Here is a 50,108-nt window from a genome sequence, read left to right as displayed (position 1 = left end):
CGAATGAAAAGAAACGGGTATATTATTGGAATTGTCTTTATCTTTATTTTTCATAAACTATTAATTTAGAATATGATGCAAAATTACAAACAGAAAAAAAGTATAGGGTACCAAAAATAATCTGAATACTATCTTTTTGATAGCTGAATTCAAGAGGCAACCAATTGATTTAGAGTACGCCTTTCGAAAACTTTATGCTGTCGATGAATTTTGAAACTGCCCTGTTAATAGCGAACAGCCTTCACCACAACAATATTTCTGAAATCACAATCGGAGAAGAAGCTAAGTTAGCTAAAGATCTTCCAAACGGATAAAGAGAGGCCAAGAACTGCGACTTAAAGGAAAGTCAATATTTGAATTTTCTGACGATGGAAAAACTTTGAGGTTGGTGGATGTTACTGGTAGATTTTTATTATAGCTCCTGTTTTTGTTTTGATAATTGCGGGAGCGCCCAAGGAAAAATCCCGAAGGGATCTGCGAAGCAAAATAAACGAAGCTCACTCCTATTTCACTCAAAGCATTGGCTCCAATAACAGCTGTTGTTGATATGGGATTTTTGTGTTGATCGGTTTAATTAAAAAATACGGGAAGCCGTATTCATATACAGATGAATTGCAATAAATTAGATCTAACCTTACAGGTTTTATAATCGTCTTATGAAATACAGCATTTTTTATTTATTTCCTTTAGTAGCAATGTTATGCATCAATTGTACCACATCAGGTACTAATGTAAATACAAGTTCATCAATGGATACAATTAGAAGTGAGCACATAACTCTTCTTGGATACGAAATTTCAGCACCAACAATTACTACAAGCTCAACTAGAACTCTGTACAGAGCGGATATCATTTTAAAAGATGACGATGGTTTAAATGAAGAAAGGAATAGGCAACTTTTAATCCATATATATGATTCAATACGAAATAGCAGCTATCGCCCTAATGCTCTCAATCTCTTTCTGTTTCAAACGGTGGAGCATAGTGAAAGTGGTATGGGACAATGGATTGCTCGAATTTCAAAAGCTAAAATTGAAAATGAGCCTACTATAGCCGTACAGCACTTTAAAACGAGTCTCGAAAATGAATACGTACAAGGTGACGACAAATTACTTAGTCTTAATGATAGAAAAATGATATTCAAAGAGATTATCGAAGCTGAAGATAAATCAATGCAATTGGCAGACAAAAAGTATCCGAGAACAAGTACTAGTAATTCTGACATGAATGACGATTATCAAAAAAAGTTAGTGAAAAAGCTCAAAGTCGCAATCCAAAACAAATATAAAGTTGATGAGAAAAGGTTAAAAGCAATATCACGCGAAGGATTAGAACATAACTGGCCAATGCCTCCTATATTAAAGGATTAGTATTCTAAATAAATTGAATAGTTATTTAAAAAAAACTGAAGACGAAACAAGCAGAATTTAATGTTATCTTTAATTACCAATTATGAACATCTAAATCTTATATAGAAATAAAAGATCACGACCAAATCAACTTAAATAGAAACGATTAAAAAATAATGGTAGGAAAAGAATAAACTATGAAAGACGAAGCGAGACTTGAAAACATAGAGCAATTAAAAAATCTTATTGAAGCAGACTCGAATGAACATGCTCTAAAAGAGATAGCTACGTTGTTTGTAAGTGCGATGAATGATTGGCCATCCCAAAATCAAACTAATATCAATGAATATATAGAAGAGTTACATAACTATTTTGGGACACCCATTACTAAAGATGCAATATTGAGTAAAACCACAAGTGATTCTAGTGAGGATTCATGGAGGAAAGAATCTGCCGCTTCGCTCTTAGAATTGCTCGACATTGCAGAAAAACAATATCAAGATGAAGATCTCAAACAGCTTATCCAAACGATTGTCAAATACTACCAGAATCCTTCAGTAATTACTGATCCGGAGGCATTATTAGAACAATTTGGAGTATATGATGAAAAGATGGATTTATCTAGTTACCAATATCCAACATTAGAATTATTGCCAAGTTTACTCCAGCCTTTATTTTCAAAAATGGGACAAGAAGCTTCTCAGTATAAACTTCCTCTTCTTCTTGATGGTTCCGAAGATTTAAAACTTCGTGAGCTTTACCATCATCCTAATATTTTATTAGCAGGTACCATAGCTTCTGGCAAAACGCAATTCGTCTATAACCAGTTGGTCATGTGGCTGTATTTATACCACCCAGCACAATTAAAACTCGTGATATGCAGAAGTAAGCCTGTTGATTATAATACGTTGGCTATATTGGAGAGACATTTCTTAGCAGCTTTACCAGGTGTAGAAACACCTTTAGTGGAAGGAAAGCAGGCATGCTCAACTATTGATGCAATTATATTAGAGTGTGAGCAAAGATTTAATTTGTTTCAAAAAGCGGGGGTTAAAGGGGTTGAGGATTATAATAACAAATTCATAAATAGAACTCTTGATCCTAATCTAGGACATAGATACCTCCCTAACATTGTGTTAGTAATGGATGATATTCAGACATTTTTAGATGAAAATACGATCAAATCGCTTATAGCACTTACTCAGATGAATCTTTATACAGGAATCTATCTACTCGCTGTAACAAGCCAAATTATGTCGCGCATCATAACACCTCAATTGAGAGCTAATTTCAGTGTCCGTATCGGCATGAAGCTGATGTCTCAAAATGAATCAAAAAAAATATTAGATCGTGTTGGTGCTGAGAAACTAGCATCTCCTGGGGAATTAATTTATGAACAAGGAGAAAGACTAGTAAAAGGTACTCAACCATATGTAGAATATAACTTTATAACTGCTATTTGTGAATTTATAAGTGGGCAGCGAAGTTACCCTTCTGCATATCTATTACCTATATACGAAATAGAATTGCCAAGTATTGGTGACTTTGACATAGAGACGAGAGATCAACTATTTAGAGAGGCTGCGCAATTTATAGTTATGCACCAACAGGGGTCAACTGCTTTAATACAACGTAAACTTAAGCTAGGTTACAACCGTGCCGTTAGAATCATGGATCAACTGGAGGCTGTTGGTATAGTAGGTCCATTTGAAGGAAGTAAGTCTAGAGAGGTTTTATATCCTGATGAATACACTTTGAATCTATATTTAGACTCACTTACAAAAAATAATTACGAGATCGATACGCCCTCAGGTTCATCCGATAAGGATAAAAACTTCATAAATAATCCTATTGAACGAAAAGTGCATTGGGATAACAATGATGAAACCAAATCCGCTATCTCTAAAAATATAAATAAACTAGATACACCACATCAAAGCAGTCGCAAGCTATTATTATATTTACTCATTTTGATTGCCGTAACTGCTTTCTTCTATTGGATGAGTAAACTGTAAATACGCTGTTAATCCAAGCAACTAAGTTAATACATACGGTTAACCGTAAAATTATATACGGTCAATCGATACTTTTGTTACAACAAATTGTTGAATATTAATGAATGAATATTGCTTTTACGGAAAAACATTGATAAATTAGAAAAACAGAATTATTAACCGTGTTGGAGTACTTTACAGAAACTTCTATCCAACATTATTGCAGGCATTCAGTATGAAAAGTTAATGGGGACCTTTTTTATAATATTAATTGTGATTATTATTGCTTTGGTTGCTTCAAGTAAAAAAAACAAAAAGCAGGAGCGCCAATCCATACCCCGAAGAAGAACGGAAGAAAAACCGATATCAGGGGAAATGAAGACAGCGATTTTCTACTATGGAGAAGATTGGCGGAACTACCTAAGTACACAAAATTGTCAGTATGAGTTACCAAATAACTTTTTGGAAACTGCTGCACTTGCGCTACGTAAACTTTCCATTAAGGAACAGTATGATCTTAAAAAATTTTTCAGTAGTAAAGTCGGACCAAATGTGTTATATGATCTTACGTTCAGATTATTGCAAAACCGTCATTGTAGTCCAGATAAGGTTTACAAAGTATACAGAATTGCTATTGACACATTTAAAACACACTCTTTAACATCTTCTACACCCCCTCTTCCACCGATGAAGGAAGAGAAACTTTCCCATTTAGCCGCAGAAGAAAATAAAAATATAGTATTTGGTAATATCATACCCCCAGTTCAGCTATTATGTGAGGTAGAAGTATTAAAAATTAGCGAGGAAACTATTGACCATAGACCTACTGAATTAGAAATGACAATTCAAAAGGAAGATAATAGAAGCGATCCACAGGAGCATCGTGAAATCCAGTCTATGTTAGATCAATTAATAGTAGGTAACAATTCTGAAGTCATAAACAGTAATATCATTGATATTTCGGATCATCACGAAAAAATTATATCAACTCAACAATTTGCTAGCGAGAACACGGGTACAAGTTTTCCATCTCTTAACGATTTAAATATCGAAGAATTACTTGCGCGTTTAGATGATTCTAATCTTTTTCCAGCGGAAGAAGAAAAAATGATTATTAAACCTATTGAAGAAAGTACTGAAAGAAGATTTGAAGATAATTACAACTATGACGACTATTTACTTGGTAAACGTTATAAAGACAAAATGGGGCTGTCAAAAGCACAAGTTGTCCTAGTCAATAAATTATCTGGAGTAAATAATGTTTTCACTGAGGTTGAAGGCTGCTGTATAGAGACCATTACCCTTTTTCTCAGTTGTGTCAAAAAACTAAAAGCTACGCTAACAAAAAAGGGATCTGATTTAAAAATAGAGATTGAAAACCTCTCTGATAACGCACGAAGAATCAATAAAGAAACTAGGGATGGCGAATGGCTGTTCCAAGATTATTACGGCCAAAATCACGTTAATGATTATTTCGAAAAACAGGTCTACTACACAATATTCAAACGGGCAGAAAATCTAATTCGAGAGAAATGGCATCATAAACGAAAAGTTTCGTCTGACTTTATCCAATACTTTAAGGGCTTAAGTCCTATTTTTGAAGAACGAATTGGGCTTGATGTCAATAAGATTTTAGAAAACCTAATAACTTCTATCCAAGATCCAGACATGGTAACTGAGATCGAATTGAACAGGATGAATACGACGCGTTGGAAATCTAAATTTGATACAATAAAATATGTATTAAACAGTGAGACCATTGAGAACTTTACAAAAGAAATTCATTCACTTTTTGTAGAAAATCAAAAAAATTCATCTGCAGAGAACATCTATTACGAAGCTTGCAAGGTTGCATACACTGTTGACAAACAGGAGGCTATAAAGCTTTATCTACATTACCTGAATGCTGACCTAAAATCGGATAAAATTGATGATAAACAGTTAACAAAAACAATACATAAGTCACTATTTAAAAATGATCATCATGAACAGGCATTTAATGACATTATACAACAATTAAAAGAGGATCGCGATCTCGCCTCTGCAATCGAAAAAGTAGATTCTATATATGCACCAATTCGAAGAAAAATAGAATTGAATATAGACGCTATAAAAACCGTACAGGAACAAGATAAAAGTACTGTTGAGCTATTAAATAACTACCTGCAAGACGAAGAAGAAATAGTAAAAGATACCCTGATTCTTAAAGAAATAATTATGGAGAAGGTGTCAATTGAAACAGAGCATGCCACAGTCGAATCTTCTACCGTTGCTGACCCATTTATTGAAGAGATTGATCTGTCATTAGATCAGCGTGAATTGATCGGTCTATTCACTACCAATAGTTTTGAACTGACTCAGGAGCAGATAACAGATTTTTGTAAAGCAAGAGGCCTGCGATCAGGCCCTATTATTAATGACGTCAACGAAATTTGTTATGAAATTTTAGACGATACGCTCATCGAAGAGCGCGACGAAGAATATTTGGACATGAATGAGGATTATTATAAAATGATTATTAAAGCATGAAACTAACAGTAAAGCCTAAAGAAGCAACCGCAATTATCAACTCACTACTCAGTGGCGTGGTGCCAAGAATCGGAGTACAACATATTACCGTAGGACGTTCAGATGAAGTCGATGCATTTATCAAAGCATTGGACGATGTAAAAAATGGCCATAGCATGGTTAAATTCTGGATCGGTGATTTTGGATCGGGAAAATCTTTTATGCTACATCTACTCAATACCGTAGCATTAAAACAAAAATTTGTGGTCTCAACAGCCGACTTTACACCTGACAATCGCCTGTATTCAAATGATGGTAAAGCGCTGGTACTGTATACAGCTATCATGGATAACATTGCAATACAGACCAAACCTGAAGGTGGCGCTTTGGCAACTTTACTGGAAAAGTGGATAGAGCAAGTTGTTGCTTCTACTGCTTCGGAAAATAACCTTTCTCTTGTACAAATTAGAGAAGATCAATATGTAGAATTGGTCAAAAACAAGATTATGCAGTCAATCAATGAATTGACTGATGTCGGTGGATTTGATTTAGCAAGCGTCATCATGAAGTACTATGAAGGATATATAAATGATGATGAGCTACTGAAAAGAAATGCCCTAAGATGGTTAAAGGGGCAATATAAGACGAAGACTGAGGCGCGACAAGATCTTGGTGTCCGTGAGGTGATCAACGACTTGAACTTCTACGACATGCTTAAAAATTTTACAGCCTTATTTGTCAGCATGGGATATAGTGGTTTTATGATTAATCTGGATGAAGCTATCAATCTATATAAGATCTCTACATCGACTATGCGTGAAAAGAACTATGAAAAGATACTAACAATTTATAACGATTGTTTCCAAGGTAAAGTCAGCAACTTATTTATCAATATAGCGGGTACGCGTGAGTTTCTTGAAAATGAGCGTCGTGGTCTATTTAGTTATCAAGCTTTAAAATCAAGATTAGAAACAAATAAATTTGAAACATTGCAGATACGCGATTTTGCACAGCCGGTGATCCGATTGATGCCAATCGATCATAACGAAATATTTGTATTGCTCAACAAACTTAAAGATGTGTTTGAGTTTCATTATAAGGTGGAAATTGATATTTCTAACAGTGCGATACAAAATTTTATGGAGGAAATATATAATAAACCTGGTGCAAGTGAATTTTTGACACCAAGAGAAGTAATACGTGATTTCCTAAATATTTTGAGCATTCTGCGTCAAAATCCGGAATTGGATAAAGCTACGCTGTTTAGCAATATTCAAATAAAGGATGAACGCCCGGTCGATGTTTTATTAGACAGTATAGAAGAACTATAATATGGCATTTGAACTGCTCTCTGAACCAATCAGACGCTTTGTGAAGGACAAGCGATGGGAAAGTCTGCGACCGATACAAGTCGCTGCAATCAGTAAAATCATGAAGAGCGATGACAATGTGATATTGGCAAGCAGAACGGCTTCTGGTAAAACGGAAGCTGCCTTCCTCCCTATCCTATCTAAAATAAGTCCTCGGAGCAAGAGCGTTCAAGTCTTATACATTTCCCCATTGATCGCTTTGATTAATGATCAATTTGTGCGGGTGGAAGACCTATGCAGTTATCTAGATATCAAAGTAACTAAATGGCATGGTGAAGCAAATAGAACAGCAAAGGAGCATCTGATTAAAGATCCTAACGGCGTAGTTTTGATTACACCTGAATCTTTGGAGGCCATGCTGGTCAATAAACCTCAAAACGTCAGGATCTTATTCAACGATCTGAAATATATCGTAATTGATGAAATTCATTCGTTTATCGGTACAGACAGAGGTATTCAACTGAAATCTATATTGCACCGCATCCAAAAAAGTGCTTGCGTGAAGCCCACCATCGTAGGCCTATCAGCAACACTCGGAGATTTCGATGAAGCTAAATCTATGACAGGCTATCCAGAGGCCACTGTTGTACTGCGTGACCGAACCGCAAAGAGCATGACTACTTCTTTCCGATTTTTCGAGAGTTTACCAAATCAACTTTCAATAGACCTTCTGAAAGATCTATACAAAGAAACTTACTCCAATAAAGTTTTGGTATTTCCCAATAGCCGTGGCCGGGCTGAAGAGGTAGCTGTCAAACTTAAAAGGATTGCTGAAAAGGTAAATGGACATACGGCTTACTATTCGCACCATTCATCAGTCGATCGTGAGTTGAGGGAATGGATTGAACATTTTGCGAAAACAAATAAGTATCATCCATTTGTGATATCCTGCACCTCGACACTTGAACTCGGTATTGACATCGGAAGCGTAGAAAAAGTAGTTCAAATAGATGCTACGCATTCTATAGCATCACTAATACAGCGTGTGGGTCGAAGCGGGCGCAAGGATGGACAAGCAAGTTCTTTACTGTTATATGCAACTGGAAAATGGAGCCTGCTACAGTCCCTGGCTTGCTGGGAACTTTATAAGCAGGAATTTATAGAGCCGCCCTTCGTAGCATCAAAGACGTTTGATCTATTTGCGCATCAGCTATTGGCTGTAGTAAAACAATATAGTGGCTTATCTATTCCGGTTTTAAAAACCGAGCTCGAGGAAAACTTTGCATTTAAGGATATCACATCAGAAGAGTTTGAAGCTATTTTAAGTCACCTTATCGAAACTGATATGCTTGAACAGTTGGGCAAAGAGGTTATCATAGGGCTCGAGGGTGAACGCATTGTGAATTCTCGGGATTTTTATTCAGTATTTGCCACTGAAATACATTTTAAGGTGTTACATGATGGCAAATCCATCGGTGATCTTCCATCCTCCTCGCCGATCATGATCGAAGATAATATTTTATTGGCCGCCAAGATCTGGAAAGTTGTTGATATCGACTTTAGAAGCAGGAAAATATTTGTCAAACCGACTAACGATGGTAAACCTCCGATTTTTGGTGGTGAACCGGGTAATACGCATCCTTTGGTTAGGCAGAAAATGCTCGAACTTTTGATGACCTCGTCTATTCATCCTGAACTTGATGAAACTTGCACAGCTAAATTAGATGATATGCGCCAGGTATTTCAAGATATTCCTATTGAGAGTTTGGAAGATGATCGTCCGCTTTTAATTGGCGAAAATTCCTACAAATTTTACACCTTTCAGGGGTCAAAGATCTTTGATACATTAAAATTTATTTTATCAGCGGCAGGTATAGAATTCCGGCACCTTGACCCGTCAGCCTGTTTTGAAATTGATGTAGACCAGGGATTTGAGTGGTCTGCTCCAAAGCTACTTGCTGTTTTGACAGATTTAGATCGTCATCTAGCATTACGGATCGATACCAATCCAGCGATATTGAGTTTTGCAAAATGGGCAATACTTCTCCCTAAAGATAAGCAGGTAGAGCTTTTAAAAACTAGACGGTATGATTTCGAGGGAGCAGTAAAGTTTATAAACTCAGTTCGATGGGTTTATGTCAAAACGTATAATAATGATAGTCTGGAAAATTTTGTACTAGACGCATAAATCAAAATTTTTCTGTTATGATTATTACACATATAATTCTCGTAGAAATTGACACGGATAATTCGACAATAGCCTTAAAGATTAAGGATCTTAAAAGCTTAAAGCTGAATAAGTACTCAAGTCTCCAATATAATAAAAGTTTTGCAATCTGCACAAGCAATAAACACTTAGCTGTAAGCATAAAATCTGGCATCGAAGCGTTAATTTTAAATGATATGATTAATGATTATAACGGAGCCATTTATAGCATTTCAGCTTTAAGCAAAGTGGTGAAAGGTTGCAATTTTTATAAGTCTGAGATTCCTAGCGTAGAAATTATCAAGAATATCAAGGATCTAGCAAATATAAAAATTCCTGATATCGATACATACGAGGGTGCTATAGAATTCTACGACAACTATAATCTAATAATCACTCAAATCGACGAATTGATAAGTAATGGTGCTGAATTTTCTAAAAACAACAGAACGGATCAAATATCCATTATACACAACAGAAATTTACCTATTTTGGATCAGCTGAATTTCGACTGGGTATACAATAAAGATAACAATGTAGTATTCGATAATACTGGCCTTGCAAGATGGAGACGTGAAGGTCGATTCTCAGAACATAGACGACTTATAGAGTCAAATCAATAAAAAAATCCAGAATATAATGACAGAGCAATTAAGTGTTTTCATGAACGCTGGCCTGAAATTTCAACAGTAATTTATGAAGATCATATTTCCAACAGTGTAAATGTGATACAATCCCTGCTTTAGTGGTATCTCTTGATAAAAGATGAAAAAATAATCGGCTGTTAAGGATTAATAACTAATGAATTTATAAGTAGAAATTATTTACATTAAAAACAATGGATGCAAACATTGAAAAATTAAAAAGTATTGAACACGGCTTCAAACATATCATTGAAGCAGGTGATCTTATATTAAAGAACATTTCAATCAATCATTTGGAATTTGCAAAAAAGCTGCTAGATGATGACGCTTATCAGATCAGAATGTTGGCGACTTATCTTTTAGGGCAATTGTCAGTTGAATATGAAAAGGCACTTGAAATCCTTGAGACTAAAGTTGCAACGGATGTTAGCTGGAGAGTACAGGAAATGTTAGCCAAAGCATTTGATTATTACTGTCACACTATTGGCTATCAGAAATCTTTGCCCAAAATTGAAAAATGGATCAGCGATGATAATCCCAATGTAAAAAGAGCCGTTATCGAAGGATTAAGAATTTGGACAAACAGACCCTACTTCAAAGAGAATCCTGGAAATGCCATTAAACTGATTGCAAAATTTAGGTCAGACGATAATGAATATTTACGCAGATCAATCGGTAATTCTTTGCGGGATATCAGTAAAAAGCATAAAAATTTGGTAGATCAAGAAGTTTCAACTTGGAATTTGGCGGACAAAAAAATAGTATTTATTCAAAAATTGATCTACAAGTAAGATGGCTTCTAAAATGAGATCATTATAATTTCCTCTATATCTACAAACTTGCTTTAGAAATTACAAACGTCGTACTAACCATTTACTATTCTCAAATTTTTAACTTTCAAAGTAACCTGACCTTCATCACATCAATCTAAAATATTTAGACAAAACTTTGCTCTTCAGCTCGCCTGAACCTAAACATTTGTGAAAAGAGTCTTTTTACTGTTATTATTTTAGTTGGCTAAAGAAATTCGGTCCTCGGATCTATCCAAAATAGGTCACGGAGTTGCAGTAGTTCTTCTGTATCCATCAAATTATAAACCAGCTCATCTTTCTCTTCTAAAGGAATCGTTATTTGTTGATCCGTTCCAAGTAAAAAAATGGTTAAAATAGCATCCTTGTCATATATCGAGATATCTGACTGTACCATAGTAACATCATGTTTATTAAACCATTCTCTTGCCTGTTCTTGATCTAGGCAGATCAGGGAACGGGTTAGATCTTCAAGATCTCGCATCTCATCGATGATATGGGTGGGATAATTTACGCCAATATAAGCTAAATACAGAAGATGATTGCCTGTACGTAAGACATAATTGCGTATTAAGACCCGCTTTGGATCGAATGAAAAAACATAATATTCTGGATTGGAGATAAACTTATACTGCTTGCCGTAAAACTGGATCTTATACTCCAATTCTTCTAAATGATCTATTTCTATAAATACTTCTCCTAAAAGTTGCCCCTCATCTATATTGACAAGTGCATCGTCAATGACCAATAGCGCTTGCTCTTCCAGAGGAACAATGCTTCCACTACAATCTAGGTGTAACAAATAATCATCAACATCTGGAACAGTTAACGGATACCATGTCGGGTTTTCGTCGTCAACTGTATTTTTAGATGTTAAAATGTTATAACCGTTACGCTTTAATTCTAATAGTATAATTCTGCTCAGGGGGACAAACTTCATAAGATCTTACACATATCACTAAAACAAACTTTGCTGTATGGGTCCATCCTGTCCTAAAGGCGGAAGATCTGACCATTGATAGGGTTCGTACCGATGCTTGCCATCTGGCCTGTTGGGATATCCTCTTAAAGTGTAAACGGGATAATAATCCAGTTCCTGATCGGAGATTTCGTAATTGAAAATAGGTATCAGCGCTTCTTCATCTTTGGCGGATAGCCATTGCTGCTCGAGTTCAGGTGTTAAGAATAAGGGCATGCGCCTTTTGTTCGGCCCATCGTTATGGATCTGGCCCATCACGGTATTGGCTTCACGTGTGAGCATACCAAAGCTTCCTATTTTATGGATCTCTCCTTCCTGATCAACGATCTCATGCCATTGATACAATCCTGGGATATAGAAGATTTCTCTTCCTTTCTCTCCAATGAAATAGGGTACTTTCTTCTTCCATCCGTGTACTTTACGGTGCTCAAAGGTACCGGATACGGGGATAAGACAACGTTGATTTTTGAGTCTATGCCAATACGACTTGCTATCGGCAAGGATTCGCTCGCTCCGCACATTGATCATATTGCGGCGGCGGTCTTCCTGTTCTTTGGGGTCCTTGATGTAGGTGGGCAATACGCCCCACTCCATTTCAAGTAAGCCCAGCTCCTCGCCTTCTTTGTCTTTGTATATAATGGGATATGCGGGAAAGGTAATGGCCTGCACATTTTCAAAATAACGGTAGTCGTATTCGAGCTGTTTGCGTTCGTCCCGTAACTTAGGGAATGCTTTCTTGACGATTTCAAGATCGGTATGAAGTGATATGTCCCAGCACATAGTTCTTTATATTGATAGTATGTTTCTTGTTAAACACGGTGATGTATTCATTTGTTTTTGTCTGTGGCTATTAACTGATGAGTTCCATAGCCCTGACTTTTTTTTGTGTCTTACCATCGGTAATGATCGCCCATACGCGGCCATGTTCGAGGGTAAAGAGGATATCGATCGGATCTTTCCTTTTGAAAGTGGTCTGGTTACGGAGGTAACCGACAATCTTGCTTTCATACATGCGCAACATGCGCTTGTCCCACTTTTCTTCTCGAAAGCGGTTGTTGAAGATGCGATAACCGGAATTGGTTTCCAATAACTGCTGTATGCTATGGGCATCTGCCGGCATCTGTATGGCTTTCCCTTCCTTAGGCCCCAGTTCTGCAGCATGGGCATGAGCTTCTTCGGCTGACCAATATGGCGAAAGGAGAAAACCTGTTCCTTTGAGAACATCGGGCCACTCAAACCGCTGCAGTACAAAATCACGGTAGCCCTGTTCCAGAAATTCCTGAAAGGTACTACGGGTGAGTTGTTCGAATGGATTGTAAAGCATAGCGGTATTGCGTTCTTGATACGAATATAAGAAAATGACGGTTTAGTCTGCGTACAGATTTTTCAATATAAACTTTTGATTAATATCATTTATGGATGACTCAATTGTATCTGGTTTTGAATTTATAAGGTTTAAATAAGATTTTAGAACTGGAGCAACAATGTAGTCTTTCTGGCAACAATACTTTGAAAAAGATCCCAATGGAGCGTATCTGCTACAAAGGTTATCTAATTAGTCAGACAGTGTCTGACCAATTACAAAACATTAATTTTGAAAACGATACATATCAAAAATCTGTGCATCAACAGTTTAATTCTGACCTCATAAAGTCTGAAGAATTGCTTACAAAACTATCATATTCCCATTTCTTGGAATTGATTATAACAAAGTTATCTGTGAAGTTTAATTAATACAAACACTGACGATAGCCCTGTTTCAGAAATTCCTGAAAGGTACCACGGGTGAGTTGTTCAAATGGAATGTATAGCATAACGGTATCGTGTTGTTGATACGAATATAAGGAATATCAATAGAAATTTCACGGCATTTACCGCTATATGCTCCGTGGATCTGGCTTAAGGGGCATCTTGGCACAGCGGATCACCCACAATATAGAACACTTGAAAACAACAACTTAAAAACATTTTAAAAATGAAAATATAAATATTTTTGCATGAAATTTGAATTTTATTTCATACATTTGATTCATGTATAAGTTGGATAATTTAAAAAAATCAATACGAAAAGGACAAGTCTATCGTAGAGAGGATTTGGCAAAATCATCAAAATCAATAGATCGTGATCTAGCTATCCTAGTGCAAGAAGGTAGTCTTAAAAAACTAGCTCAAGGCTTATACTATGCTCCTAAAAAAACAGTTTTTGGAGATTCGGTTCCCGAAGAGAAAGATGTCATAAAGAAATATCTGAAAGGTGATGATTTTTTAATAACATCTCCCAATTATTACAATTCAATAGGATTGGGAACAACACAATTGTATAATAGTAAAAGTATATATAATCATAAAAAGCATGAAGATGTCAAACTTGGAAATAAAGTTTATCAGTTTAGACGTAAGTCCAAATTTCCAAAACAGCTTTCATCCGAATACTTAGTTATTGATTTATTAAACAATTTAAAAAGCTTGGAAGAAGACGAGCAAACCCTATTACATAATCTAAAGTCAAGGGTACAGCAATTTAATAAAGAGCTTCTTAAAAAGAATGCAGATAGATATGGCTCTATAAAAGCTAAAAAAATAATAAATGAACTAGTATAGAACTATGTATCTACATCAGCACAAGAACTTCAAAGATCTTATCCTGGCAGAATCTGAAATACGAGCAATTGATCCGATACTGATCGAAAAGGATTATTGGATTATGCACTGCTTATATGGTCTTCAAATACTAGGCTTTCAATTTGAATTAAAAGGCGGTACTTCCCTATCTAAAGCTTATAAAATAATTGATAGATTTTCAGAAGATATTGACATACATATCCACTCCGCTGCTGCTTTGGGAATAAATGAAAATCCGAAAAATACCAATCCAAAAAATGTTGCAAAAAGATTAGCTTTCTATGAAAGCTTAGCCGATCAAATAAAAATAGATGGAATAATAGGCGTTGAAAGGGATACTGTTTTTGATGATACTCAATATTACCGAAGTGGAGGAATTAGGTTAATTTACAATTCCTTTTTTAACGAATTGCCAGGATTAAAACAGGGTATTCTGTTAGAAGTAGGATTTGATAATGTAGCCCCAAATAGTCCTATAGATATATCATCATGGGCATTTGAGAAAGCGGTACAAGCATCGATTGATTTAACAGATAATAGAGCGCTACAAGTTGCATGTTATGATATGTGTTATACTTTTGTAGAAAAACTGCAAACAATAGCGACAAAATTTAGGAATATGCAAAGTTCAGGAGACAACCAAGTGAATTTTATGCGTCAATATTATGATGTTTATCAACTTCTTAATCAACAAGTAGTAATAGATTTCATTGGAACCCCCGAATATTTAGCTCATAAAAAGCGTAGATTCCCTAATTTGGATTTTGCTATTCCAATTGCACAAAATGAAGCTTTTTTATTAGAAGATAGTAAAGTAAAAGAACATCTCAATCAACTGTATATTAAAAGCAATGCACTTTACTACAGTGGACAGATTGATTTACAAACTATACTTGATTTATTAAAGATACACCTTGAAAAATTATAATTTTTATTTGTCCATCACAATCGTATGGAGATAAAATAAAGGGTTATCCCTGGTGCAATTTATTTTAATTGTATATCTCTTTCGTATCTACCAACAAACTTTCGAATAAGACACCAGTATTATATGCTGCTCATTCCCATATGTTTTATAGTTTGAACTGCTATATACTCCGCGGGTCTGGCTTAAGGGGCATCTTGGCACAGCGGATCACTTCCAGTGACGGACAGCCAAACTCCTGCACGACCTTCCCTTCGATGAGGTAAATGCCGGCTCCTCTTAAAGGATATTGTGCCAACGTGGGCGGAAAATGCACGGTGTCGAAAAACTTGCCTTCGATATCCAGGAAGGTCCCGAATTTCATCAGTTCACCACGCTTTGTCTTCACAAACTTTTCGGCCACAAAATCGCCTACCATACGAACGGTCCGACCGACATGATCCATCAGTTCACGACTCTGCACATCGCCTCGAAAATCACTCCGGGCAAGATCAAACAGCGTACCGCTGACACAAAAACCAATAAGTTCCATCTCATCATAATAGTCCTCCAGGATATGGCTATCCAAAGGTGGCAAAACGGGTTTACGGCTATTGGATTCAAACAGTTCGGCACTTGGACTCGCTTTTGTGTGCTTGTTCAGCAAAAGATGTGCTTCCCAAAGGAGTTCTTTCTTACTGCTACCAAAACTGCGAAATGCACCGATACGGATAAGAATGATCAACTGCTCGAGCCCAGTACCTGTACGTCTGATAAACTGCTCAAGATTCTGGTAAAGTCCATTACGTGTGCGTTCTTCTATCAATCGTTCAACTTGTTTGGATTCTACGTGCTGCATGTAGTCAAAACCGAGATAGATATCGCTCCCATGAATGCTGGTCTGATACTCCGACCGGTTGATACAGGGCAGACAGATGGTAGCACCCGCGACACGGGCTTCGTTGACATAGACTTTGCGGTTATAGAAACCGCCATAATTGTTGAGCACGCTGACCATAAATTCGAGTGGAAAGTAGGTCTTGAGGTAGAGACTCTGATAACTCTCGACAGCAAAGGAGGCGGAATGTGCTTTGTTGAACGAGTATCCTGCGAAACTCTCCATCTGACGCCAGATCTCCCGGCTGACTTTTTCGTCATACCCCTTTGCTCTGCAGTTGTCAAAATACTTCCCCTCGATCTCGATGAGGTGATCTTTGCTTCGGTATTTACCGGACATCATACGACGGAGGACATCGGCATCGGCCATATCCAGCCCACCGTAAGCATTGGCGATCTTCATCACGTCTTCCTGGTAAACCATGACGCCATAGGTTTCTTCCAGCTGCTCTTTGAATACGGGATGCGGATATACCACCTGACTGGGGTCATGGTGCCGCTGGATAAAGGCAGCCATCATCCCGCTACTGGACACTCCTGGCCGGATGATCGAGGATGCGGCAACGAGCGTAAGGTAATCGTCACAATGCAGTTTGGTGAGCAGCTGCCGCATGGCGGGGCTCTCGATATAAAAACAGCCGATGGTATTGGCAGAGCGAAGCTGCTGGGCGATATGGGGGTCTTCGAAAAAACGTTTTGGCTGACGGGTATCAATCGTGATGCCCTGATTGGCATGCACGATCTCCCGGCAGTCTTTAATATGACCGATACCGCGTTGGGATAGGATATCGAATTTTTCAAATCCGATTTCTTCGGCAACATACATATCAAACTGCATGGTCGGCAGTCCTTTCGGCGGATAGTCGAGCGCACAATAACTGACCAATGGCTGTTCGGAAATAAGCACTCCGGAGGCGTGGATGGTTCGCTGATTGGGAAAATCGGCCATACGGTTGTAGACGCTCAAGATGGTATTGGTCACTTCATTTTTATTGAGCATATGCTCGGGCTCATGTACCAGACGGTCAATTTCGGATTTGGGAAGACCATAGACTTTGCCGAGTTCACGCAGGATGCTCCGTGACCGAAAGGTGCTCATGGCTCCCATCAGGGCGGTATAGCCGTGCTGATAACGGTTGAAAATATAGTCGTACATATCGTCACGGTCCCGCCAACTAAAGTCAACATCAAAATCGGGTGGACTTTTCCTTTTGGGATTTAGGAAACGTTCGAAAGGTAATTTGAGGGCAATGGGATCGACATCGGTGATACCTAAGCAGTAAGCAACTGCGGAATTGGCTCCGGAACCGCGACCTACGTAATGGTAATCGCGATGACGGGCATAACGGCAGATATCATCGGTGATGAGAAAGTAACTGGAAAAATTGAGCTGTTCGATGATCTCGAGTTCGCGTGCTATACGTTCCCGGGCTACGGGGTCGTTCTTGGCATAGCGGTGTTCGAATCCATCTCCGGTATATTTGAGGAGCAGCTGTTTATCATTGTAGCGATTTCCGGTAAAAGTGGCCTTGTTCTTCACGCTCTGGAAATCCATCTGAAAGCGGCATTGTGCCAACAGCCTATGGGTGTTGTTCAAGAGCTGTGGCAGATCGGCATAGATTTTCATCAGCCGTGCTTTGGGTACAAAGACTTCATCGACAGGTGCTACTTGTTCGTCCGAGAGCTGTGAGATAAGCAGATTGTGATCAATAGCTCTGAGCTGACGATGAAAGGTATGATCTGCCGTGCGGAATGTCACCGGGGCAAGTATAACGGCTTTAGAAAGCAACTGCTTATCCATCAGGATGGCCTTGCTCCGCTCCGACGGACGGATACCAATATATTCGTAGTCTTTCAGAGCAAAACTGCCCATGAGCCGCAAGGGATAGATGATAAATACTTCCTTGAACTCCGGTGCCTGCAATGGAACTTTTGCGTTCTCAAGATTGAGCTGTGTACGGTAGGCATTGATCTCGCTAAAGCCCCGCTCATTCTGCGCAATGGCGACGAAACAGCAGGTGTCGTCCTGACGGAATTCCATGCCGGCCAGAATATTGAGTCCTGCCTGCTGGCCTTTTCGGATAAAGTCTATGGAACCGGTACTGTTGTTGATATCGGTGAGCACGGCGGTGTCATAACCATTGGCGAGCATGCCTTCCAACAGTTCGTCGAGACTTAAGGTGCCATGTCTAAGGCTATAGTAACTGTGCAGATTAAGGAGCATGGTCACCTCCTTTCCTTAATGGTGGTTCTGGAGCGCAGATGCCTTTCATCAGGTACTGGCTACCGTAGCGTAAGCGGATCTTGTCCATAGCCTGTAGCAGGTTGACTTCGTCACTGCTGTCATTGAACAGATCGGTCTGATAGGCGCCGTAGATGAGGTTAGAAAACTTGATTCCGATGAGGCGGATAAGCATGCGCCGGCTGTACAGCTTTTTAAATAGTGCCATTACTTTTTCGGTAATTAGCTTATCCGAGTTGGTGAAGGCTACTTTGACCTGCTGGGTATGGGTATCGAAATTGCTGTAACGGATTTTGAGGGTGATACTACTGGTGAGTTTCTGATCTTTGCGAAGCTCAAATGCAAGGGTATCGACCATACCGATCAGTGTTCGGCGCAGCAGATCCATATCAATGGTATCCTGCTGAAAGGTTGTTTCCTTGCTCATGGATTTCTGCTCCCGAAATGGAAGTACAAGAGAATCGTCGAGCCCGTTTGCTTTACGCCAGATGGTAACTCCGTTCTCCCCCATCACATGTTTCATGGTGAAGGCTTCCATCTGCTGCAGGGTGCCGATCTTGCTGATGCCCATATTGCGGAGCAACGTGTAGGATTTCTCGCCTACCATCGGGATTTTCCGGATAGAAAGCGGTGCCAAAAAGCCTTTTTCGGTACCACTGTTGACAAACAGTTCACCGGATGGTTTGGCCTGACCCGTAGCGATCTTGCTGACGGTTTTATTGACGGACAGTCCAAAGCTGATAGGTAATCCTGTTTCTTTTATAATACGCTGTCGCAATTCCTGTGTCCACTGCCAGCATCCAAAGAAGCGGTCCATACCGGTCACGTCGAGATAATGCTCATCGATACTGGCTTTTTCAACCACAGGTGTCACCTCTTCGATAATCTCGGTGACCATGGAGGAATAATGACTGTACAGGTCATGATCACCCCTGACAATGATGGCTTCTGGACACATACGCAAGGCCAGCCGCATGGGCATGGCACTGTGTACGCCATACTTACGGGCTTCGTACGAGCAGGATGCGACCACACCCCGGTCGGAAGTCCCACCGATAAGCACAGGTTTATCCACCAGCCCTACGTTGAGCAAACGCTCTACGGACACAAAAAATGTGTCAAGATCACAATGCACTATATTCCGTTCCATTTCCTAAAAAATCATCTCTATCCCGTCTGTTGTTTATACTTTAAAGGTATAAATACTCGATCAAATATACTAACATATTTAGCTAAAATACGTGTGAAATTTATACAATCTGATAAACAACTGAATTACAAGACTAAAATATTTAGCCAAATATAATGTAAGGATTGATTTTTTAAAGGAAAGATTGAGGATTTAGTGACAGTCAATAAAACTGTAAACGTTTACGAAAATGCCTATTCCTGCGAAAAAACTATTCCTCATCCTTGCATTTGATTCATTTATCATCAGATTTGAAGAGTTGGGATTTAAGACAAGAAGAAACATAAATAAATTTTGTGTTATGTGAGTGTTATATTAGTTTTTACGAACATTGATCATTTTTTTATATATTAGTTTTACCAATACATGAGTAAGTGACAAGGGTAATGTAAAGTTCTGTTTCACCAACATTGTTCTTGGCATTAATTTAAAACTGATCGCAAAAATAGACAATGTTTAATATTTTTAAAAAGAGAACCATTCTTCCTGAAGATTACTCAAACCTTATAGACGAAAAATCTTATGAAATCTTTCTGAAGAAATGTCTGTTAACACTTAAGTATCTAGGTTATAAAGTTGTAAGTTTTAACAATGGCGACATTGTGTATGAAAAAGAAAACAGCCTAGAAGCACATTTCTATCTAGACAACCTTCTAAGGAAATACATACAAGTAAATAATGAGGAACAAGATATTGTAATACAAACGCACTTCAGCAAATTAAAAGACCAATCAAAAGCATACACCTACCTTTACAAGGATTTTGATTATGCAACGCAATTTCTTAAAATATTACTGAAAGCAGACGATATTTTACCCAACAATGAAGATTTCGTTTATCAAAAAAGCTATCCCAATTTATTGACATTTTTAGTCTTTGACTTTGAAGATCAATTTCATTATGTAGAAAAAAGCAAAGTACATCTTTGGGAAGTAAATGAGATCCAATTATTTGAAATTGCAAAAAATAACTTAAGAAAAGAAGAAATAGAAATTAAACAATACACATATGAAGATAAATACGATGTCTTTGTATTACTTAATGGCGACTTTTCAAGTTCATATACATTATTAATTGAACAAGATTTAGACTTCACTATTGGACAATTTGGAACTTTGATTGCTTTACCAACAAAAGGAACTGCATTTCTATATCCCATTTCAGAAGCTGATATCTTAGACGTTATCGTAACAATCTATCCGACAGTTGAACAATGTTTTGATGAAGACCCAGGTAATATAACTCTTGATTTCTTTTGGTATTTTAATGGAAACTATGAATGTTTCATAAAAGAAAAAAATGATGACGGGACAATGAGTATTAGTACACCAAAAAAACTAGCGAAATTATTGAATAATAATTAAGTTAAAATGCATTGACCAAAAATTGATCATTGGAATATAGATACAGATATAAATCTTCAGGGGATCGATTTATAGCAAATTCAGCAATAGTAAATGGTACAGATAATTACACTCATAAAAAACGGATAATGATAGTATTCAAGACAACGTATCATTCACAGCTTTTACAGAAAATTATATTCCAGCTGGTGATGATACAAATCTTTATTCCTACAATATTGTGTATTACACAATATAACTTTTAATATATGACTAACCGAAAATACTATATAGAACAAAAATTTATGAAAATATTTTTGTTTTTACTACTTACCATTACATTTCTAAATGGTAACTTTTGTATTGCTCAATCTCACAGACTAAAAGATCTGACTATTAGCGGATTAAATAATTGTCACTCAGATTATTTTGAAAAAAATCAAGATTTAGATAGTTTAATTATTAACTACGACAAAAATGAACCTATAGAACTTTTTTTTAAATATGAAAATAAGAAAGCCGGACAAAATAGAAAATCCTACTTCTATTTAAAATTTCCAGGTGATTTATTCCTTTTAAAAAGAGACTATCCCAATTTAAAAATACCAGATTATCCAATATATGACTTAAAAATAATTGATGAAAAATATGATGAAAAAAATGAACTTATAAACTACACAATAACTGCAATACTGACAAAAGATAGTCTAAAATACATGCTAACAGAATGGTTGCATAAAGGAACAAAAGTTCAACGTGAACTTTCCAGTATCCCTTATGAAGGATTCAATGCTAGTTACAAAAAGGGTAACGCTGTCTTAGAAGAAAATTTAAATAAGGATATTCCTGGCATTAGAAATATAAATAAAGAAACTCATTATCTTTTTAAAGGTATAGTTGATCAGAAAGGATATATAAACAATATGCAAATGTTAATGGGTAATGACAAAGTAGGCAACCAAATACTTCGTTCACTACAGCAGTCTGGACCTGTATGGCAGCCAAGGATACTAGGAGGTCGAATTGTGAAAAGCTATATTGAAATTTTTGCACAAGTCCAAAATGGCGCTTTAAAAGTATTTACCTGTGGTTATAATCGATAATCTCAACGTAGGGAGTTGTAAAGATCGAATAATGTAAACTGGCTTCCAGCTACTATAGATCGTGGACCTAAAGAATCAAAAATTAGGATATATGTACTACTTAATAGTGATGGCATATACTACGCTCTTATATAGCTCCTGTAATTTGTTTTCATATTTGCGGGAGCGCCCACCGAAGAATCCCGAAGGGATCTGCGAAGCAAACAAGACAAAGCTCGCTCCGGATTGCACTCAAAGCATTGGCTCCAATAACAGCTGTTACTGAAATGGGATTTTGTGATTATCGGCTTGATTAAAAAATACGGGAAGCCGTAAGGTATAAAACGTATAAAGCCATTCTTGGCAGAATGGCTTTATACGTTTTATATGATCATGTTCCCACTGCATTTTATTGCTGTTATGTTTGATTATTCTCAAACAGCTCGTGCAGTTTTTGCTGTAGTAATTTTTTATCAGGTAATTGCATTTGGTATTCGGCAACCATTGTGGGTGAAAGGCTTCTGCTTAGAGCATATTCTACCACTTCACTATCTTTATCTTTACACAGTAAAACGCCAATACTAGGATTTTCATTATCTTTTTTTACATCACGGTCTAGAGCTTCGAGATAGAAATTCAATTGTCCTAAATGTTCGGGTTTAAACTTGTCGGCTTTCAACTCAAAAGCGACCAGACATTGTAATCCTCGATGATAAAATAATAAATCAACATAAAAATCACTATTCCCAACTTGTATTTTATATTCTTCGGCAATAAACAAAAATTCTTTTCCTAATTCTAAAATGAAATTTTTCATTTGATGAATTAAACCTCTTTGTAAATCACTTTCGTTATATGGCTCTGGAAGGTTCAGAAAATCAAAAATATAACTATCTTTAAATGCATTAATTATACCAAAATTAAATTCTCTCAACACTGTTGAGAGTTTTGTATTTCCGATCATGGTACGTTCAAAATAACCTGTTGATATTTGACGTTCTAATTCACGAAAACTATAGTTTTCTTACTTAGAAATATTAAGGTAAAATTCTCTTTCTTCTATGCTTTTGCAACGAGATAATATAGCCAAATTATGCGACCAACTTAATTGTCTCGACAGTGCTGAGAGTTTCGGAAAATCTTTATAGGTTTCATAAAACTGCTTCATACGCCAAAGGTTCTTATCAGAAAAGCCTTTTATTTCTGGTTCCGTTCTTTGGATATATTGTGCCAATTCTTTTACAACAGATTGACCCCATTCAGTAGTTTCTATGCGCTTACTAATGTACTCGCCAATATTCTAATATAGATTGATCAGCTCAGTATTTACTGCTTTTATCGCCTTGATACGAGATTGTTTGATTAGCTGAATGACATCTATAAAACGTTGTTCCATTGCATTTTGAATATATTGTAAAATTACAATTTATTATTTAGGTTTGAATATTTGCTATGATTAATTGACATATTGCTATACAGCTTTTCAAGCTCGTCGATGGTAAGCCCTACTCAACTAGGCTTGATAACACATTTATAATAAAATGATAAGCTATCCATCTTTTTTAAAGTAGTCACTCCCCAAAGTAAATAAGATGTCCGCTCACAAAATGAATTCTTAGAGAAATTATTGCGTATATTTAAATCAAAGTAATTTATTTACAATGTCAAATCCGATTGAACATTTATGGTTATATAATGACTGGGCCAATAAATCAGTCATCAGTACAATAAAATCTCAAGGAAGTATAATTCCTCCCTCCTGTTTACGACTAATGAGTCATATTGTTAATGCACAAATAATCTGGTTAAGTAGATTAAATGGTGAAAAACCATACCTAGGCGTTTGGGATGAACATAGTATTATGGAATGCGAACAATACCATAATTTAGCTTCCGCTGGCTTAGATGAAAAGATCAAAAAACACAACGATTATGACAAACATAGCATTCAATATAAAAACACTAAAAATGATAAATTTGTAAACTCCATTGAAGAGATATTGCTACATACCTTTAATCACGGAACCTATCATAGAGCTCAAATAGCAACAGAGATGAGAAAGAATGGTCTTGAGCCGGTCAGCACAGATTATATTGTCTTTGTCCGAAAGCAACATTAGCATATTCCCTATCGTTTTACCCTCAAAAAGATTGACCTCTGACCTCCTCCAAAAAATTGGACATTTTAAAAGTATAGAATTCAGAGATGAATTACTAATTCTAAATAGGAGGAAAACAGATGAAAAGATCGAAGTTGACCGAAAAATACCTGATCCTCCCCTGTTTCATTCTTCCCTTTGAATAGCAAGGGTAAAAATTCGGTCAATCGGGATGTGGCTATAAACTCGGCTGTAGCATTTTCCATGTTATAGATACCGGTATTGCATTCCCTGATCAAGCTTGCTTTGACTTTGTTCTTAATAACAGATCCATCGATATCTCCACCTACTGATTCTACTTGTATATGTTTAATTTCGTTGAGCAATACAGGTGTACCGATAGCGGTGATCATAAGCGATTGGGATTCCTTTGCCCGAGAGTTCATCAATATTGACGCTGAAGCCTATAACGGCATCTGCCCGGTAGCTACGTGCATATTGCTTTAAAGACTCCACTAAGCTCTTATATAGCTCTTGTAGTTTGTTTTCATAATTGCGGAAGCTCCCCCCGAAGAATCCACAAACGATCTGCGAAGCTCACTCTGGATCGCACCCAAAGCATTGGCTCCAATAACAGCTGTTGTTGATATGGGATTTTCTGTGGGGATCGGTTTGATCAAAAAATACGGGAAGCCGTAAGGAAGGTATAAAACACATAAAGCCATTCTTGACAGAATGGCTTTATGTGTTTTATATGACCTATTTGATTTATTTCAGTTTTTCAATCTCGTCGACGGTAAGGCCGGTACCCTCAGCAATTTGTTCTAAAGGTAAACCCATATTTTTAAATTTCAAAGCTGTCTCAATAGCATTTTGATGTTGGCCTTGAGCAATACCTTTTTTTAAACCTTCTTTTAAACCTCGATCATGTCCAAGACGCTGAGCAGTAGAATAGGTATTCTCTGCATCACGCTTATGTTTTAAACTTGCTTCGTATGCCATCTTATCCTCCGGTGTTAATTTTGCGACTTCGCCTATGTCAAAGATAAGACCAAATACCCGCTTATCCAAAAAATCAGGTATTTTATCAAGTTTACTCATGTTTTTCAATAGATATAGCCACATATCCATATCTGTCTTTATATCAACCTCATTCTTATTAAAATTTGGTAATACTAAGAGCTTGTAACCAAGCTTTTCATAAAAAACACGACTACTCTGCTTATCGCAAAGAGCAACATCGTAAAAATACTTTCCCGGTTCTGTTTCTCCTAACTCAAATTCTAAGATACCAATAAAATATACTTCGGGAAGTTCGTATGTATTTCCCTTATAGCCCCTGGGTATAAGTTTATTGATAAGCCTGGATGTATAAAAAACGGTCCGATCTTTAAAAAAATCTTGATAAAGCTGTTGCATCTCTATAATGAAATGCTCCCCATCAATACCGGTACAATAGAGATCGAAAATAACCTTACGCTCATTTTCAACATCGCCACCCTGCTCCACTGGCCGATAATGAAGATCCTGAATAACTTTCTCTCCCTCAAACAGCCCATTTAAAAATCAAAATTAAAATCGGCTTATTTTCTTCCCTGCCAAAATAGAATTTAAAGCTCCAGTCGCCACTAAAACCAACATACTTGCCCATGCTACTTTTTGTCTTTTTCATAATAATATGCTTTGCTTAAATAATTAATATTGCTAAGCAAACATCAGGAAAACTAAAATTATTAGCCGGTTATTAAACGTTTGTAGTCGTTTTTAAACGTTTGCTGTCGGCTAGCAAGCAACAAAAGCATTAACATGTTAACCTAGTCTTGCTTTCCGGACACAAAAAAAGCCATATCTTACGACATGGCTTCTACTTAATATATCGATTAAACTTGCTTACTTATAAGAATTGACCGATTGAGATACTTTCCAGTTACCTTCGTCATTTACCAAAGTCACTAAATCGGTCTTGGTAAAACCTCCAAACTGCATCCACGCGAGCAATGACAATAAAACTTTACGACATAATTCTTGACAGCAAAAAAATAGGTGCAACTGAACTTGAAAATACAGATGCACCAATGGGTGTTGTTTTTAGACGCATAATGTTTGACCATATTGATTCAGGCTATGACTTTTTAAAAACTTATTTCGTGAATAACAATATTGTAATCATTACTGACTATCCAGAAGACAAATTAAATCATGCTTCTGGCCTCATCTGCGGAAATAGTAATACTTCTTGTATGGTCGTTTGGCCGGTAAGTAACATCGTTAGCCTATCCATACCAATACCCATCCCAGATGTGGGAGGCATACCATATTCTAATGCACGTAGAAAATCTTGGTCAATGTACATAGCCTCATCATCTCCTTTTTTCTGAAGCAGAAGTTGTTCTTCAAATCTTAAGCGCTGCTCGATCGGATCGTTTAATTCCGAATAAGCATTACATAATTCTACTCCATTGACGATAAGCTCAAATCTTTCTGTTAATGAGGCATCATCACGATGACTTTTACATAGTGGCGACATTGCTATGGGATAATCAATAATAAAAGTCGGTTGCACGTATTTCTTTTCGCTGGTCTTCCCAAAAATTTCATCTATTAGTTTGCCTTTACCCATACTTTCATCTTGTGCTATGCCGAGGGCAATACAAGTACGACGTAATTCTTCTTCGGTCATATTACGGATATCAACACCCGTATTTTCTTGTATGGCACCAGCCATGGTTACTCGTCGATAAGGTGCTTTAAAATCGATAACAGTATCTCCCACCAGTACCTCAGTTGTACCCAAAACCTCAAGACATATCCTTTCCAATAGCTGCTCTGTGAATGCCATCATCCAGTTGTAATCTTTATAAGGGACATAAATCTCCATGACGGTAAATTCGGGATTATGGGTACGGTCCATACCCTCATTGCGAAAATTACGTGAAAACTCAAATACACCATCAAATCCGCCGACAATCAATCTTTTCAAGTACAATTCATTGGCAATACGCAGATATAAGGGTATATTTAATGCTTCATGATGAGAAATAAATGGCCTTGCGCTTGCACCACCCGGGATGGACTGAAGAACTGGTGTATCAACTTCTACATAACCTTTCGTAATGAAAAACTGGCGCATTGACTGAAAGATTTTCGTTCTTTTAAGGAAAACTTCTTTGACTCCATGGTTAACAATAAGATCAACATAACGTTGACGGTAACGCTGTTCAGGATCAAGAAATGCGTCATATGCAACGCCCTCTTTATGTTTTACAACGGGTAAAGGACGTAGTGATTTTGAAAGAATCTGCAATTGCTTTACATGAATGGAGATCTCACCAGTTTTGGTGCTGAACACATGTCCCTCAACACCAATGATATCGCCTAGATCCAATAGTTTTTTGAATACGATGTTATATAAATCTTTATTTTCACCTGTGCAGATATCATCACGGTTGATGTAAAGCTGAATGCGACCGTACGGATCCTGCAGTTCTACAAATGCGGCCTTTCCCATCATACGACGGCTCATGATACGGCCAGCAATAGTGACTTGTTTAACCTCATCTTTTTTAAAACTCTGTTTGATATCGGATGTCGTAGCGTTTATCTTAAATTCTGCGGCTGGATAAGGATTTATCCCCATTTCTCGTAATTGTTCGAGATTCTCACGACGAATTACTTCCTGTTCGTTCAATTCCATATTTTACTTTCATTATGCTATATTTCTCTTCTAATACTGAAGGAATATATAAAACACAAAAATCTCAAATCAATACGGTAATAGGTGTGAATTAACAGTACATTATTGGTAATAATCGAAGGTACGTGAACACTTGGAGTTAAAAATTATAGATTCTGATATGCTTTGGGAGTTTGCCCGGTACGTGCTTTGAAAAATTTACCGAATGTGGATTGGTCGTAAAAATTAAGAGCATCGGATATCTGCTGTACAGATTGCTGTGAGTGTTGGAGCATAATCTTTGCTTCAACCAATAAAGCATCAGCAATCCAATCTTTAGTTCCTTTACCTGTAAGCTGTTTTAATACCGAAGCTAAATACTGGGGTGTGATATATAGCTTATCAGCGTAAAATGATACATGGTGCTGATGGATGACATCTTTTTTCAATAATGTTAAAAAATTATGAAAAATAATATCCTGCCTGGTTAAATTACTTTGTTTTACCTGATGTTCATGATGATTTATCATCATGTTTTCGGCCTCGATTACATATTCCAGCAAGAGTGCATTAATAATATCTTTCTTGAAATGATGTATGGCCGGCATTCGCTGCTCTAGTCTTTCATGACAAGAAGCGAGTACATTAAATTCCTCCTCTGAAAGATGGATAACAGGATCTTTACGGATATTTAAAAAACTAGTTTTTAGCACATCGTTTCTTGACCTGTTCATTGTCTCAAAATATGCCTGTTCTACAAAAATAAGTCGATATCGGGTATCTGGGCTACCTGATATGCTTTGATAGATATGCTCGGGTAGGATAAGAAGAAAATCTTGTTTGGATAAATGATGAATGCTATAATCGAGCTCAATACGCATAGTGCCTTGTTCAACGAGGACGAACATAAAAAAAGATGTTCTTATAGGAAACATGCGAGTAATATGCAAATCACGAATACCTACATCTGCGACCAGAATACTCTCTTCAAAATCGTAAATAGCTTCTTGATTGAAACGAAGAATATCCTTGAAATTTACTATCGATATATTTACCATAATCTCATCATTATTACACTACAAATTAATAAAAACATTCGTTATTTACCAACAAATATTAAATGCATTTGTTCGTCTTGTCATACCGTGCTACAATTGTCTTAGGTAAAACACATTAGATTGTTATTCGAAAGGTTCCACAATTCTGGAAAAGAGAAGATATAGTGAGAAGGCCCTCATTGGAGCTCATTCTTGAATACCATGACTGGATAGTAAAAATAGAAAGGTCTTCTACATTAATGCAAGTGACCTTGTATAACTGACGTAGCGATATTGATTACACCACAGTCTTGTTGTTGTAGAAATTTGACTGATGATAAGTTCATAGAATTACCAAGAAACTAAAAGCTGTAATCACTATTGAATCCGACTTTATAAAATCCTAAATATTATCCAGATGTTAAACGCTTGTTATCGGGTAACACAGTTGAGGATAATAACAAACAAAGCCACATAAGCATTCATTTTAAGGAAGCTCCCTTCATTAAAAGTTCTGCCGTTGGCTGTTTCGATCAAGGGATTACGGTTTTCAACATCCTTAAATTCGCTCATAAACGCCCATAGGACGTTTGTCGGGACAAAACGCTGTATAACATCATCCACACTATTTTCAGACTTCAGGATATTAAATCCCTTATGCTTTAAGTCCTTCAACATTCTTAAGCCCCTTTGCTATAAAGCGAACTTACAGAATTCTCCCCTGCTTTAATTTAATATTGAACAGGATGAACACGAAAGAATGTTGAGCAACCGGTTATCTTGAAGCGTGTCCATCCTTATTCAATATCCAAAGACAAATAATAGAACTAAATATATCAGCTTTTACATACTATAAATTTTAGTTTTTATCTATTTTTATTTATACCTTCTGAATACCAATGATTTAATATATTTATACTATATTAGTTATGTAATACTTCCATAAAATATCACCTTAATGAGTTGGGATATTGTGTTATTCAATTCGAAACAGAAAATTAATGTATTTTAAAGAAATTCAGGAGAATCTATTAATCTGTAATGACATCCAAATCATTGTCTATAATCTATAATAACATTTTTTGTATATGAAATATCTCCTATTTTTTTGCACTCTTTTACTGTCATTAAATGTATTATCACAAAACAAAATCGCTAAACGGCATTACAATGAATTCCTTGAAACAAGAATATTTTCCTCTGACAAGAACAGCATTAAAGATGATAATATAACTCATATAGATATAGGATATTCAAATGAAAAAGCATTCTTCACTAAATTATTTACAAAAGAGACCACAATATTTGATAGAAAAAATGGAGATACTTCACAATCTTTTCTGCATATAGAAAATAACTATTATTTTGATCTAAATTTTGAGGGTGATAAATATATCTTAAATCAAAATTATCCGTGGCTTCATTTACCATCTATCAAGGACATACATCCTCAAAATCTACCTAAAAATGATGAGATAAATTACTTAAGTAAAATCTCCATTTATAGAGATAGCACTATATATTACTTTACTACACATAAAGACTTCTACGGACAGATAATGCCATTATGGGGTTATCCTGCAAAATATTTGGGCAGTATAGAGGCACGGGAACAGCAGATTGCTAAAGAATTAAGTGTAATCCAATCGGATGCTGTTAATGATTCTATTTGTGTGTTAGAAATAATCATCTTAAAAACTGGAAAGGTTACAGATGTAAAATCAATTGGAGGAAAAAACTCTGAGCTTAACGATATTGCTGAAAGGGCTGTTTTTCTGGACAGGAACAGAGATTTTGGCAAGTATAAACCTAAGTGGAGAGCAGCAATAATGTACAACAGCGGAAGGCCGATGGACACGAAATTAAAAATGTTTATTAAATTAAAAAAAGATGGCAGTGTACAAATTTTACTTCCAAAAACAATGCGAAACTACACAGGAAACTAACTTATCTAAATCCGTGAGTGTACAAGCAACTATGCTCTTTGATCACTGAATTTTATTTGGACGTTACTGACCGCTAATAACTATTTTACTGTATTTCACATATTGGAAAGGGAAATTAAAACATCGATTTTATATTCTTTTTTTCGTTAAAATTATTTAACTTTATAACCACCGATAACCTGAAATTATGAAATATTTATTGTGCCTTTTTTTTCCCTTATTCTCTTTGTATTGTGCTACCGCACAAATTTCGCTAAACCAATCTGCTGAACCCGATCCGAACAGCTGGATAATAAAAGAACTAGCAAAGGCTAAAGTAAAAACAAATAAAGTAAGTTATAAGGATAATTTCTTCCAATATGATACCGTAAGACTAATTGGATTTATTGAAGGTTATAATCCTAAATCAGAATTTACCAGTGGTATAATATATAGTAGCAATCAGCTGACTTGGGAAGATCATCCAACTACCGTTCAGATCTTTCCTGATGGTCGTTTTGAAGCGAGCTACCCTGTGACACATCCTGAAATTTCCTATATAAAATATAGAAATGACAGGTTTACATTTTATATTGAACCTGGGCAAACGTTAGCTTTGCGATTCAAAGTTACTCAAGATCAAAACTTAGAATTAATAGGTTTTGAGGGGCCTCTTGCTGTCGAAAACCAGCAATTAAAAGATTTTGATTGGGGAAAGAATCCTCGAGCTTTCTATCAAAATCGGGAAAAGATATTGAAGGAACATCCTATTTCACAAACAAAAATGCAAATTATTTCTGCTTGGGATTCGGTGCAACATGAAGTAGACGTACGTTTTAGGAAATCCGGATTTTTACCCAAATTAAAAAATCTGATCCATACAGATATTGCACTTTACTATGCGACACAATTAATGGATCTCCAAATGTCCAAAAAAAGTCTTTTTAGAGATGATCCTAAAAATTCTTTTCTTAAAGAACCTCTTCCGACCGATTATTTTGATTTTATGACTCGGTTAAACCTAAACGATTTTGCTTTGTTGGTACCAAATGAATTTTCAAGTTTTATCAATCTCTTCGAATTTTCACCACTTTTTCGTACGCAAGAGTATTATAATGCCTTGAATCGTCAGTTTAAAGGCAACCTATACTTGGTGTTGGATTCGGCAAATAAAAAGTTTAATCCGACAATAGCCAATACCTTAGTTACAGAAGTTGCTAAATTGCGTACCTTGAAGTCTAAATTAGATTATGCTACAGACACCATAAAGATTACAAATCTGACAGATGATCTGTTAACAGTATTAACCAATAAAGATTTAAAAAATGAAGCACTTAAATTGGCGGAGCGTGTAAAAATATCCAAAGACGGTTATTTATTACCAAATACTCCTGCTGGTGCACTCTTTACCAAGATGACAGATAAATATCGTGGCAAGGTCGTGGTTGTCGACTTTTGGGCACAATGGTGTGGACCGTGTCGCCAAGGCATAGAATCAATGAAGGAAAAACGGTTAAAACTCAAAGATAATCCGAATTTGGTATTTGTCTTCGTAACGGATAATGTGGGTACACCAGATGTGGATTTTTATAAGAATTATATTGTTGAAAATGATATGTCTGAATCATATAGAGTATCTGCAGATGAGTATATGGCATTGCGCGAACTATTTAAGTTTAACGGTATCCCTAGGTATGTTTTGATGGACCCGGATGGTACAATCAGAAATGATGATTTCCAAATGCATAATTGGAAATCTGAACTCACTAAAAATTATCCTCAACTTTTTAATGATCAATTGATGGAGGCAATTTGATGCGCACTTCGATTGCAGCTAGAAATAAAATCCGAAGATAAGTTAAAGAGTTTTTTAGATCATAATTCTGATTCTTGAACACCTGCCTAGTCAATTTTCAGAAGTCAAGCGTCGATGTTCTCTTTTTTTTAAAACTTCTAGAATGAGAAAAAAAATAGCCAATCACCACATATTAATCGACCAATCTCCTCTTGAATAGCTCCAACTCCCCTGCGATGACATCTGGCCATCTAGCAAAACCTTGTCTAATAATCTCTTCCCCATCTGCTATGGTAAATAGCTGAGACATACTAAAGGCAGACTCACGAATGCCTGCAATCTGTCTAAAAGTTAGCTGTCCTCTGCTCTTAGCAGTTTTTACAGCTTCAGGATGATTGAGTATATATTCTTGGTGTATTTGCTTTAAATTCATCTGTATAGTTTTTTAAATTAATAGATCAATCAGAAAACCCGTAAGAATTTCCCTTCTAACACTTCTTCTGGTACGTCCAAAATCTGCTCGATCACGACTGTCGCAGACTCTTCCTTAAATTCACTCATAAACGCCCATAGGTCGTTTACTTTTGTTGGGACAAAATGTTGTATAACATCATCCACACTATTATCGGACTTCAGGATATTATATCCCTTATGCTTTAAGTCCTTCAAGATCTCGATTGTCAATGGTACATTCATCGCAATTAATATTTATCATTTTTGCCTTCTTCCAACAGAGGTGACATTGCGATCTTAAGTCTCTTTACTATAAAGTGAACTTACAGAACCCTACCCTGCTTTAATTTAATATTGAACAGGATGAACACGAAAGAATGTTGAGCAACCGGTTATCTTGTATCGTGTCCATCCTTATTCAATATCCAAAGATAAATAATAAAACTAAATATATTAGCTTTTGCTTGCTATATTTTTTAGTTTTATTGCGGTTTATTTTTTTCGCCTTGAATACCAATGATTTATTATATTTAAACAATTACTATATGATAATAAAAAATAAAGATTTTAAAAATTCAAAATAATCATGCTTACTATTTATACTGCAAATTCAAGTGATTATCCTATTATCCAAAAGATCGCTCATGAAACTTGGCCAGATACTTTCGGCCTTATTTTATCAGAGGAACAGATCAATTATATGCTTGATATGATGTACAGCACAAATGCATTATCTGAACAGACCACAAATAAGAGCCATCAGTTTCTAATCGTAAAAGATGAAATAAAGCATTTGGGCTATGCTTCTTACGAATTGAATTATAAAGGTTTATCGAAAACAAAAATTCATAAAATCTACATTCTTCCTGCATCACAGGGAAAGGGTGTCGGAAAATTACTCATCAAAACAATTACAGATATTGCAATGAAAAACAAAAATCATAGTCTTTCTTTAAATGTGAATAGAGATAATTCTGCTATCGATTTTTATAAGGGTATAGGTTTTGAGAAAGTCGGCGAAGAGAATATTGATATTGGTGATGGTTTTATAATGGAGGATTATATTATGGAAAAAAAATTAGTTTAAATTTAGGAGTCTATCGTAATCATATATACTAAAAATTAGTATTTAAATACTCTATCCTCCCCTCTTTCATTCATTGCTTTGAATAGCAAGGGTACAAATTCGGTCAATCGGGATGTGGCTATCAACTCGGCTGTTGCATTGTCCATTGTATAGGTACCGGTATGGCGGTCTATGATCAAGCTTGCTTTGACTTTGTTTTTAATAACAGATCCATCGATATCTCCATCTACTGATTCTACTTGTATATGTTTAATCTGATTGAGCAATACTGGTGCACCGATAGCGGTGACTATAAACGATCCGTGTTCCTTTGCCCGAGGGCTCATCAATATGGCACTGAAGCCTATAACGGCATCTGCCAGATAACTACGTGCATTTTGCTTTAAAGACTCTACTACGCTCTTATAAAGCTCCTGAAGTTTGTTTTCATAATTGCGGGAGTGCCCAACGAAAAAACCTACGCATCCCGCTCCTATTTCACTCAAAGCTGTTCAATTTCGTCGATGGTAAGCTCGCTACCCTCAACAATTTGCCCTAAAGTTAATCACTTTATCATATATAATTTATCTTCACGGAATGACAGAGCCCTGAGGGGTTCCATATAAATAAACCCCAAGCCCTCGTAAAGCTAATTGAGTTTACTGTCCCCTGCTTAAGCAACAGTAAGAATAGGCTCTTGCTGACAAAAACAATAAACTTCTTCAGCAAAATATTTGCCCTGAATCTCTATTACACAAGGAGGTATCATGAAAATTTGCCCAGCTATTAAAAAGCTGTATTCAAAATAATCAACAATTGAAGAGGTTTATAATATTCAATAGCATATTTTTACTTTGACACTCCTTGAGATGCTTAATGTGCTTATCAACTAAGTCAGTCTGCTGCAAAATTAGATTTCTTTCAAGCTTAACATGTTCCTCGACGGCTCCCATCTTTTTAGGAGAATTATTGTAAACAGTAATCAGCTCAAATCGCGGATCATGTTCCAATAAAAACAGTTGTTCATCCAGTTCGACATCATATGTGGCCAGAGCCAATAACCAAGCGCTCAGAAGATCTGAATCCTGTGCAAAGACATACTGTTTATCGTCAGAAAAATGTTTGATTTCGAGCATCAACATAGAGATTGGATCATTCGTGTCATAACTAAAATCCAGAATACGGATCACATCACTTTTTGTAATTTCGCCTGCATCGCTAATGGAGATTTCATCCAAGAACTTTCGCATAAGCCTCTGATAAAGTACAGTCAGCTCCTTCGGTTTTTCGATATTTTTTAGTCCTTTGTAATGGTCCAAAGGCCTATATCCAAATAGGTCTTGCACATGATCCATAAAAATTGCCTGACTTTCGTAGGACACTTCCAAATCAGGTAGATCAATAGTAAATTCGGGTTTAATTTTTTTTAGTAGTTCTTTAAAATGATTAAAACCGAGTGGGTTCATATAGGGCTTTTCACTCCACTTGTTATATAGCTCTATCTGAAATTTTAAAGGCGGAACATCTTGGAAAGCAAATCGGCATGCTAAAATAATAACCTTTCCTATTATTTCTTTTTCCTGATTATTCCATTCATATTTATCAACCTGATGATCAATGAGCTCTGCCATCAAGAAAAATTTTGAAGCCTGCACGTTTAAGACATCATTCATTATTTCATAATAGCATTCTTTTACCTTTGCAAGGTGTTTCTGCTTTATACGAACAGCTTTTTTCCTTTGTATATAGGCTTGCTTTTTCAAATTAAAGTCGTCTAAAAGCATTTGTTTAGTGAAATACTTATACTGAGCAATAAAATGTTTCTGGTCTTCTGTAAATAACTCTTGTCGCGCCAATATACCTATAACATCTGATTCAAGATCTAAAAATTCATCATCCTTTTTTATATCACCTGGAGCAGGAGGATCAACGGTAATATCAATACCCATACTGCACAGCAGCAGACATTCTGCCAAATGCTTAAATCTTCTCTCACTGACGAAAGCTTGATGAAATTCATCATATATTTGATCGATCAATACATCTATATCCGCTCCTGCAACAGTAACAAAAAAATCTAGATCAGTGCGTTTACTGGTTGCGATCTCCATAGCCAGTTCCCGTAAAACCGGGTGCTTTTCCGCCAATTCTAAAATTACATGAGGTCTGAAAAACAGGTTAAAATGACTGAATAACCCTTGCTCAAATTCATACTTGACAGTTTCCATATTTTGCCAGAATATCTGGTTATTTTGCTCAAAGAGTAACATGCCTTTATCTTCCTGTACAAACTTAGTTTTTTGACTATTATATACCTGAAAATGAAAGGTTAGTACTGGATCCGAAGGAATTGAATAGAGGGTAATGGGCTTGTTAAGTTCGAACTTAAATGCGCGCATACTCACATCCTTGCTCAAAAAATTATGGCTTGTCAACTGTGCATCATCAAACACATGATCAACAGTGTGAAAAATAACATCTGTACTAGTTTCATACATATGAAGACTTAGCTTATCCTGAGGAACGACTGGCTTGTCATTTAGGAATACTTTCAGTAAAGATTTTTCGCTCATATCTAATTAATTAAATGAATTTTATAAAATTTGAAAATTCGCTTTTTCTTACAACGTTGCTTGCTAACTAATTACGATTTAACTGTACAGCTTTGGTGTACGATTAAAAAATATAGGTTAGCTTGCATGTTCACTCTGAACTTAAAAATAAAATCGGAAGAGTGAGGTAAGAAGTTATTTTTATAATATTTACTTTTCTTTATATGGATTCTCCGCTGCAACGATCAATGACTCTGCGGTTAGTAAAAAGATGTTTTTTTTCAGAAGGGATTCCATAGTAAAGCCTACATCAACAAGAACTGGTACCATAGCATCGTATATTGCTTTTGTTTCCATCACTTTACGTTCAACAGCTTTAATTTTATCTGGCGATTGAAAATATAAAGGCATTAAATTGCTTATCAGCTCTTCTTCTTTGGAAAAACCTGTATCATACCATTCATCGATGGCTTCCTCAAGTACCGAATGCCACAAACATATTTTATTGAACTTTTGGTTTTCAACATAATCTCCATCATCTGTCAGTTGCTCAATCTCAACCATAAGCAATAGGGAAAGGTCATTTCGTTGATAGGCATGATCAAGAATTCGAATAAGATCGCTCTTTTGGAAGTCGCCTGTATCGGTTATGGTAAGCTCATCTGCCATCCGCTGCATTAGCATGTGGTAAAGTTCAACGACTTTCGGAGGTTTATCCATTTCTCCTTTTTCTGTTATATGCGATAGCGGTGTAAAGCTGCAACTATCTTGTATATATTGATCCAAAATAGCTCTGGATTCCCTGCTTCCATCCAATTTATCCGTTGGGAGATTCATATTCGGGATAAACATATTTAATATTTCCCCAAACTCTTGCATACCCACATCGCCGACATATGTTTGCCCAGTATAATGCGTGTAAAATTGCAGCTGATCGGCACGAGGTGTTTTCAGTTCAAAAGACTGGTCACAGACAGCAATGATCGCTTCTACCAACGTACCTTTCTCTTTCTCGGTTAAATTGAACCTTTTCATCTGCTCCTCCAACTTTACAGCTACCCAGAAATAGCTCTCCGCCAAAAGATCGGCAGAATCTCCCATAACACCATGATAACAGTCCTTAACCTCTTTCATAATGGCGTTACTCTTGGCGCGTTCCTCTTTCAGCGCTAGATATTCTTGCTTGATCGTATAAAAATTCGCTATCAACGCATCTCTAGAATAATAACGGAAAATAGATTCAAACCTTAACTTCTGCTCGTCCATAAATGTATCGTCATCCAAATCTGAGAAAGCACTATTTGAAGTGCGTTTTAAGGCATCTATTGGAAAAGGCTGTACCTCTACTGGCAACTCCATGGACTTGAGTAATACGCATTCACATAAATGAGTAAAGCGCTGGTCGCTTATATGATAGTGCCTAACTTCAAGTAATATAGCATCAATAAATGCTAGCAGTACCTCGTCAGCCTTGCCGACATAGAAATCGAGCGCACTGTGTGAAGATCTAGTGACCTCCATTGCCAATTCTGTTAAAAGAGGGATGCGGTGGGACATCTCTAAAAAGTGGCTAGGCCGGAAATGTAAACTACAATAATCTGCCTCATATAGCGATAGTTCATAAGACAGGATTCGATCATTCTGCCATAATAAACAATATTGCAGTTCATTAATCAGTCTCCCGTCTTGCCCATTGACAAATTTCATCTTGTTGTTTCCAGACACCTGTATATGAAATGTAACAACGGGCTGTGCTGGAACAGCATATATTGCTTGTTCATGTTCCATAAAGCAGGATGACTTTTGCAGCGTGGCATTTTTACCGAAAACGTAATGGCTTTTAATCGTAGAGTTGCCAACAATATATTCCTTGAAATTCAAGTCGGGATCTTGGTTTTGGAAGCTAGAATCTTTCCCAGACTCTGGAACCTCTGGCTTATCGTTGAAAAAAACTTGTAAGATTGAATCTTGGCTATATGACTGTTGGTTCATAATGTTATTTTAAATAAAATAATATTTATCAGCTGATATAAAACCTTTAAGATAGCAAAATTAATTCACTATAAAGAAATTAAAATACAATAAATTTTACGTTCAGTAAATTTCAATTTAAATCTTATAGTAGCTTACCATAGAAAAACTAAAAGATAGGGCAATGTATTTTATTTTGAAAGAAGTGGATTGAGCAAATAATCGGAAAAACTGTGCAAGATCATCCCGCATGTTTTGAGGGAGCAGGTAGAAAATAAGATTTCTTCTGTATTCTATTTCTACGGAGGTGGAGCATACACTTCACAGAAAACGGAGGACAATCAAAAGCTTTCTTTCAAAACAGAGAATCAGTAAAAGATAAGTACTTGTTAAACAGGAAAAAAAATGTACTTTTAGATTCTAACAAGGGAAAAATCCTCCTAAACAAGTTTTATTGATACAAGCAATTGTGCTTCATTATACCAATAATTATAGTCCGAGTAAAGGTTTGCAGAAAGAGAGTCTCCAAGCACATTAATATAATATTAATTATAAACGAAATGACAATAAAAAACTATTCCATGATTTTAATAGTGCTGAGTGCTTTTTCTTATGCACAAGCACAGGATACAAATAATAATTCGCTGGTTTGGGAAATATCAAAAGATGGTGTTGAAAATAGTTCTTACATAGTATTAACAACTTCTGGCATTTGTGATATTCCTGCTAAAGTTCTTAATAAGGCTTCTGGGCTATCTCGGGAAATCAAAGTATATTATACTGAAAATGCTCTGGGTAATAAAAAATATGACAATTTGAGCGAGGGGTTTCTTATGTTAAAAAAAGGTGAACCATCTATACAAAAATTACTTTCTGCTGATGACTACCTAAAATTGAAAAATAGGATGTCAGAGCAGCATATGGATGAAAAAGTTTTAAATAGATTAAAGCCATTATTAATCTACAATCTTTTAATGAAAAAAGTCTCTCCTGAATGTAATACTCCAAGTGTTGTGCAACAGATTTTTAGAAGATATGCAGACGAACATGGAATTCCAACAAAAGAATTACTTGACATCAACGAGACTTTTGGCTATTTAAATTCCTTTGGTACAGATTTTTATATCGCTGAAATAATAGAGTTATTAAATAATCAGCCTAAAATCTCAGAAGAAATAAAAGAAAAAGCACATCTTTATGAAATTGAAAATCTAGAATCCCTTAAGCAACTGTTTGCTAAAAGTAGTTTTTTAAGCTCCAAAAAATAAGAATGCAACAATTGCACAAAATCACATTAAAAAAATATCGAAATTAATTTCAGAAATAAAAGATGGTGGAGCATTGTTTTCCTTAGAATTGACAAATGCGATGGACAATAAAAATAATATATTTGATGAATTGAAGAGTAAAGGATTTACGATTACAATTGTAAATTAGGAAAACTTTTCATGAATTGAATCTAATTATAATAAGTGAGTGTACCAGCAACTGTGCCATTGGTTTCTCTTTAAAAGTTTAAATCCAGCTTTAGTCTATCACCAAATTTAATATATATTTTTGATATGGTCAGTCCCAATTGTGCATTGGCATTGTCCATTTTTCAGAGATTTCCTTTATTATCAGGAACATCAACTTCAAAGAGCCTGCTTAAAACTGAATGTGCCTTAGCGTTTGTAATTTCACGCGCTTGAGGTTCATTCCTTCGATCGGATTACATAATAAACTAATCCTCATGAGTTAAAATCTCTTCGTTTAATTCCTTCGCAAATTTATCTGCTTCCGAAAAAGTAATGTTATCCACTTTTATATTATCTGTCGATTTATCTGATAAAACGATGAAATATACGTACTCATCTGGTCATTTGAATCAGGCATATTAGCCAAAAGATAAAGGTGTAAATCTTCTCCTACAGTTTTAAGCTCATCAATCTGGCCTGCCCAACGACGTACCTTATTCTTAATTGTATCTTCTTTTTGAAGATCAAAGTTTACAGACTCAAAAAAATTGATATGACCATTTTTCCAGGTATGTTCAAATGGTATCTCATCACATTTGGTCTTTACAGTACGGGAGCTTAAAAAAGTAGAAATGTTAAATTCATCAAAATAATATTTAAACATTTTTGTCCATACTTCCTTATCGGATTTAATATCTTGATCAACTTCTATCCAACCCACTGTTAACATTCGTCCAACTAAATAATCTAGGAGATGATCTATCGATATATCTAAAGAATTACGTGTTTCTGAAAACAAAAGAGCACTATCATCTCGCACAAAAGCTCTTCTAGTTATTTCATCAACAGATTTGAAAAAATGAAGTCGCATTATATCATGATCAATCGTTCGTTTTATCTTACTCAAGCTACCATTAATAGTATTTAACTGTTTGATTACGTAACGCGTATTAGCGTGATCAAATAAGTGATCTATAGACATGAAAACAATTACAGATATTGCAATGAAAAACAAAAATCACAGTCTTTCTTTAAATGTGAATAGAGATAATTCTGCTATCGATTTTTATAGGGGTATAGGTTTTAAGAAAGTCGGAGAAGAGAACATTGATATTGGTGATGGTTTTATAATGGAGGATTCAATTATGGAAAAAAAATTAGTATTTAAATACTCGATCCTCCACTCTTTCATTCATTGCTTTGAATAGCAAGGGTACAAATTCGGTCAATCGGGATGTGGCTATAAACTCGGCTGTCGCATTGTCCATGGTAAAGATACCGGTAGGGCGCTCTATCATCAAGCTTAATAACAGATCCATCGATATCTCCACCTACTGATTCTACTTGTATATGTTTAATCTGATTGAGCAATACTGGTGTATCGATAGCGGTGATCATAAACTATCGGTTTTCCTTTGCCTGAGAGCTCATCAATATTGGCGCTGAAGCCTATAACGGCATCTTTCCGGTAGTTACGGGTATTTTGTTTAAAGACGCTACTACGCTCTTATAAAGCTCCTGAAGTTTGTTTTTATAATTGCGGGAGAGCGCAACGAAAAATCCCAAAGGAATCTGCTAAGTAAACTACAAAGCTGGCTCCTGATTGCACTCAAAGCATTGGCTCCACTAACAGCTGTTGCTGAAATGGGATTTTGTGGTGATCGGTTTGATTAAAAAATACGGGAAGCCGTAAGGATGGTATTAAACGTATACAGCCATTCTTAACAGAATGGCTGTATACGTTTTTTATATGATCTGAGTTTTATTTCAGTTTTTCGATCTCTTCAATGGTAAGACCTGTACCTTTTGCAATATCTGCAATAGGCAAGCCCATTTTCTTGAATTCTAAAGCTGTCTCAAGGGCTTTTTTACGTTCGCCTTCGGCAAAACCTTTAGCTTTACCAGTCTGGATTCCCTTTTCTCTTTCTTGTCGTTTGATTGTTTCTATTACACCCATTTGAATTGTGCCTCCTGTCACTTGATAAATGTATTGATCAAAGTTACTATTTATTTCTTTATCTCGTATAAAAAGAAAACTCTTTAAAAAAACTAAAAAGCTCATTATACGATCTTTACTATACTTATTGGTCTCGATAAGCCTTCGTGCGATTGTACTACGCTGCTCGGCGAGCTCCTGCTCTGGAATCTTATCTTCATCTAAAGCTTTCTGGCATACCAAGACAATATAAGCAAATATATTGTCCATACCGAGTAGCTCTGATTCGTCATGATCAAAAATTTGATAGCTCAAATACTGAAAGCGTAACGAGGTACGGAAAACTGTAAAATGGTATTCATCAGTACATGGCTGCGAACGTCCTCCAGTAAAAACAGCAATGGTCTCCATAGGGACACGGTAACGATCTAATAGCCTGTAAAAATATTGAAAGATACGATGTGAGAAATCCGAATCATGTCCGCCTTCGATTTCGGTATTCACCAAAATCCACTTCTCGCTTCCGTCTTTTAAATAAACCTTGACCAGAAGATCTGCCACACGCTTCCCTTTTTTACGCTCACGATAGGGAACGATCCCCAACAATTCTTTGTCCATAAAAGTCAATCCACGTCCGAGATCAAACGTAGCATCGGCATCTGGATACATTTCTTGAAAAGGATCGGTGCGGATATGAGCGCTACAAAAATCTATTTTGCTTCAAATCACCGGATTAAGACTTAAGCCAGAGAATAACAATGTCATCTTCAACTTCTTACAATTCAAAATTTTATCAAAGATATTATTCGTATATTACCTAAACCGATATAAAACTAAGAAATCTGTTAATATATATAAACGACCAGCTTATGAGACCGTCCAAAAGCCGAGCTTACTGTAAAGATGCGCAACGATTTAAAATATTCTTTAAAACGGAAAATAAAGCCCAGAACTTTATTAAGTTTAATCATGCTGAGATGATTGAAGAATCGGGATTTGCACCAACTAGATGCTACTATTGTATCGCATGCGATGGCTGGCACGTAAGTAGTAGCAGAAGATTTGAGAATGCAGCAAATAAAACTGAACTTGTCATCCAAGCATTTACTGCAGAAACCCTACCTGTAAACCATATACCCGGTGCATCGACAGAAGATGCTATCCAAAAAAAAGTTACAACGAAAAAAATTGAAAAAAATAATACGCTTACACAGCAAGACAAGGCTGAGCGCTTACTACAAAAAATCAGTCAGCGCATCCAGACCATTTCGTTATTATTAGATAAGAAGAGCGATAAAATACTGATCTATAATTTAATCCATGAATCCCAGCGCTTACTAAGCAAGAATCGCGCTCCTGGATTCGACACACAGATAGATGAATTTAAAAACTTACTTCATACACAAAAGGCCAAAGCTAATCACATATTTAAAGATCCTTAAATAAACATAAGGTCTGAATGGCATATTTATATATAAGGGAGAGCTTCCTACAGCAAGGTAGTTAATAGAAATAAATGAAACTTCAGTCTAAGCAATAAGCCCGCTGTTCACGGCGTATTTAATCAGAGAGGCGGTATTTTTAAGAGCAGTCTTTTCAAGTAAACGTTGTCTATGTCCCTCTACGGTACGTTTGCTCAGAAAAAGTTTATCTGCAATTTCGATATTGCTATATCCTTCTCCGATGAGATGTAATATTTCAATTTCTCTTTCTGTCAGTCCACTTTCTGTTATAATTTGCTTTGGCTCTTGATATGTAGCTGGATATTTCTGAAGATTAGAAAGGATTGATAATGTCATTTCAGCACATACATATTGTAAACCTTTCATGATTTGCCTAATGCAAAAAAACAATTCGTCAAAATCTACATTTTTCGTTAAATACCCATTCGCTCCTAAATTGAAAGCTTTCATGATATTTGAAATATCATCTTCCATACTAAGAATAATGATTTTTAGACTCGGATACAAATCCTTTACCCGAGCGACCAGTTCCAAGCCGTCCATACCTGGCATCTTCAAATCTGTAATAAGTAGATCTGGTAAATTTTTTGTTTCCAAAATCTCTAATACAGCATGACCATCCTTGCCCTCTCCTACAACTGTCATATCCTGTTGAGATTCTATTAATAATTTCATACCGGTCAGTACAACATCGTGATCATCAGCTAAAATAATGTTAATCATCTTAATCTTCTTTAGTAAAAAAATATAAGATTGCCACACTGAAGAGTTAAATCATCACCGAATAACAGCGTACAGCACTCTTATTTGTAATAATAATATTACAAATGAAAAGCCGTAATGTTTGTTGTCTGCTGATAATTGGTAGAGCTGTATAAAAAGCAACATTCTCAAGATAGTTAATGGCGTCTCTTTAAAATTAAGTTAAACGAGGCGCCTACGGAGATAGCTCCTTTCCTTGGATGAGGCAGATGACTGTGCCTCTTAAAGGATGTTGAACCAAAATGGGTGGAAAATGTACGGTCTTACCAAAAGAAACCATGTCCAGCTTTAAGATATGGTCCTTATTTACCTGTTTCCAGATGCCCGGCATCCACGGGCTTGGATTCAGGAGAACCTTTTTGACGGAGAAAAATAGTTAAAATTACAATTGATGCCACAGATCGAAATTCACTTTGCCAGTTTTGAAATGTTTCAAACCAAAAAAGAGGTTCTTTTAAAAAATCGCTTAAAGTTTTCTCGGGTTCATTTTTAAGGATTTGCTCTTGATTATAATCCATAAAACTGCCGTATAGATGTCCTGCCCAACTGAGAAGAAATAGCAAGACAAAAGCAATAGAGAGGGAATTTTGGTAAATCGACAATCTCCAGCCGCCGCGTTTTACAGCATAGGGAGCATCCGGCTTTGAGGGGTCCGGGTCTCGGTCTACTTCTTCGGGTTTTTCGATATCTTTTGACTCGGCGGAACCAATCTGCCTGAGCGAAATGGTAAGTATAACATATAAGGCCATCTGTAAAAATTCGCTTTGGAAATTTTCAAAAGTTGCCGAAAAAAAATGCCCACTAGTTAGATAGGTGGTCAACGCTAGGGATGGTGCTCCCAGCTCAACTAATTCCTGATTATGTTCCTGCCAACCAAAATAAACTTGTGCCCCTATCGCGATAACAAACAGCGCTATAAATACAATAGACAAACTGTTGCGATACATAAAGGTTTTTTTTTGATTTTTGTTTTGTAAACTTTCCATCTTACTCTTTTTACTAAATGTGATAGGTATATTGTTTAAATTTCTAACCAAAGAATCCCTTATCTCGTATAAAAGTTCATTAATTATAATTTTAAAGTATTTTTTACATAAGAACCTGTTTTTAAACACGTAAAGTATTAATTTTGTGTGTTACACCAACTATGTGTTAAATGCGTATTTAGTAAAAACAAACACCTATTTTCATTTTCACTTTCAAATGCTTTAAAAAAGATCAACCAATTCAAAAACCACTTTGGAATTGAAATGATACACATTTTTTGTCGTAACACCATCAACCGTATTTTATACACATTGTGCTATTTTTTTCTCCTCACGATTATCGAGCTTAAACCATTATAGCTTATTAGACGTTATTTTAATATCAATTAAGTAATATATTAATAAGGTAAATTATATGGAAAATGTAAATTTAAATATCTTGTTCCAAGAAAAAAGACAACAGCTGAACCACTTTGCCAGTCAGTTTACATCCGATTATGATGAAAAGGAAGATCTGGTTCAGGAAACCTTTATCCGGGCGTTAAAATCAATTCATAAATTTATCAATGATCCTAAATTAATGACATGGCTCTATGTCATTATGAAAAATATCTACATCAATCAATACCGCCGCGAAAAGCGCAAAAGTGCTATCTACGATGAGTACGTTCATACCGATTATTTCGATAGTTTAGCAACCAATCAAACAGAAAACAAGACCATACAAGATGATATAAACAGAGCCCTCGAATGTTTATCGCAGGAAAATGCAGACATCTTTCGATTATATCTGGAAGGCTACAAATATCAGGAAATAGCGGAAACTTATGATCTTCCTGAAGGAACGGTTAAATCGCGCATCCATGTCATTAGAAAAACGTTAAAGCAAAAATTGAAAATGTATGAGATCAATTGATACGAGGTTGCTGACAAAGCATCGTTAGGATCAAAATCTGTACAGTAAGTTATAACTCGATAAAATAATAATAAGGTTTCACTAAACAATTTAATCATGAAAAAAATGAAATTTATTTTGGTTGCTCTAATGGGTATAAATTTAGTATCAGCCTGTGGTAATAGTACAAATAATAAAGATCAAAATAATATGGATAGTTTGCCTTCGGATACAGGCTTGCATCCGGATACCAGCATGCAAGATACGAGTAGCACCATTGAGTACCGAGATTCAAATTCGGCGGAATCATCAAATGGTGTCCTCCCAACCACTCGATAAGGAAACATCAATCCTCTGGTAAGAAAACGGCTCTCTTGCTCTACTAAACTTAGCTTATTACGTAGTTTGTATATTTTAATCTCCAAGACAATGTTATCACCATTAGTGCTTGGAGATTTTTTTAAACGTATGTGTAGGTGATAAAGATTTCAATCTTAAGGGAAATTGAACAAATTGTTTAACTTTTGGTGGTTAAAAATAAAAAAAGCTGGCTACATAGAACCAGCTTTTTTATTTAAAAATTTTATCCGTCAAACTTTTACTGAGCAGCTTCGACATTGGCTTCGTCCATCGCAATTTCGGTTAGGAGAACATCCGTTTCTTTCTCTTCGGCAAGTGTAGCAGCCAAAAGTTCTTCTGCTTCCGAGTGTTCCATCAATTTGGCATAAGTAACCAAGCAACCGTAACTTGCAATTTCGTAATGCTCAACTTTCTGAGCTGCACAGATCAAGGCCGCGTCCAACACCTCGGGACTGTCCTGGAATTCTTCCATAATTTCCTCAGCCTCGTTTAAGAGACCTTCCATTGCTTTGCATTTTTTACCCCTCGCGGTCAGATTTAAACTGGAAAATACTGATTTTAACCTTTCTATCTGGCCTTCGGTCTGCTTATAGTGTGTTTTAAAAGCTTCCTTCAGTGTATCGCTATGTGCTCCTTCCGATAATTTTTTCAGTCCTTTTAGCAATTGTCTTTCAGCACCTAGGATATCTTTTAATTCATCGACAAATAACTCATGTAAATGTGCATTTGGCATTTCGTTAGATTTGTTTTGTCTAGCCATAATCTTATAGTTTAATTTAATATTTAGATACAGTAAGAACCGCTTGAATCAGGTTATAGTTTAGCCGATGATTAATATTGGGTATAAAATTCTAATGTCAGGTAAAAACTACGGTTTTCTAAATTACATTTACATTCTTAAAGATCGCATGATCTAAATATTTTACTTCCGAGATCGTTAGATTTAAACGACCATTTCGAAAGCGTCATTATGTATAAGCTAATATCGAAATATGTGTAGGACCAATTAAATGTTAATTTCTGGGGAATATATTTTATTAAAATCTATAGTTTTGATATCACCTTATTCCTTCAATAAGGGTATATAAATCGCTAAAACCAGTATTTAACCTTACAACTTTCAAGTGTTTCCGCATGTTTATTTTATGATAGAATAAAAAAACTTGATTGGATGGTAAAGCTGCAAATTAAAATGCGTTTATACGACGATCTTCATTACTGTGTTGAACGTCAGAAACATCCAGAAATTATTAATAAAATCTAATGCTATGATGATGGAAGAAAACAAAATCAGTAGACGGAAAGTAATCGGCAGTATAGGAGCTGGAATTGCTACATTAGCAGTTACACCTTTAGTGGGAAACGCGGGTGCGTCAAATGTCCAAAAACTTGAATATGCTATGGAAGATCCGAGAATGAAGTTTCCCAAACCTCCATTTAAAGAACAATCTCAGCCATGGCCAGGACTTGCTGGCCAAATGAGTCCTAGACCAGACCATGGCGAAACGTCTTATCAAGGTTCAGGTAGACTAAAAGGACGTAAAGCATTGATCACAGGTGGCGACTCCGGAATGGGCAGAGCTGCTGCGATTGCCTACGCACGGGAAGGTGCAGACGTAGCCATTAATTATTTACCTGCTGAAGAAGCTGATGCCAAAGAGGTCATTACGCTGATTAAAAAAGAAGGCCGCAAAGCATTGGCAATTCCTGGTGATCTGCGAGATGAAAATTTTTGTAAAAAATTGGTTAAAGAGGCTGTAGATGGACTTGGTGGGCTTGATATTCTTGTCAACAATGCAGGTCGACAACAAACTAGACCATCTATTCTTGACATCAGTTCGGATGATTTTGATGCTACAATGAAAACCAATGTTTATGCTTCTTTCTGGCTTACTAAAGCAGCTCTACCCCATCTAAAGCCAGGATCTTCTATTATTGCTACCACTTCTGTGCAAGCGACAGAACCTTCTCCAGATTTATTCGATTATGCACAAACAAAGGCTGCCAATACAAGTTTTGTACGCTCATTGGCAAAACAGCTTGGACCTAAAGGAATCCGTGTTAACGGTGTAGCTCCAGGTCCAATATGGACCGCCTTGCAAGTAAGCGGCGGCGCAACAATGGAAAAACTTGTCAATTTCGGCGGTGACACACCACTTGAACGACCTGGTCAACCTGCAGAATTGGCTTCCATATATGTACAGCTTGCAGCCAATGATGCCAGTTATGCCACAGGACAGATTTATGGATCTGCTGGTGGCGGAGGTCAACCATAATGCAGCATTCTGCTCGCAAATATGGGTAGAGAAAGATAGTGGCAATAAAATACAAAATTTGATTAATAAACTCTAAAGTATAAATATATGAGAGCAGCAGTATTCCATAAACCAGGTGATATTCGAGTCGACAATGTCCCTGATCCAAAAATTCTTGATTCCAGAGATGTTATTCTCAAAGTCACATCAACGGCGATATGCGGTTCGGATTTACATATTCTGAGCGGTGCAGTTCCTCAAAAAGAACCTCTCATCATGGGCCATGAATTCATGGGGATAGTCGAGGAAGTTGGATCTGCAATTAAGAACCTTAAACGTGGTGACCGTGTTGTTGTGCCTTTTCCGATTTCGTGTGGACAGTGTTTCTTCTGTCAACATGAGGCTTCTCCTGCATGTGAAAACTCAAATTTTAAACACTACGGTCCTAATGGCGATTTGATGGACCAGAAAGGTGGGGCATTATTTGGCTACACCGATCTGTATGGTGGTTATTCTGGCGGCCAGGCAGAGTATGTGCGTGTTCCTTACGCTGATATTAGTCCACGTAAAATTCCAGATCATCTCAGCGATGAACAAGCTCTTTTCCTAACGGATATTTTTCCTACAGGATGGTCATCAATTGACTGGGCCGCACTTAAGGGCGGGGAAACAGTAGCTATCTTCGGATCTGGCCCTGTTGGACTAATGGCACAGAAGGCAGCATGGCTTAATGGTGCAGCACGTGTTATAGCTATCGATCCGTTAAATTATAGGCTTCAAAAAGCCAAAGCTGTTAACAACGTTGAAATACTTAATCCTAATGAAGTCGATGTCGTAGAAGCAATACGGGCAATGACTGAAGGAAGAGGGGCTGATGTATGTGTAGATGCAGTTGGATTTGAACCAGAACGTACTTTTATGGATAAAGTTAAAGCAACCGTCAATTTTGAAATGGGCTCGATGAAGGTACTCGATCTCTGCTTTGAGGCGGTAAGAAGAATGGGAACGGTATCAATCATGGGCGTGTATGGCTCGACTTACGATAACTTCCCCCTCCACCGGGTCTTTGATAAGGGCATCACCATAAAGCAGGGTCAAGCTCCTGTACTGAATTATATTGACAAACTTATTGGTCTGGTTAATGATGGCAAGGTTGTACTTGATGATATTATTACACATAGCCTATCACTGGATGATGCAGCATATGGTTATAAAATTTTTGATAAAAAAGAAGAAGATTGTGTAAAGGTGGTACTTAAACCTTAACTATATTTCTTAAATATGGTTATAAAAAAGATGGTCAGTATTTCAAGGGCAATGAAAAACTATCTTTAAAAAAAGGGCT

The 50,108-nt window shown here is 36.3% G+C and carries 47 protein-coding genes; 22 read left to right on the top strand and 25 right to left on the bottom strand.

Annotated features, from left to right (window positions below):
* Positions 1–656: 656 nt before the first annotated feature.
* The 7 genes from WH188_RS26025 to WH188_RS25995 all read left to right on the top strand — a co-directional run bounded on the left by WH188_RS26025 (position 657) and on the right by WH188_RS25995 (position 10,802).
* Positions 657–1,370: a hypothetical protein gene (locus WH188_RS26025; RefSeq protein ID WP_339424861.1), complete on the top strand. Its 714-nt coding sequence runs from the start codon at positions 657–659 to the stop codon at positions 1,368–1,370.
* Between the two features lie 176 nt (positions 1,371–1,546).
* On the top strand, positions 1,547–3,364 hold the full coding sequence (locus WH188_RS26020) for a DNA translocase FtsK (RefSeq protein WP_339424860.1): 1,818 nt from the start codon (positions 1,547–1,549) through the stop codon (positions 3,362–3,364).
* 252 nt (positions 3,365–3,616) lie between these two features.
* Positions 3,617–5,872: a tellurite resistance TerB C-terminal domain-containing protein gene (locus WH188_RS26015; RefSeq protein ID WP_339424859.1), complete on the top strand. Its 2,256-nt coding sequence runs from the start codon at positions 3,617–3,619 to the stop codon at positions 5,870–5,872.
* Positions 5,869–7,182, top strand: coding sequence for an ATP-binding protein (locus WH188_RS26010; RefSeq protein WP_339424858.1), 1,314 nt, complete (start codon positions 5,869–5,871; stop codon positions 7,180–7,182). Before WH188_RS26015 ends, WH188_RS26010 begins: the two co-directional genes overlap by 4 nt.
* Before the next feature lies 1 nt (position 7,183).
* Positions 7,184–9,349 carry a DEAD/DEAH box helicase gene (locus WH188_RS26005; RefSeq protein WP_339424857.1) on the top strand — a complete coding sequence of 722 codons (2,166 nt, stop codon included), beginning with the start codon at positions 7,184–7,186 and terminating at the stop codon, positions 9,347–9,349.
* Positions 9,350–9,366: 17 nt separating this feature from the next.
* Entirely contained in the window at positions 9,367–9,990 is a 624-nt protein-coding gene (locus WH188_RS26000) for a hypothetical protein (RefSeq protein ID WP_339424856.1), read from the top strand.
* A 215-nt stretch (positions 9,991–10,205) separates the two neighbouring features.
* Positions 10,206–10,802 (top strand): DNA alkylation repair protein, encoded by a 597-nt coding sequence (locus tag WH188_RS25995; RefSeq protein WP_339424855.1) that lies wholly within the window; start codon positions 10,206–10,208, stop codon positions 10,800–10,802.
* Between the two features lie 226 nt (positions 10,803–11,028).
* On the opposite strand, the gene WH188_RS25990 is transcribed toward WH188_RS25995, so the two are convergent.
* The 3 genes from WH188_RS25990 to WH188_RS25980 all read right to left on the bottom strand — a co-directional run bounded on the left by WH188_RS25990 (position 11,029) and on the right by WH188_RS25980 (position 13,123).
* Positions 11,029–11,760, bottom strand: coding sequence for a hypothetical protein (locus tag WH188_RS25990; RefSeq protein ID WP_339424854.1), 732 nt, complete (start codon positions 11,758–11,760; stop codon positions 11,029–11,031).
* An 18-nt stretch (positions 11,761–11,778) separates the two neighbouring features.
* Positions 11,779–12,579, bottom strand: a complete 801-nt coding sequence (locus WH188_RS25985; protein ID WP_339424853.1) for an SOS response-associated peptidase — start codon at positions 12,577–12,579, stop codon at positions 11,779–11,781.
* A 70-nt stretch (positions 12,580–12,649) separates the two neighbouring features.
* Entirely contained in the window at positions 12,650–13,123 is a 474-nt protein-coding gene (locus WH188_RS25980) for a hypothetical protein (RefSeq protein ID WP_339424852.1), read from the bottom strand.
* Between the two features lie 707 nt (positions 13,124–13,830).
* Here WH188_RS25980 and WH188_RS25975 point away from each other — a divergent pair.
* Both WH188_RS25975 and WH188_RS25970 read left to right on the top strand, forming a co-directional pair.
* Positions 13,831–14,400: a DUF6088 family protein gene (locus WH188_RS25975; RefSeq protein ID WP_132767928.1), complete on the top strand. Its 570-nt coding sequence runs from the start codon at positions 13,831–13,833 to the stop codon at positions 14,398–14,400.
* Between the two features lie 103 nt (positions 14,401–14,503).
* Entirely contained in the window at positions 14,504–15,349 is an 846-nt protein-coding gene (locus WH188_RS25970; RefSeq protein ID WP_339424851.1) for a nucleotidyl transferase AbiEii/AbiGii toxin family protein, read from the top strand.
* A gap of 160 nt (positions 15,350–15,509) precedes the next feature.
* Here the strand turns inward: WH188_RS25970 and WH188_RS25965 are convergent, their stop codons facing one another.
* Together WH188_RS25965 and dinB are read right to left on the bottom strand one after the other, a co-directional pair.
* Positions 15,510–18,446 carry a DNA polymerase III subunit alpha gene (locus WH188_RS25965; RefSeq protein WP_339424850.1) on the bottom strand — a complete coding sequence of 979 codons (2,937 nt, stop codon included), beginning with the start codon at positions 18,444–18,446 and terminating at the stop codon, positions 15,510–15,512.
* The gene (dinB, locus tag WH188_RS25960; protein WP_339424849.1) at positions 18,436–19,614 is read right to left on the bottom strand and encodes a DNA polymerase IV; all 1,179 of its coding nucleotides are present in this window, start codon (positions 19,612–19,614) and stop codon (positions 18,436–18,438) included. Before dinB ends, WH188_RS25965 begins: the two co-directional genes overlap by 11 nt.
* Positions 19,615–20,105: 491 nt before the next feature.
* Between dinB and WH188_RS25955 the strand changes: the two genes are divergently transcribed.
* Positions 20,106–21,017: a hypothetical protein gene (locus WH188_RS25955; RefSeq protein WP_339424848.1), complete on the top strand. Its 912-nt coding sequence runs from the start codon at positions 20,106–20,108 to the stop codon at positions 21,015–21,017.
* Between the two features lie 248 nt (positions 21,018–21,265).
* A complete protein-coding gene (locus tag WH188_RS25950) occupies positions 21,266–22,099 on the top strand; it encodes a hypothetical protein (RefSeq protein WP_021190527.1) in 834 nt (277 codons plus the stop codon).
* Positions 22,100–22,496: 397 nt separating this feature from the next.
* Here the strand turns inward: WH188_RS25950 and WH188_RS25945 are convergent, their stop codons facing one another.
* Entirely contained in the window at positions 22,497–23,042 is a 546-nt protein-coding gene (locus WH188_RS25945) for a PDDEXK nuclease domain-containing protein (protein ID WP_339424847.1), read from the bottom strand.
* Positions 23,043–23,102: 60 nt separating this feature from the next.
* Positions 23,103–23,375 carry a DUF1016 N-terminal domain-containing protein gene (locus WH188_RS25940; RefSeq protein ID WP_339424862.1) on the bottom strand — a complete coding sequence of 91 codons (273 nt, stop codon included), beginning with the start codon at positions 23,373–23,375 and terminating at the stop codon, positions 23,103–23,105.
* A 364-nt stretch (positions 23,376–23,739) separates the two neighbouring features.
* On the opposite strand from WH188_RS25940, the gene WH188_RS25935 reads away from it, so the two are divergent.
* Positions 23,740–24,198 (top strand): DinB family protein, encoded by a 459-nt coding sequence (locus tag WH188_RS25935; protein ID WP_021191454.1) that lies wholly within the window; start codon positions 23,740–23,742, stop codon positions 24,196–24,198.
* Between the two features lie 80 nt (positions 24,199–24,278).
* On the opposite strand, the gene WH188_RS25930 is transcribed toward WH188_RS25935, so the two are convergent.
* The 7 genes from WH188_RS25930 to WH188_RS25905 all read right to left on the bottom strand — a co-directional run bounded on the left by WH188_RS25930 (position 24,279) and on the right by WH188_RS25905 (position 29,565).
* A complete protein-coding gene (locus tag WH188_RS25930; RefSeq protein ID WP_168126469.1) occupies positions 24,279–24,623 on the bottom strand; it encodes a hypothetical protein in 345 nt (114 codons plus the stop codon).
* Positions 24,547–24,765: a heavy metal-binding domain-containing protein gene (locus WH188_RS26380; protein ID WP_430981176.1), complete on the bottom strand. Its 219-nt coding sequence runs from the start codon at positions 24,763–24,765 to the stop codon at positions 24,547–24,549. Before WH188_RS26380 ends, WH188_RS25930 begins: the two co-directional genes overlap by 77 nt.
* A complete protein-coding gene (locus WH188_RS25925; protein ID WP_132767916.1) occupies positions 24,693–24,902 on the bottom strand; it encodes a hypothetical protein in 210 nt (69 codons plus the stop codon). Before WH188_RS25925 ends, WH188_RS26380 begins: the two co-directional genes overlap by 73 nt.
* A 43-nt stretch (positions 24,903–24,945) precedes the next feature.
* Positions 24,946–25,731: an Rpn family recombination-promoting nuclease/putative transposase gene (locus WH188_RS25920; RefSeq protein ID WP_084825554.1), complete on the bottom strand. Its 786-nt coding sequence runs from the start codon at positions 25,729–25,731 to the stop codon at positions 24,946–24,948.
* Positions 25,732–26,374: 643 nt separating this feature from the next.
* The gene (gene lysS, locus WH188_RS25915; protein ID WP_339424846.1) at positions 26,375–27,871 is read right to left on the bottom strand and encodes a lysine--tRNA ligase; all 1,497 of its coding nucleotides are present in this window, start codon (positions 27,869–27,871) and stop codon (positions 26,375–26,377) included.
* 146 nt (positions 27,872–28,017) lie between these two features.
* Entirely contained in the window at positions 28,018–28,908 is an 891-nt protein-coding gene (locus tag WH188_RS25910) for a helix-turn-helix domain-containing protein (RefSeq protein WP_339424845.1), read from the bottom strand.
* 411 nt (positions 28,909–29,319) lie between these two features.
* Positions 29,320–29,565, bottom strand: coding sequence for a hypothetical protein (locus tag WH188_RS25905; protein WP_339424844.1), 246 nt, complete (start codon positions 29,563–29,565; stop codon positions 29,320–29,322).
* A gap of 410 nt (positions 29,566–29,975) precedes the next feature.
* Between WH188_RS25905 and WH188_RS25900 the strand changes: the two genes are divergently transcribed.
* Positions 29,976–30,833 carry a hypothetical protein gene (locus WH188_RS25900; protein WP_339424843.1) on the top strand — a complete coding sequence of 286 codons (858 nt, stop codon included), beginning with the start codon at positions 29,976–29,978 and terminating at the stop codon, positions 30,831–30,833.
* 187 nt (positions 30,834–31,020) lie between these two features.
* A complete protein-coding gene (locus WH188_RS25895; protein WP_339424842.1) occupies positions 31,021–32,628 on the top strand; it encodes a TlpA family protein disulfide reductase in 1,608 nt (535 codons plus the stop codon).
* A gap of 172 nt (positions 32,629–32,800) precedes the next feature.
* Here WH188_RS25895 and WH188_RS25890 read toward each other — a convergent pair whose 3' ends face one another.
* Together WH188_RS25890 and WH188_RS25885 are read right to left on the bottom strand one after the other, a co-directional pair.
* Positions 32,801–33,040 (bottom strand): hypothetical protein, encoded by a 240-nt coding sequence (locus WH188_RS25890; protein WP_168126464.1) that lies wholly within the window; start codon positions 33,038–33,040, stop codon positions 32,801–32,803.
* Between the two features lie 29 nt (positions 33,041–33,069).
* Positions 33,070–33,303, bottom strand: coding sequence for a hypothetical protein (locus WH188_RS25885; protein WP_094772536.1), 234 nt, complete (start codon positions 33,301–33,303; stop codon positions 33,070–33,072).
* 343 nt (positions 33,304–33,646) lie between these two features.
* Here WH188_RS25885 and WH188_RS25880 point away from each other — a divergent pair, with 343 nt between their 5' ends.
* The gene (locus tag WH188_RS25880; RefSeq protein WP_132767904.1) at positions 33,647–34,147 is read left to right on the top strand and encodes a GNAT family N-acetyltransferase; all 501 of its coding nucleotides are present in this window, start codon (positions 33,647–33,649) and stop codon (positions 34,145–34,147) included.
* A gap of 35 nt (positions 34,148–34,182) precedes the next feature.
* Here WH188_RS25880 and WH188_RS25875 read toward each other — a convergent pair whose 3' ends face one another.
* From WH188_RS25875 to WH188_RS25865, 3 genes are all read right to left on the bottom strand, one after another.
* Complete coding sequence (locus WH188_RS25875; protein ID WP_168126461.1) at positions 34,183–34,632, bottom strand: heavy metal-binding domain-containing protein; 450 nt, start codon at positions 34,630–34,632, stop codon at positions 34,183–34,185.
* Positions 34,633–34,935: 303 nt separating this feature from the next.
* Positions 34,936–36,699, bottom strand: a complete 1,764-nt coding sequence (locus tag WH188_RS25870) for a hypothetical protein (RefSeq protein ID WP_339424841.1) — start codon at positions 36,697–36,699, stop codon at positions 34,936–34,938.
* Between the two features lie 189 nt (positions 36,700–36,888).
* Positions 36,889–38,670 (bottom strand): hypothetical protein, encoded by a 1,782-nt coding sequence (locus WH188_RS25865; RefSeq protein ID WP_339424840.1) that lies wholly within the window; start codon positions 38,668–38,670, stop codon positions 36,889–36,891.
* 560 nt (positions 38,671–39,230) lie between these two features.
* Between WH188_RS25865 and WH188_RS25860 the strand changes: the two genes are divergently transcribed.
* Positions 39,231–39,917: a TraB/GumN family protein gene (locus tag WH188_RS25860; RefSeq protein WP_165905823.1), complete on the top strand. Its 687-nt coding sequence runs from the start codon at positions 39,231–39,233 to the stop codon at positions 39,915–39,917.
* Positions 39,918–40,452: 535 nt separating this feature from the next.
* On the opposite strand, the gene WH188_RS25855 is transcribed toward WH188_RS25860, so the two are convergent.
* On the bottom strand, positions 40,453–41,088 hold the full coding sequence (locus WH188_RS25855; protein ID WP_339424839.1) for a hypothetical protein: 636 nt from the start codon (positions 41,086–41,088) through the stop codon (positions 40,453–40,455).
* On the opposite strand from WH188_RS25855, the gene WH188_RS25850 reads away from it, so the two are divergent.
* Positions 41,087–41,314 carry a GNAT family N-acetyltransferase gene (locus WH188_RS25850; protein WP_021187902.1) on the top strand — a complete coding sequence of 76 codons (228 nt, stop codon included), beginning with the start codon at positions 41,087–41,089 and terminating at the stop codon, positions 41,312–41,314. The two genes, WH188_RS25855 and WH188_RS25850, sit on opposite strands and share 2 nt — an antisense overlap.
* Here WH188_RS25850 and WH188_RS25845 read toward each other — a convergent pair.
* On the bottom strand, positions 41,295–41,504 hold the full coding sequence (locus tag WH188_RS25845; RefSeq protein WP_132767893.1) for a hypothetical protein: 210 nt from the start codon (positions 41,502–41,504) through the stop codon (positions 41,295–41,297). The two genes, WH188_RS25850 and WH188_RS25845, sit on opposite strands and share 20 nt — an antisense overlap.
* Positions 41,505–41,868: 364 nt before the next feature.
* Positions 41,869–42,711 (bottom strand): hypothetical protein, encoded by an 843-nt coding sequence (locus WH188_RS25840; protein ID WP_132767891.1) that lies wholly within the window; start codon positions 42,709–42,711, stop codon positions 41,869–41,871.
* 200 nt (positions 42,712–42,911) lie between these two features.
* Between WH188_RS25840 and WH188_RS25835 the strand changes: the two genes are divergently transcribed.
* Positions 42,912–43,484, top strand: coding sequence for a hypothetical protein (locus WH188_RS25835; protein ID WP_339424838.1), 573 nt, complete (start codon positions 42,912–42,914; stop codon positions 43,482–43,484).
* An 87-nt stretch (positions 43,485–43,571) separates the two neighbouring features.
* Here the strand turns inward: WH188_RS25835 and WH188_RS25830 are convergent, their stop codons facing one another.
* Both WH188_RS25830 and WH188_RS25825 read right to left on the bottom strand, forming a co-directional pair.
* On the bottom strand, positions 43,572–44,228 hold the full coding sequence (locus WH188_RS25830) for a response regulator transcription factor (RefSeq protein WP_339424837.1): 657 nt from the start codon (positions 44,226–44,228) through the stop codon (positions 43,572–43,574).
* Positions 44,229–44,569: 341 nt separating this feature from the next.
* Positions 44,570–45,253, bottom strand: a complete 684-nt coding sequence (locus tag WH188_RS25825; RefSeq protein WP_339424836.1) for a DUF6766 family protein — start codon at positions 45,251–45,253, stop codon at positions 44,570–44,572.
* A 415-nt stretch (positions 45,254–45,668) separates the two neighbouring features.
* Between WH188_RS25825 and WH188_RS25820 the strand changes: the two genes are divergently transcribed.
* Positions 45,669–46,169, top strand: a complete 501-nt coding sequence (locus WH188_RS25820) for an RNA polymerase sigma factor (protein ID WP_132767884.1) — start codon at positions 45,669–45,671, stop codon at positions 46,167–46,169.
* 96 nt (positions 46,170–46,265) lie between these two features.
* A complete protein-coding gene (locus WH188_RS25815) occupies positions 46,266–46,487 on the top strand; it encodes a hypothetical protein (protein ID WP_132767882.1) in 222 nt (73 codons plus the stop codon).
* 259 nt (positions 46,488–46,746) lie between these two features.
* Here the strand turns inward: WH188_RS25815 and WH188_RS25810 are convergent, their stop codons facing one another.
* Positions 46,747–47,268, bottom strand: a complete 522-nt coding sequence (locus WH188_RS25810; RefSeq protein ID WP_132767880.1) for a YciE/YciF ferroxidase family protein — start codon at positions 47,266–47,268, stop codon at positions 46,747–46,749.
* Between the two features lie 508 nt (positions 47,269–47,776).
* Here WH188_RS25810 and WH188_RS25805 point away from each other — a divergent pair.
* Positions 47,777–48,784: an SDR family oxidoreductase gene (locus tag WH188_RS25805; RefSeq protein WP_339424835.1), complete on the top strand. Its 1,008-nt coding sequence runs from the start codon at positions 47,777–47,779 to the stop codon at positions 48,782–48,784.
* 87 nt (positions 48,785–48,871) lie between these two features.
* The gene (locus WH188_RS25800; protein ID WP_132767878.1) at positions 48,872–50,029 is read left to right on the top strand and encodes a zinc-dependent alcohol dehydrogenase; all 1,158 of its coding nucleotides are present in this window, start codon (positions 48,872–48,874) and stop codon (positions 50,027–50,029) included.
* The last annotated feature ends 79 nt before the right edge of the window (positions 50,030–50,108 follow it).

This window comes from Sphingobacterium sp. MYb388 (genome assembly GCF_037479535.1).
GTDB classification, from domain to species: domain Bacteria; phylum Bacteroidota; class Bacteroidia; order Sphingobacteriales; family Sphingobacteriaceae; genus Sphingobacterium; species Sphingobacterium anhuiense.
The sequence above is the reverse complement of the archived record's forward strand: the minus strand, read 5'-3'. Positions and strand labels throughout refer to the sequence as shown.

Bases quoted from the DNA above. Each gene is read 5' to 3' on its own strand.
- WH188_RS26025 (WP_339424861.1), top strand. From the start codon at position 657: ATGAAATACAGCATTTTTTATTTATTTCCTTTAGTAGCAATGTTATGC.
- WH188_RS26020 (WP_339424860.1), top strand. From the start codon at position 1,547: ATGAAAGACGAAGCGAGACTTGAAAACATAGAGCAATTAAAAAATCTT.
- WH188_RS26010 (WP_339424858.1), top strand. From the start codon at position 5,869: ATGAAACTAACAGTAAAGCCTAAAGAAGCAACCGCAATTATCAACTCA.
- WH188_RS26005 (WP_339424857.1), top strand. From the start codon at position 7,184: ATGGCATTTGAACTGCTCTCTGAACCAATCAGACGCTTTGTGAAGGAC.
- WH188_RS26000 (WP_339424856.1), top strand. From the start codon at position 9,367: ATGATTATTACACATATAATTCTCGTAGAAATTGACACGGATAATTCG.
- WH188_RS25995 (WP_339424855.1), top strand. From the start codon at position 10,206: ATGGATGCAAACATTGAAAAATTAAAAAGTATTGAACACGGCTTCAAA.
- WH188_RS25990 (WP_339424854.1), bottom strand. From the start codon at position 11,760: ATGAAGTTTGTCCCCCTGAGCAGAATTATACTATTAGAATTAAAGCGT.
- WH188_RS25985 (WP_339424853.1), bottom strand. From the start codon at position 12,579: ATGTGCTGGGACATATCACTTCATACCGATCTTGAAATCGTCAAGAAA.
- WH188_RS25980 (WP_339424852.1), bottom strand. From the start codon at position 13,123: ATGCTTTACAATCCATTCGAACAACTCACCCGTAGTACCTTTCAGGAA.
- WH188_RS25975 (WP_132767928.1), top strand. From the start codon at position 13,831: ATGTATAAGTTGGATAATTTAAAAAAATCAATACGAAAAGGACAAGTC.
- WH188_RS25970 (WP_339424851.1), top strand. From the start codon at position 14,504: ATGCACTGCTTATATGGTCTTCAAATACTAGGCTTTCAATTTGAATTA.
- WH188_RS25965 (WP_339424850.1), bottom strand. From the start codon at position 18,446: ATGCTCCTTAATCTGCACAGTTACTATAGCCTTAGACATGGCACCTTA.
- dinB (WP_339424849.1), bottom strand. From the start codon at position 19,614: ATGGAACGGAATATAGTGCATTGTGATCTTGACACATTTTTTGTGTCC.
- WH188_RS25955 (WP_339424848.1), top strand. From the start codon at position 20,106: ATGTTTAATATTTTTAAAAAGAGAACCATTCTTCCTGAAGATTACTCA.
- WH188_RS25950 (WP_021190527.1), top strand. From the start codon at position 21,266: ATGACTAACCGAAAATACTATATAGAACAAAAATTTATGAAAATATTT.
- WH188_RS25945 (WP_339424847.1), bottom strand. From the start codon at position 23,042: ATGATCGGAAATACAAAACTCTCAACAGTGTTGAGAGAATTTAATTTT.
- WH188_RS25935 (WP_021191454.1), top strand. From the start codon at position 23,740: ATGTCAAATCCGATTGAACATTTATGGTTATATAATGACTGGGCCAAT.
- WH188_RS25930 (WP_168126469.1), bottom strand. From the start codon at position 24,623: ATGAACTCTCGGGCAAAGGAATCCCAATCGCTTATGATCACCGCTATC.
- WH188_RS25925 (WP_132767916.1), bottom strand. From the start codon at position 24,902: ATGGCTTTATGTGTTTTATACCTTCCTTACGGCTTCCCGTATTTTTTG.
- lysS (WP_339424846.1), bottom strand. From the start codon at position 27,871: ATGGAATTGAACGAACAGGAAGTAATTCGTCGTGAGAATCTCGAACAA.
- WH188_RS25910 (WP_339424845.1), bottom strand. From the start codon at position 28,908: ATGGTAAATATATCGATAGTAAATTTCAAGGATATTCTTCGTTTCAAT.
- WH188_RS25905 (WP_339424844.1), bottom strand. From the start codon at position 29,565: ATGTTGAAGGACTTAAAGCATAAGGGATTTAATATCCTGAAGTCTGAA.
- WH188_RS25900 (WP_339424843.1), top strand. From the start codon at position 29,976: ATGAAATATCTCCTATTTTTTTGCACTCTTTTACTGTCATTAAATGTA.
- WH188_RS25895 (WP_339424842.1), top strand. From the start codon at position 31,021: ATGAAATATTTATTGTGCCTTTTTTTTCCCTTATTCTCTTTGTATTGT.
- WH188_RS25890 (WP_168126464.1), bottom strand. From the start codon at position 33,040: ATGAATTTAAAGCAAATACACCAAGAATATATACTCAATCATCCTGAA.
- WH188_RS25885 (WP_094772536.1), bottom strand. From the start codon at position 33,303: ATGAATGTACCATTGACAATCGAGATCTTGAAGGACTTAAAGCATAAG.
- WH188_RS25880 (WP_132767904.1), top strand. From the start codon at position 33,647: ATGCTTACTATTTATACTGCAAATTCAAGTGATTATCCTATTATCCAA.
- WH188_RS25870 (WP_339424841.1), bottom strand. From the start codon at position 36,699: ATGAGCGAAAAATCTTTACTGAAAGTATTCCTAAATGACAAGCCAGTC.
- WH188_RS25865 (WP_339424840.1), bottom strand. From the start codon at position 38,670: ATGAACCAACAGTCATATAGCCAAGATTCAATCTTACAAGTTTTTTTC.
- WH188_RS25860 (WP_165905823.1), top strand. From the start codon at position 39,231: ATGATTTTAATAGTGCTGAGTGCTTTTTCTTATGCACAAGCACAGGAT.
- WH188_RS25850 (WP_021187902.1), top strand. From the start codon at position 41,087: ATGAAAACAATTACAGATATTGCAATGAAAAACAAAAATCACAGTCTT.
- WH188_RS25855 (WP_339424839.1), bottom strand. From the start codon at position 41,088: ATGTCTATAGATCACTTATTTGATCACGCTAATACGCGTTACGTAATC.
- WH188_RS25845 (WP_132767893.1), bottom strand. From the start codon at position 41,504: ATGATCACCGCTATCGATACACCAGTATTGCTCAATCAGATTAAACAT.
- WH188_RS25840 (WP_132767891.1), bottom strand. From the start codon at position 42,711: ATGTATCCAGATGCCGATGCTACGTTTGATCTCGGACGTGGATTGACT.
- WH188_RS25835 (WP_339424838.1), top strand. From the start codon at position 42,912: ATGAGACCGTCCAAAAGCCGAGCTTACTGTAAAGATGCGCAACGATTT.
- WH188_RS25830 (WP_339424837.1), bottom strand. From the start codon at position 44,228: ATGATTAACATTATTTTAGCTGATGATCACGATGTTGTACTGACCGGT.
- WH188_RS25825 (WP_339424836.1), bottom strand. From the start codon at position 45,253: ATGGAAAGTTTACAAAACAAAAATCAAAAAAAAACCTTTATGTATCGC.
- WH188_RS25820 (WP_132767884.1), top strand. From the start codon at position 45,669: ATGGAAAATGTAAATTTAAATATCTTGTTCCAAGAAAAAAGACAACAG.
- WH188_RS25815 (WP_132767882.1), top strand. From the start codon at position 46,266: ATGAAAAAAATGAAATTTATTTTGGTTGCTCTAATGGGTATAAATTTA.
- WH188_RS25810 (WP_132767880.1), bottom strand. From the start codon at position 47,268: ATGGCTAGACAAAACAAATCTAACGAAATGCCAAATGCACATTTACAT.
- WH188_RS25805 (WP_339424835.1), top strand. From the start codon at position 47,777: ATGATGATGGAAGAAAACAAAATCAGTAGACGGAAAGTAATCGGCAGT.
- WH188_RS25800 (WP_132767878.1), top strand. From the start codon at position 48,872: ATGAGAGCAGCAGTATTCCATAAACCAGGTGATATTCGAGTCGACAAT.